52 protein-coding genes (1 of these 52 cut by a window edge) are annotated in these 56,365 nt (G+C 62.2%); 25 read left to right on the top strand and 27 right to left on the bottom strand.

All coding sequences use genetic code 11. The features are described from left to right. Positions 1 to 1,058: the 3' portion of a phenylacetate--CoA ligase family protein gene (locus tag AB4Y85_RS13350; RefSeq protein ID WP_441985396.1), read on the top strand. The gene continues 172 nt to the left of window position 1, outside the view; the window shows 1,058 of its 1,230 coding nt (coding positions 173–1,230); its start codon lies off the left edge, out of view; the stop codon is at positions 1,056 to 1,058. 258 nt (positions 1,059 to 1,316) lie between these two features. Here AB4Y85_RS13350 and AB4Y85_RS13345 read toward each other — a convergent pair whose 3' ends face one another. Together AB4Y85_RS13345 and AB4Y85_RS13340 are read right to left on the bottom strand one after the other, a co-directional pair. Further along, the gene (locus AB4Y85_RS13345) at positions 1,317 to 1,760 is read right to left on the bottom strand and encodes an RNA polymerase subunit sigma-70 (RefSeq protein WP_441985395.1); all 444 of its coding nucleotides are present in this window, start codon (positions 1,758 to 1,760) and stop codon (positions 1,317 to 1,319) included. A 110-nt stretch (positions 1,761 to 1,870) separates the two neighbouring features. Next, the gene (locus tag AB4Y85_RS13340) at positions 1,871 to 2,659 is read right to left on the bottom strand and encodes a pentapeptide repeat-containing protein (protein ID WP_441985394.1); all 789 of its coding nucleotides are present in this window, start codon (positions 2,657 to 2,659) and stop codon (positions 1,871 to 1,873) included. Between the two features lie 154 nt (positions 2,660 to 2,813). On the opposite strand from AB4Y85_RS13340, the gene AB4Y85_RS13335 reads away from it, so the two are divergent. From AB4Y85_RS13335 to AB4Y85_RS13320, 4 genes are all read left to right on the top strand, one after another. After that, complete coding sequence (locus AB4Y85_RS13335) at positions 2,814 to 3,056, top strand: hypothetical protein (RefSeq protein WP_441985393.1); 243 nt, start codon at positions 2,814 to 2,816, stop codon at positions 3,054 to 3,056. A gap of 119 nt (positions 3,057 to 3,175) precedes the next feature. Further along, positions 3,176 to 3,835 (top strand): Crp/Fnr family transcriptional regulator, encoded by a 660-nt coding sequence (locus AB4Y85_RS13330; protein WP_441985392.1) that lies wholly within the window; start codon positions 3,176 to 3,178, stop codon positions 3,833 to 3,835. Positions 3,836 to 3,984: 149 nt separating this feature from the next. Further along, positions 3,985 to 5,016 carry a Fe(3+) ABC transporter substrate-binding protein gene (locus AB4Y85_RS13325; protein ID WP_441985391.1) on the top strand — a complete coding sequence of 344 codons (1,032 nt, stop codon included), beginning with the start codon at positions 3,985 to 3,987 and terminating at the stop codon, positions 5,014 to 5,016. A 69-nt stretch (positions 5,017 to 5,085) separates the two neighbouring features. Then, a complete protein-coding gene (locus tag AB4Y85_RS13320) occupies positions 5,086 to 6,813 on the top strand; it encodes an ABC transporter permease (protein ID WP_441985390.1) in 1,728 nt (575 codons plus the stop codon). 50 nt (positions 6,814 to 6,863) lie between these two features. Here the strand turns inward: AB4Y85_RS13320 and AB4Y85_RS13315 are convergent, their stop codons facing one another. Then, entirely contained in the window at positions 6,864 to 7,538 is a 675-nt protein-coding gene (locus AB4Y85_RS13315) for a 3-oxoacid CoA-transferase subunit B (RefSeq protein ID WP_441985389.1), read from the bottom strand. Next, positions 7,538 to 8,248, bottom strand: coding sequence for a CoA transferase subunit A (locus tag AB4Y85_RS13310; RefSeq protein WP_441985388.1), 711 nt, complete (start codon positions 8,246 to 8,248; stop codon positions 7,538 to 7,540). Before AB4Y85_RS13310 ends, AB4Y85_RS13315 begins: the two co-directional genes overlap by 1 nt. 200 nt (positions 8,249 to 8,448) lie before the next feature. Between AB4Y85_RS13310 and AB4Y85_RS13305 the strand changes: the two genes are divergently transcribed. Next, positions 8,449 to 10,257, top strand: coding sequence for an AsmA family protein (locus AB4Y85_RS13305; protein WP_441985387.1), 1,809 nt, complete (start codon positions 8,449 to 8,451; stop codon positions 10,255 to 10,257). On the opposite strand, the gene AB4Y85_RS13300 is transcribed toward AB4Y85_RS13305, so the two are convergent. Genes AB4Y85_RS13300 through AB4Y85_RS13290 form a run of 3 tightly spaced genes read right to left on the bottom strand, consistent with a single transcriptional unit; the run spans position 10,251 to position 13,125 of the window. Continuing rightward, positions 10,251 to 11,051, bottom strand: coding sequence for an ABC transporter permease (locus tag AB4Y85_RS13300; RefSeq protein ID WP_441985386.1), 801 nt, complete (start codon positions 11,049 to 11,051; stop codon positions 10,251 to 10,253). The two genes, AB4Y85_RS13305 and AB4Y85_RS13300, sit on opposite strands and share 7 nt — an antisense overlap. Beyond that, positions 11,048 to 11,953 carry an ABC transporter permease gene (locus AB4Y85_RS13295; RefSeq protein ID WP_441985385.1) on the bottom strand — a complete coding sequence of 302 codons (906 nt, stop codon included), beginning with the start codon at positions 11,951 to 11,953 and terminating at the stop codon, positions 11,048 to 11,050. The genes AB4Y85_RS13300 and AB4Y85_RS13295 overlap by 4 nt, the downstream gene beginning before the upstream one ends. 2 nt (positions 11,954 to 11,955) lie before the next feature. Next, on the bottom strand, positions 11,956 to 13,125 hold the full coding sequence (locus tag AB4Y85_RS13290) for an ABC transporter ATP-binding protein (RefSeq protein WP_441985384.1): 1,170 nt from the start codon (positions 13,123 to 13,125) through the stop codon (positions 11,956 to 11,958). Positions 13,126 to 13,317: 192 nt separating this feature from the next. On the opposite strand from AB4Y85_RS13290, the gene AB4Y85_RS13285 reads away from it, so the two are divergent. The 3 genes from AB4Y85_RS13285 (at position 13,318) to AB4Y85_RS13275 (ending at position 16,541) form a co-directional block, all read left to right on the top strand. After that, on the top strand, positions 13,318 to 13,752 hold the full coding sequence (locus AB4Y85_RS13285) for a MarR family winged helix-turn-helix transcriptional regulator (protein WP_441985383.1): 435 nt from the start codon (positions 13,318 to 13,320) through the stop codon (positions 13,750 to 13,752). Between the two features lie 142 nt (positions 13,753 to 13,894). Continuing rightward, a complete protein-coding gene (locus AB4Y85_RS13280) occupies positions 13,895 to 15,463 on the top strand; it encodes an MFS transporter (protein ID WP_441985382.1) in 1,569 nt (522 codons plus the stop codon). A 7-nt stretch (positions 15,464 to 15,470) separates the two neighbouring features. After that, positions 15,471 to 16,541: an HlyD family secretion protein gene (locus tag AB4Y85_RS13275; RefSeq protein WP_441985381.1), complete on the top strand. Its 1,071-nt coding sequence runs from the start codon at positions 15,471 to 15,473 to the stop codon at positions 16,539 to 16,541. Between the two features lie 263 nt (positions 16,542 to 16,804). Here the strand turns inward: AB4Y85_RS13275 and AB4Y85_RS13270 are convergent, their stop codons facing one another. Next, positions 16,805 to 18,403, bottom strand: coding sequence for a DHA2 family efflux MFS transporter permease subunit (locus AB4Y85_RS13270; protein WP_441985380.1), 1,599 nt, complete (start codon positions 18,401 to 18,403; stop codon positions 16,805 to 16,807). 6 nt (positions 18,404 to 18,409) lie between these two features. After that, positions 18,410 to 19,621: an HlyD family secretion protein gene (locus tag AB4Y85_RS13265; RefSeq protein ID WP_441985379.1), complete on the bottom strand. Its 1,212-nt coding sequence runs from the start codon at positions 19,619 to 19,621 to the stop codon at positions 18,410 to 18,412. 141 nt (positions 19,622 to 19,762) lie between these two features. Here AB4Y85_RS13265 and AB4Y85_RS13260 point away from each other — a divergent pair, with 141 nt between their 5' ends. Next, on the top strand, positions 19,763 to 20,434 hold the full coding sequence (locus AB4Y85_RS13260; protein WP_441985378.1) for a TetR/AcrR family transcriptional regulator: 672 nt from the start codon (positions 19,763 to 19,765) through the stop codon (positions 20,432 to 20,434). 40 nt (positions 20,435 to 20,474) lie between these two features. On the opposite strand, the gene AB4Y85_RS13255 is transcribed toward AB4Y85_RS13260, so the two are convergent. Beyond that, positions 20,475 to 21,161 carry a Crp/Fnr family transcriptional regulator gene (locus tag AB4Y85_RS13255; RefSeq protein WP_441985377.1) on the bottom strand — a complete coding sequence of 229 codons (687 nt, stop codon included), beginning with the start codon at positions 21,159 to 21,161 and terminating at the stop codon, positions 20,475 to 20,477. Between the two features lie 76 nt (positions 21,162 to 21,237). Continuing rightward, on the bottom strand, positions 21,238 to 22,593 hold the full coding sequence (locus tag AB4Y85_RS13250; RefSeq protein WP_441985376.1) for a nucleotide sugar dehydrogenase: 1,356 nt from the start codon (positions 22,591 to 22,593) through the stop codon (positions 21,238 to 21,240). A gap of 140 nt (positions 22,594 to 22,733) precedes the next feature. On the opposite strand from AB4Y85_RS13250, the gene AB4Y85_RS13245 reads away from it, so the two are divergent. Together AB4Y85_RS13245 and AB4Y85_RS13240 are read left to right on the top strand one after the other, a co-directional pair. Beyond that, positions 22,734 to 24,611: an ABC-F family ATP-binding cassette domain-containing protein gene (locus AB4Y85_RS13245; protein WP_441985375.1), complete on the top strand. Its 1,878-nt coding sequence runs from the start codon at positions 22,734 to 22,736 to the stop codon at positions 24,609 to 24,611. Positions 24,612 to 24,715: 104 nt separating this feature from the next. Next, on the top strand, positions 24,716 to 25,429 hold the full coding sequence (locus AB4Y85_RS13240) for a DUF4145 domain-containing protein (protein ID WP_441985374.1): 714 nt from the start codon (positions 24,716 to 24,718) through the stop codon (positions 25,427 to 25,429). Positions 25,430 to 25,489: 60 nt separating this feature from the next. Here the strand turns inward: AB4Y85_RS13240 and AB4Y85_RS13235 are convergent, their stop codons facing one another. The 4 genes from AB4Y85_RS13235 to AB4Y85_RS13220 all read right to left on the bottom strand — a co-directional run bounded on the left by AB4Y85_RS13235 (position 25,490) and on the right by AB4Y85_RS13220 (position 29,767). Beyond that, complete coding sequence (locus AB4Y85_RS13235) at positions 25,490 to 25,870, bottom strand: hypothetical protein (RefSeq protein ID WP_441985373.1); 381 nt, start codon at positions 25,868 to 25,870, stop codon at positions 25,490 to 25,492. Positions 25,871 to 25,873: 3 nt separating this feature from the next. Then, entirely contained in the window at positions 25,874 to 27,418 is a 1,545-nt protein-coding gene (locus AB4Y85_RS13230) for a S10 family peptidase (RefSeq protein ID WP_441985372.1), read from the bottom strand. Positions 27,419 to 27,705: 287 nt separating this feature from the next. After that, positions 27,706 to 28,158: a DNA polymerase III subunit chi gene (locus AB4Y85_RS13225; RefSeq protein ID WP_441985371.1), complete on the bottom strand. Its 453-nt coding sequence runs from the start codon at positions 28,156 to 28,158 to the stop codon at positions 27,706 to 27,708. A 118-nt stretch (positions 28,159 to 28,276) separates the two neighbouring features. Then, positions 28,277 to 29,767 (bottom strand): leucyl aminopeptidase, encoded by a 1,491-nt coding sequence (locus AB4Y85_RS13220; protein ID WP_441985370.1) that lies wholly within the window; start codon positions 29,765 to 29,767, stop codon positions 28,277 to 28,279. Between the two features lie 193 nt (positions 29,768 to 29,960). Here AB4Y85_RS13220 and lptF point away from each other — a divergent pair, with 193 nt between their 5' ends. The 5 genes from lptF to rsmA all read left to right on the top strand — a co-directional run bounded on the left by lptF (position 29,961) and on the right by rsmA (position 36,678). Next, positions 29,961 to 31,121: an LPS export ABC transporter permease LptF gene (gene lptF / locus AB4Y85_RS13215; protein ID WP_441985369.1), complete on the top strand. Its 1,161-nt coding sequence runs from the start codon at positions 29,961 to 29,963 to the stop codon at positions 31,119 to 31,121. Between the two features lie 4 nt (positions 31,122 to 31,125). Then, positions 31,126 to 32,214 carry an LPS export ABC transporter permease LptG gene (lptG, locus tag AB4Y85_RS13210; RefSeq protein WP_441985368.1) on the top strand — a complete coding sequence of 363 codons (1,089 nt, stop codon included), beginning with the start codon at positions 31,126 to 31,128 and terminating at the stop codon, positions 32,212 to 32,214. 80 nt (positions 32,215 to 32,294) lie between these two features. Then, entirely contained in the window at positions 32,295 to 34,793 is a 2,499-nt protein-coding gene (locus AB4Y85_RS13205) for an LPS-assembly protein LptD (RefSeq protein ID WP_441985367.1), read from the top strand. Next, positions 34,793 to 35,824 carry a 4-hydroxythreonine-4-phosphate dehydrogenase PdxA gene (gene pdxA, locus AB4Y85_RS13200; RefSeq protein ID WP_441985366.1) on the top strand — a complete coding sequence of 344 codons (1,032 nt, stop codon included), beginning with the start codon at positions 34,793 to 34,795 and terminating at the stop codon, positions 35,822 to 35,824. Before AB4Y85_RS13205 ends, pdxA begins: the two co-directional genes overlap by 1 nt. Then, on the top strand, positions 35,821 to 36,678 hold the full coding sequence (gene rsmA, locus AB4Y85_RS13195) for a 16S rRNA (adenine(1518)-N(6)/adenine(1519)-N(6))-dimethyltransferase RsmA (RefSeq protein ID WP_441985365.1): 858 nt from the start codon (positions 35,821 to 35,823) through the stop codon (positions 36,676 to 36,678). Before pdxA ends, rsmA begins: the two co-directional genes overlap by 4 nt. On the opposite strand, the gene AB4Y85_RS13190 is transcribed toward rsmA, so the two are convergent. From AB4Y85_RS13190 to fabD, 8 genes are all read right to left on the bottom strand, one after another. Continuing rightward, on the bottom strand, positions 36,675 to 37,088 hold the full coding sequence (locus AB4Y85_RS13190; protein ID WP_441985364.1) for a VOC family protein: 414 nt from the start codon (positions 37,086 to 37,088) through the stop codon (positions 36,675 to 36,677). The two genes, rsmA and AB4Y85_RS13190, sit on opposite strands and share 4 nt — an antisense overlap. Before the next feature lie 3 nt (positions 37,089 to 37,091). Then, a complete protein-coding gene (gmk, locus tag AB4Y85_RS13185) occupies positions 37,092 to 37,742 on the bottom strand; it encodes a guanylate kinase (protein WP_441985363.1) in 651 nt (216 codons plus the stop codon). Positions 37,743 to 37,746: 4 nt separating this feature from the next. After that, complete coding sequence (locus tag AB4Y85_RS13180; protein ID WP_441985362.1) at positions 37,747 to 38,634, bottom strand: YicC/YloC family endoribonuclease; 888 nt, start codon at positions 38,632 to 38,634, stop codon at positions 37,747 to 37,749. A 179-nt stretch (positions 38,635 to 38,813) separates the two neighbouring features. Next, a complete protein-coding gene (mltG, locus tag AB4Y85_RS13175; RefSeq protein WP_441985494.1) occupies positions 38,814 to 40,196 on the bottom strand; it encodes an endolytic transglycosylase MltG in 1,383 nt (460 codons plus the stop codon). Between the two features lie 95 nt (positions 40,197 to 40,291). Further along, positions 40,292 to 41,554, bottom strand: a complete 1,263-nt coding sequence (gene fabF / locus AB4Y85_RS13170) for a beta-ketoacyl-ACP synthase II (RefSeq protein ID WP_441985361.1) — start codon at positions 41,552 to 41,554, stop codon at positions 40,292 to 40,294. Between the two features lie 67 nt (positions 41,555 to 41,621). After that, on the bottom strand, positions 41,622 to 41,858 hold the full coding sequence (locus AB4Y85_RS13165; RefSeq protein WP_239353853.1) for an acyl carrier protein: 237 nt from the start codon (positions 41,856 to 41,858) through the stop codon (positions 41,622 to 41,624). A 234-nt stretch (positions 41,859 to 42,092) separates the two neighbouring features. Next, the gene (fabG, locus tag AB4Y85_RS13160) at positions 42,093 to 42,830 is read right to left on the bottom strand and encodes a 3-oxoacyl-[acyl-carrier-protein] reductase (protein ID WP_441985360.1); all 738 of its coding nucleotides are present in this window, start codon (positions 42,828 to 42,830) and stop codon (positions 42,093 to 42,095) included. 13 nt (positions 42,831 to 42,843) lie between these two features. Continuing rightward, complete coding sequence (gene fabD / locus AB4Y85_RS13155; protein WP_441985359.1) at positions 42,844 to 43,791, bottom strand: ACP S-malonyltransferase; 948 nt, start codon at positions 43,789 to 43,791, stop codon at positions 42,844 to 42,846. 442 nt (positions 43,792 to 44,233) lie between these two features. Between fabD and rpoZ the strand changes: the two genes are divergently transcribed. From rpoZ to AB4Y85_RS13125, 6 genes are all read left to right on the top strand, one after another. Beyond that, a complete protein-coding gene (rpoZ, locus tag AB4Y85_RS13150; protein WP_441985358.1) occupies positions 44,234 to 44,641 on the top strand; it encodes a DNA-directed RNA polymerase subunit omega in 408 nt (135 codons plus the stop codon). Between the two features lie 301 nt (positions 44,642 to 44,942). After that, positions 44,943 to 47,096, top strand: a complete 2,154-nt coding sequence (locus AB4Y85_RS13145; protein ID WP_441985357.1) for a RelA/SpoT family protein — start codon at positions 44,943 to 44,945, stop codon at positions 47,094 to 47,096. Between the two features lie 6 nt (positions 47,097 to 47,102). Next, entirely contained in the window at positions 47,103 to 47,804 is a 702-nt protein-coding gene (locus tag AB4Y85_RS13140) for a gamma-glutamyl-gamma-aminobutyrate hydrolase family protein (RefSeq protein ID WP_441985356.1), read from the top strand. Positions 47,805 to 47,869: 65 nt separating this feature from the next. After that, on the top strand, positions 47,870 to 48,466 hold the full coding sequence (gene pyrE, locus AB4Y85_RS13135) for an orotate phosphoribosyltransferase (protein WP_441985355.1): 597 nt from the start codon (positions 47,870 to 47,872) through the stop codon (positions 48,464 to 48,466). A gap of 228 nt (positions 48,467 to 48,694) precedes the next feature. Then, positions 48,695 to 49,360, top strand: coding sequence for a LabA-like NYN domain-containing protein (locus AB4Y85_RS13130; protein ID WP_441985354.1), 666 nt, complete (start codon positions 48,695 to 48,697; stop codon positions 49,358 to 49,360). Positions 49,361 to 49,437: 77 nt separating this feature from the next. Beyond that, a complete protein-coding gene (locus tag AB4Y85_RS13125; RefSeq protein ID WP_441985353.1) occupies positions 49,438 to 49,884 on the top strand; it encodes a hypothetical protein in 447 nt (148 codons plus the stop codon). A 131-nt stretch (positions 49,885 to 50,015) separates the two neighbouring features. On the opposite strand, the gene AB4Y85_RS13120 is transcribed toward AB4Y85_RS13125, so the two are convergent. From AB4Y85_RS13120 to dapA, 3 genes are read right to left on the bottom strand one after another with little or no spacing between them, the layout of a single operon-like run. Further along, on the bottom strand, positions 50,016 to 50,546 hold the full coding sequence (locus AB4Y85_RS13120) for a glycine cleavage system protein R (protein ID WP_441985352.1): 531 nt from the start codon (positions 50,544 to 50,546) through the stop codon (positions 50,016 to 50,018). Positions 50,547 to 50,594: 48 nt separating this feature from the next. Then, complete coding sequence (gene smpB, locus AB4Y85_RS13115; protein ID WP_441985351.1) at positions 50,595 to 51,068, bottom strand: SsrA-binding protein SmpB; 474 nt, start codon at positions 51,066 to 51,068, stop codon at positions 50,595 to 50,597. Between the two features lie 8 nt (positions 51,069 to 51,076). Then, a complete protein-coding gene (dapA, locus tag AB4Y85_RS13110; protein ID WP_441985350.1) occupies positions 51,077 to 51,961 on the bottom strand; it encodes a 4-hydroxy-tetrahydrodipicolinate synthase in 885 nt (294 codons plus the stop codon). 188 nt (positions 51,962 to 52,149) lie between these two features. On the opposite strand from dapA, the gene AB4Y85_RS13105 reads away from it, so the two are divergent. Both AB4Y85_RS13105 and AB4Y85_RS13100 read left to right on the top strand, forming a co-directional pair. Beyond that, complete coding sequence (locus AB4Y85_RS13105; protein WP_441985349.1) at positions 52,150 to 54,195, top strand: lytic transglycosylase domain-containing protein; 2,046 nt, start codon at positions 52,150 to 52,152, stop codon at positions 54,193 to 54,195. Positions 54,196 to 54,240: 45 nt separating this feature from the next. Next, complete coding sequence (locus AB4Y85_RS13100; protein ID WP_441985348.1) at positions 54,241 to 55,134, top strand: alpha/beta fold hydrolase; 894 nt, start codon at positions 54,241 to 54,243, stop codon at positions 55,132 to 55,134. A 166-nt stretch (positions 55,135 to 55,300) separates the two neighbouring features. Here AB4Y85_RS13100 and AB4Y85_RS13095 read toward each other — a convergent pair. Further along, positions 55,301 to 56,365: porin (locus AB4Y85_RS13095; RefSeq protein WP_441985347.1), on the bottom strand; the 1,065-nt coding region annotated here is incomplete at its 5' end.

The raw sequence follows: 56,365 nt of genomic DNA, 5'->3' as shown, positions 1-56,365 counted from the left end.
TGCCTATCCTGCGTAAATCCGAGCTTCCGTCTTTCCAGAAGTTCGCCCTGCCCTTCGGCGGTCTCATCGCCTCCCTGCCTGGATCGTTCGGCCGTCTCTTCACCTCGCCCGGCCCCATTTTCGAGCCTGAGCCCGATGTGAAAGACCCCTGGCGGGCCGCTCGCGGCCTTCATGCAGCAGGTTTCAGGAAGGGCGACATCGTTCTCAACACCTTCAGCTATCACCTGACGCCCGGCGGCTTCATCATGGATTCCGGCGCACGCGCGCTCGGCTGCGCGGTCATTCCCGCCGGCCCCGGCAATACGGAGCAGCAGCTGGAGCTGATCGAGGCCTATCGGCCCAGCGCCTACCTCGGCACGCCGGATTTCCTGAAAGTTCTGCTCGACGCCGCTGCGGCTGCGGGACGGGATGCATCATCCGTTAAGCGCGCCCTCGTCTCAGGCGCCGCATTTCCGAAATCCCTGCAGGAAGAATTCTCGGTCCGGGGGATCGAGGCCTATCAGGCCTATGCCACCGCCGATCTCGGCTTCATCGCCTATGAGACCCCCGCCCGCGAGGGTTTGGTGGTCAACGAGGACATCATCGTCGAGATCGTTCGCCCCGGCACGGGAGATCCGGTGCCGGAGGGCGAGGTCGGGGAAATCGTCGTCACCACCTTGGACCCGCACCATCCCTTCATCCGCCTCGCCCTGGGCGATCTCACGGCCACCCTGCCCGGCATCAGCCCCTGCGGCCGGACGAATATGCGCATCAAGGGCTGGATGGGCCGCGCCGATCAGGCCGCCAAGGTGAAGGGCATGTTCGTGCGTCCTGAGCAGATCGCCGAGATCGGCCGCAGGCATCCGGAGCTTGGCCGGCTGCGCCTGATCGTGGATAGGGAGCATGAGGCGGACGTGATGACCTTGGTGGCCGAGAGCGAAGACCTTACGGACGAGCTCGTATCCTCTCTCACAACGACGCTCAGAGACGTAACGAAGCTCAAAGGGATTGTCATGCTGGTCGCCCCCGGCACCCTCCCGAATGATGGCAAGGTCATCGACGATCAGCGAAAACCATGACCCCCAAAGAAAAAGAGCACCCCGAAGGGTGCTCTGAAGGTGTCCGGCCGTAGGGGCAAAAAGGACCGGAGATGCCTGAAAACGCGCAATGCAGGCGTTGGTTCCATAAAAATCTAAAAAATTTTCAATATCGGGATGAGGCCTCATTCAGGCCAAGTTTCAGCTGTTTAGGCTTAGCTTCCCGTGGGGGCAAAACACGGGCCTAAGGCCGCGACCAGATCCCTATAATAGGACGGTCGCGGCCGACCGTGTCATCGTTTACAGGTCGCCGAGCGAAAGCTGAGCCTGATTTCCGATGGATCGAGCCCTCTGCTTCTTGGGTACTGCGTTGAGGGCCGCCTTTGGTGCCTTCTTACGCGGCAGCACTGCTTCAGCCATTCTGGCCTTCGCCTTGTCGCGGGCCTGAGCCTCGGGAGAGGCCGGGTTATCGGCGAGCCACTTGCCGCGTTTGATCACCTCATTGACCCGCCCCTGGTTCACGCCGAGCTGAAAGGCGATCTCCTGCTGGGTCATATCCGTCGTCCCGTGAAGATCGAGAATCTCGCGGGCCAGTTCGGGCGTCATCTTGCGGCCGGCGATGCGGCGTCCCGGCGAGACGGTCCGCTTCTCCCGGTCCCGATCCCGCATCTTCTGCAGGATCGCGAGAGCCATGTGCATGCCCTGCTCGCGAAGGGCATCCTCGAACTCCTTGAGCGTGGTCACGTTGGTCGTACTCCCGCAAAGCAGCCCGGACCATCGAAGGATCGGACTAAGGAATCTCAAGGAATCCAACGGTTAAGCTCATGCCTTGGTTGCATGGGCTTTGAGCCTGCTCAGTCCACGCCCTCCTTGCAGGGCCAGCCACTCGGCGCATTGAGGCCTTCGGGCAGTTTCGTCTGGGCTGTGCCGCAGGCGATGTCTATCTGGGCCTGGGTGAGGCCGGTGACCCCGCTGAGATCGGCTCCGCCGAGCTGCGTCAGGTAAAGGTAGGAACCGGTCACGTTGACGCCCTGGAGGATGGCTCCTTCCAGGTTGGCGCGGGCGAGGTTGGAGTAGCTGAAATCCACGCCCTTCAGCTTGGCCTGCTGGAAGATGACCCGTGCAAGCTCGGCCTTGGACAGGTTCGCGCCCTCCAAATCGGCTCCGCTGAAGTCGGACCGGTTGAGCTCCGCCTTGGAGAAATCCGCTTTGGCTGCCTTTACCTGAGCGAAGTTGGAACGGCTCATGTCGGCCGCGCCGAAATTGGCCTCGACCAGGATGGCCTGCGCGAAATTAGCCCTCCAGCCCAAGGCCTTGGTGAAGTCCGCCTTGGACAGGTCAGCCTTCTCGAAGCGGGTGCGGCTGACCTCCGTCTCGCTTAAGTTGGCCCCTGCCATTTTCGATGAGGCGAAATCGCTCAAGGTCAGCAGGGAGCGCTGGAACTGAGCGCCGGTGAGATCATCGTCGGTGAGCATCAGGCGGGCCTTGGAGCAGCCGGACCAATCCACATTGGGCTGCGGACCGTCCTGGCATTTCGCCTGCGCAGCGCCCGTCAGAAACGACAGGAACAGGGCCACACCTCCGATCATACGGATCGCTCCGGACCCTGATTGCGGAACTCTCAGCACGCGACGCAAAGCCATGAAGCTCCTCTCGATCCTGTAATGAACTCTTCCCTATCAGGTAGGCACTTATCCGCAGGTGGGGAGGCCTGCGCCCTTATTTTTCACGAATTTCAGAGACTCGACTTCTGCACCTTAAGGCCTAGCTTCTCCGGCAGAATTGCGGAGTTAGACCATGCGCATCCAGGTGATCGTCCCTGCCCTCGCTCTCGCCGCCCTTGCTCTCGGCGGGTGCTCAACGTCTCCTTCTGCCGAGGGCGTCCTGCCGCGAACGGACGTTCCGCCTCCGCCATCCATCGAGAGGAGCGCCCCGTCGCGCCCGAGCGGCGCGAACACCACAGGCACTGCCGTCCAGCAGCGCCGCGGGCTCAGCGTGCCCGATCGCCTCGTCCCGCCGCGCCCCTCTGCAACCCGGTAGAATCAGCAGCCCTGCGAGCCTGATACACTGGGACAATCTGTTTCAGAGTTATGTCTGTCCCATTCACACGGCTTAGTGATATATGCCCATACGGCATAAATAACGGGAACAGATTCTCCATGACCTGGGTGGAAGCACTCGGCTGGCTGGGAGCAGCCATGGCCATCACTGGCAGCGCGATGAAGACGATCATTCCGCTGCGCTGCGTCGGGATCGCCACCAATGGCGTGTCGCTGACCTATGCGTCGATTATGGGGCTCTACCCCAGCATGACGGTCAACCTGATCCTGCTGCCTCTCAATGCCTACCGCCTCTATCAGATGCTGCGCCTTATCAAGAAGGTGAAGAACGCATCGAACAGCGATCTGTCCATGGACTGGCTCAAGCCCTTCATGACGCGCCGCGCGGTGAAGACGGGGGACATTCTGTTCGGACGTGGCGATGTAGCCAACTGCATGTTCTACACCCTCTCCGGGCGCTACCGCCTGCGGGAGCTGAACATCGAGCTGCTTCAGGGCCAGGTCGTCGGCGAGATGGGCTTCATGTCGCCGGAGAACAAGCGTACCCAGACTCTCGAGTGCCTGGAGGGGGGCGAAGTGCTCAGCATCTCCTATGACGAGCTCCGCCAGCTCTACTTCCAGAACCCGGAATTCGGCTTCTACTTCCTGCGGCTTACCAGCGAGCGGCTGTTCAACAACATGCGCAAGCTCGAAAATGAGATCGAGACGTTGAAGGAGCAAACCGCAGCGACATCCGCCCGGCAGGCCGTCTCAGCTTAGACCTTTTCCAAATTACACGCAGATTAAAACAGTTCTAAGTTATTGAAATCGCTTCGATTTTAGTTGACGCCACGAGCCTTGGATGCTTCTTGCGCTTGAGTTTGGACGCGGTCAAAGTGTCACGGACCTTTGCTGGAGGAGCATATACAATGGTGAAGACGACTTTCGCGCGCGGCTTGATGCTTGGCGCCGTAGCGATGGGGACCCTGGTCGCGTCGGGCGCATCCGCCCAGGAGACGCTGAACATCTACACCTACCGCGAGCCGGGCCTGATCAAGCCGCTGCTGGACGAGTTCACCAAGGAAACCGGCATCAAGGTCAACACCGTATTCCTGAGTAACGGCCTTGAGGAGCGCATCCGCACGGAAGGCGCGAACAGCCCCGCCGACATCATCCTGACCGTCGATATCGGCCGCCTGCAGCAGGCGAAGGATTACGGAATCACCCAGCCCGTGAAGCTGGACGCCATCGACAAGGCGGTGCCTGCCACCTATCACGATCCCGAGGGTCATTGGTTCGGCGTCTCGACCCGTGCCCGCGTGGTCTACGCCTCGAAGGACCGCGTCAAGCAGACCTCGATGACCTACGAAGAGCTGGCTGATCCCAAGTGGAAGGGCAAGGTCTGCATCCGCTCGGGCCAGCACCTCTACAATATCAGCCTGATCGCCGCCATGATCGCTCACAAGGGCGAAGCGAAGGCCGAGGAATGGCTGAAGGGCCTGAAGGCCAACCTCGCCAAGAAGCCCTCCGGCGGCGACCGCGAGCAGGCCAAGGACATCCTGGCCGGCGTCTGCGACATCGCCATCGGCAATACTTACTACGTCTCGCTCATGCGTAACGGCAAGGACGAGGAGCAGAAGAAGTGGGGCGAGGCGATCAACGTGATCCTTCCGACCTTCGAAGGCGGCGGCACGCATGTGAACATCTCAGGCATCGCCCTCGCCAAGTACGCGCCAAACAAGGCCGCTGCCGAGAAGTTCATGGAGTTCATGGTCTCGGATGCGGGCCAGGACATCCACGCGAACATCAACTCCGAATATCCGCTCAAGGCCGGCATCAAGATTCACCCGACCATCGCCTCCTTCGGCGAGTTGAAGCCGGACAACATCGCCATCGCCGAGATCGCCAAGTACCGCAAGAAGGCCAGCGAGCTGGTCGACAAGGTGGGCTTCGATCAGTAAGCCTGAAACGGCAAACCCGGAGGCAGCGCCTGGCGCTGCCTCTTTCATAACAAGGAGGCGCTGCCGGTCATGGTGGCGCCGTTTCCATTGACGATCGCAGCAGAGACACAGGCCCTCCTAAGCGCCACCCGGCGGCGCGGCATCAAACGCATTCCATGGTGGCTCTCCGCCGCCGTGGCAGCGGTGGGACTTGTCGTGCTCATGCCTGTCATCTCCCTGCTCGGCATCGCGTCCGAGATCGATGCGGAGATCTGGCCGCATCTGATCGAGAACGTCCTGCCCGCAAGCATCGTCAACACGCTTGCGCTGCTCGCCGGCATCGCCATCGTCGCCGGGTCCATGGGGATCACCTCCGCATGGCTCGTGACGGCCCATCGCTTTCCGGGACGCGACATTCTCGTCTGGCTTCTGCCGCTGCCGCTCGCAGTACCGACCTATATCACCGCCTATATTTACGTTGAGGTCTTCGATTCCGCCGGCCTCGTGCAGATGGCCTTGCGCGATCTCGTAGGCTGGACGTCCCGCAGCGATTACTGGTTTCCGGAAATCCGTTCGCTCTACGGCTGCATCCTTGTGATGTCCGCCGTGCTCTATCCCTATGCGTATATCGCCGCGCGGGCGATGTTCCTGACGCAGAGCGCGAGCATGATCGAGGTCGCGCGGGTACTCGGATCGAGCCGCATCAAGCTCTTCCGCGTGATCGCGCTGCCGCTCGCCCGCCCCGCCCTGGCCGTCGGCCTTTCGCTGGCACTGCTGGAAGCGCTGAACGATATCGGAGCGAGCGAATATCTCGGCGTGCGCACGCTCACCGTCTCGGTCTTCAACACTTGGCTCAACCGCGGTTCGCTCGCGGGCGCGGCGCAGATCGCCTGCGTCATGCTCGCTCTCGTGGTGGGGCTGATCCTCATCGAACGTCATGGCCGCAAGGACAGGCGCTACGCCAATTCCGCCAAGCGTCCGCGTGTGACGAATCCGGTACCGCTTTTCGGCGGGCGCGCATGGCTGGCGAGCGTTCTCTGCACCATCCCGGTCATTCTCGGCTTCGGATTGCCCCTCGCCTTCCTGCTGCGCGAACTCCTGCGCTTCGGTTTTTCGGATCAGCTCAACGGCGAGTTCCTTTCGCATTTCATGACGACGATCACGCTCTCCGTCACAGCGACCGTCATTATCCTCGCGATTGCCACCCTCCTCGTCTCGACGGCGCGCATCGCCAAGTCCTCGCTCACGCGAGGCACGCTGTTCCTCGCAGGCCTTGGCTACACAATTCCCGGAACGGTGCTCGCCCTAGGCCTCATGACGCCGCTGGTGCGGATCGATGGCCTGATCGGCACGCTCTGGCGCAATCTCACGGGAGAGCGGCTCGGACTGCTGCTCATGGGCACGGCGGGCGGTATCGTCATCGCCTATGTCATCCGCTTCCTGACGATTGGAACGGGCTCTCTCTCCGCGGGTCTCGACCGCGTTTCGCCGAGCCTCGAGGATGCGGCCCGCACGCTCGGGGCCTCACGCCACGAAATGGTCTGGCGCATTCAGATTCCGCTCATGCGGCCTGCGCTGGCGAGCGCAGCGCTGCTGATCTTCGTCGATTGCATCAAGGAATTGCCGGCGACCCTGCTGCTGCGTCCCCTCAACACGGAAACGCTGGCGACACAGGTCTACAATTATGCGGCGCGCGGACGCTTCGAAGATGGTTCGCTCGCCGCCCTCGTCATCGTCCTGATCGGCCTTCTGCCCGTGATCCAGCTCGTTCGCAGCGCCGAGGCCCGTCCGAAGGTTCAGGACGGCTCTGGGTCATAAAAGGAAAGCGGCCACATGGGCCGCTTTCCGTCAATCCTATCGTCTGAATCTCAAGCAGCCTGCTTGCCGTCGAGCGCTACCTTGAACGCGGCCTGCGTCTTGGCCTTGATCTCCTCAATCGTCACGCCATCCGCCAGCTCGATCAGGGTCATGCCCGTGCCGCCCTTCTTGTCGATGGCGAACACACCCAGATCCGTGATGACCAGATCCACCACGCCCGCGCCTGTCAGCGGCAGCGAGCAGGCATTGAGCAGCTTCGGGTCTTCCGAGCCGTCCTTGGCCTTGGCCACATGCTCCATGACCACGACCACGCGCTTGACGCCGGCAACGAGGTCCATGGCGCCGCCCATACCCTTCACCATCTTGCCCGGGATCATCCAGTTCGCCAGATCGCCGTTCTCGGCCACCTGCATCGCGCCAAGGATCGACAGGTCGATGTGACCGCCGCGGATCATGCCGAAGGAATCGGCGGAGGAGAAATAGCTCGTGGTCGGCAGCTCGGTGATCGTCTGCTTGCCGGCATTGATCAGGTCCGCATCTTCCTCGCCTTCGAACGGGAACGGGCCCATGCCCAGCATGCCGTTCTCGGATTGCAGCTGCACCCGCATGCCTTTGGGGATGTAGTTCGACACGAGCGTGGGAATGCCGATGCCGAGATTGACGTAGTAGCCGTCGCGCAGCTCCTTGGCCGCGCGGGCGGCCATCTGTTCACGGGTCCAGGGCATCAGACTGTCTCCTCGCGCTTGCGGGTCGTGCGTTGTTCGATGTGCTTGACCGGGTTGGGCACGTGCACCATGCGCTTCACGAAGATGCCCGCCGTGTGGATGCAGTCCGGGTCGATCGAACCTTCCGGCACCAGATGCTCGACCTCGGCGATGGTCAGGCGCGAGGCGGTGGCCATCATCGGGTTAAAGTTACGCGCGGTCTTGCGGTAGACGAGATTGCCTTCCGTATCGCCCTTCCAGGCATGGACGATGGAGATGTCCGCGAACAGGCCCGCCTCCATGACGTATTGCTCGCCGTTGAACTCGCGCACTTCCTTGCCCTCGGCAATGAGTGTGCCCACGCCGGTCTTGGTATAGAAGGCCGGGATGCCCGCGCCGCCGGCGCGGATGCGCTCGGCCAGCGTGCCTTGCGGGTTGAATTCGAGTTCGAGCTCGCCCGAGAGGTATTGCTGGGCAAACAGCTTGTTCTCGCCGACATAGGACGAGATCATCTTCTTGATCTGGCGGGTCTCCAACAGGCGGCCCAGGCCCACGCCGTCGACGCCTGCATTGTTGGAAATGAAGGTGAGGCCCTTGGCCCCCGAATCACGAATGGCCTCGATCAAAGTCTCCGGGATGCCGCACAGGCCGAATCCTCCGGCCATGATCGTCATGCCGTCCTTCATCGCACCCGCGAGCGCCGCCCGCGCGTCGCTGTAAACCTTATCCATCAACGATTCCTCCTAGGCATGGGCCTGCCCTTGAAAGGGTGTGCCATGCAATAGAGCCGCACCCTGCAACCTGGCCTCATTTTAGACAATCCCTTCCTATGGATATATGGGAACAATTGATAAATAAGGGTTCCGCCGCCCACAGGCCGTTCGCCTGGTGTCTCTTGCGAGGCGGAGGACAAGGTATCACAACACAACTCATGCCTCGCCGCATCGTCGTCTTTATCGCATTGATCGTCGTCGCCGTTCTCGGAATGGCCGCAGCTCCCTGGACCCTCAGGGAGAACGGCCTCTCGTCGTCTCTCACTGAGCATATGAAGACCCGCTACGGGCTCGACCTGACGGTCGCCGGACGCAGCACCTTCGCCGTTCTGCCCATCCCCCAGGTAAAGTTCGAGGATGTGACACTCCACTTCCCCGACAAGGCGCTGACCGCCACGGGAGGAACCCTGAAAGGTGAGCTGCGGCTCTTTCCGCTGCTCCTGGGCCGGGTCGAGCTGTCGGATTTCGAGCTGAGGGAAACCCGCGTCAACGCATCCTATCAGGCGCTCCGGGCCGTCAAATGGACGGAGCTGGCCGGGAACCGTGCCAACGCCACCTATGCCCGCCGCCTGATCCTCAGCCGGTCCTCGTTTCAATGGACCGACCTGAAGGATGCCGATCTGGACAATCTCGACCTCGTCATCCGATGGGTCGCAGCCGATGAGCCCATGACCGTCTCCGGCGCGGCGGACTGGCGCGGCGAGCGAATCCAAGTGGACGGAGTCTCCGCTTATCCGACCCTGCTCGCAGCAGGACAGCTCAGCCCGGTTGCGCTGGACGCCTCGACCGCTTCGGGCCGGATCCGCCTGAAGGGCGAAGCTCAGCTCGGGCCCAATCCGCGCATGACCGGCGAGAGCGTGATCCAGGCCCGCTCGCTTAGTAATTTCACCCGCTGGAGCGGCATGGGGCTGCCCTTCGGCTCCCTCGTGCATGCCTTTTCCATCAGTGGCGACTTTTCCATGGATCGGCGCCGGCTGTCCTGGCCGTCCGTTGCGGTTACAATGGGTCGCGACAAACTTGAAGGCGCGCTGGCAGTCCGCTTCGATGCGGCCCGCCCGCTCATCACCGGCACCTTGGCCGCCGACGACCTGAACCTCTCCGATCTGTTTGCACCTTTCTCTCAGGTCAAGGGTGCGGACGGCGCCTGGAGCGCAGATGTGGTGGACTTGTCACAAGTCACCGGCAGCGACCTCGATCTGCGCCTGTCAGCCGCCGAAGCGCGCCTGGGACGGCTGCACCTGGACGATATGGCGGCGAATGTTCTCGTCCGTCCGGGCGAAATCGAAGCCTCCATCGGCCGTGCCGGGTTCCTCGACGGCACGCTTAAAGGGCGGCTGTCGCTTGCAACCATCGACGGCCAGACGGAATTCCGCAGCCAGGGAACCTTCGCGGGGGTGGACATCGCGCCCTTCCTGGGCAGCATCGGCCAACCGCGCTGGATTACCGGCCGAGCCAAGGGCCAGTTCGCGTTCGAGGGTAAGGGACCCAACCCTGTCGAAGTCGTGCGCATGGCTCAGGGCAACAGCTCGATCACAGTTACGAATGGAGAGTTGATCGGCCTGTCCCTGGACGACGCCCTGCAGCGTGTCGAGAAGCATCCCCTTCTCGCCTCCCTCAACTGGAAGAGCGGCCGCACGCCGTTTGGGGAAGCGCAGGCGCAAATCGCAATCAAGGACGGCGTGGGCCAAGTCTCGGATGCCACCCTCACCTCCGCCGACCTCATCCTGCGAATGCGAGGTCAGGTGTTGATGGTCGATCGCACCCTTGACCTGAAGGCGGATGTCTCCGCCGTCGGCGCGCCCCAGGATGCGCCCATCAGGATCGGTTTCGATATCGGCGGCGGCTGGGACAACATCTCTGTCATGCCAAATGCCCGCTCCCTGATCGAGCGCTCCGGCGCCGCAAAGCCCCTCTTTCCTGCCCGTGTTCCCGCAGACGTCCAGGGTCCGCAGGCCGTCGCTCAGTGAGCGTTACGGCGCGAGCGGATCAAGGAGCGCTTGCTGATAAGCGTCGCCGAGATCACGCCGAGCGTCACGAGGCCGATCAGGATGGTCGAGGCCGCATTGATCTCCGGCGACAAGCCTAAGCGTACCTGGCTGTAGATCTTAATCGGCAGAGTCGTCGCGCCCGGCCCCGTGTTGAAGCTCGCCACCACCAAGTCATCCAGCGAGAGCGTGAAGGCGAGCAGGAAGCCCGCCACGATGGACGGCGCGATCAGCGGCAGCGTCACCGCGAAGAACGTGCGCAGCGGCGGCGCGCCGAGATCCATCGCCGCTTCTTCGAGCGAGCGGTCGAAGGTCATGAGACGCGCCTGCACCACCACGGTCACGAAGCACATGGTGAGCGTGGTATGGGCGAGCGTGATCGTCCAGAAGCCGCGATCCAGGTCGATGGCGACGAAAAACAGCAGCAGCGACAGGCCGGTGATGACCTCAGGCATGACCATCGGCGCATAGACCATGCCGGTGAAAAGCGCCCGTCCGAAAAAGCGTCCGTAGCGCGTGAGTGCAAGCGCCGCGAGCGTGCCGAGGACCGTTGCGATGCTCGCCGAGAGAAGCGCGATGCGTAAGGTGACCCACGCCGCCTCCATGAGCGCCTGGTTGCGGAAGAGCGCGCCGTACCATTGTGTCGAGAACCCACCCCACACGGTGACGAGGCGAGACGCGTTGAACGAGTAGACCACCAGCAGCAGGATCGGCAGGTAGAGGAACACAAAGCCCAATACCAGCGACGTGACGTTGAAGAGGGAAAGACGCCTCATGGCCGCGTCTCCACGCGCCTAGCCTCCACATCGCGATAGACCACGATGGGGACGACGAGAATAAGCAGCAGGAGAATGGCGACAGCGGAAGCGAGCGGCCAATCGCGGTTCGAGAAGAACTCGCTCCACAGTTGGCGGCCGATCATGAGCGTCTCGGACCCGCCCAAAAGATCGGGGATCACGAACTCTCCCACCGCCGGAATGAAGCACAGGAGCGAGCCTGCGATGATGCCCGGCATGGCGAGAGGCACGGTGATCGTCCAGAAGGAGCGCCACGGCGGCGAGCCGAGATCGAGCGCGGCTTCGAGCAGCGTGTCGTCCATCTTCTCCAGCGTCGCGTAGAGCGGCAGCACCATGAAGGGCAGATAGGCATAGACGATGCCGATATAGACTGCCGTTTCCGTGTTGAGGATGTCGAGCGGCGTGGAGATCAGCCCGATCCCCATGAGCGCCTGGTTCAGCAGGCCCTCGGGCTTGAGGATCGCGATCCAGGCGTAGATGCGGATGAGGAAGCTCGTCCAGAACGGCAGGATGATGAGCGCCACCAGCAGCGAGCGGTGCCTCTCCGGAGCGCGGGCCATGGCATAGGCAATGGGGAAGCCGACGAGCAGCAGCAAGAGCGTCGAAAGCCCGGCGATCCGCACCGAAGACAAGGTTGCCCTCAAATACAGGTCGTCCTCGGTCAGCAGGCTGAAATTCTCCAGATCGAGGCCGGCGAAGAAGCCCGCGATATCGCTCCATTCGAAGAGCGGCCTGTAGGGCGGCTGCGCGACCGCAGGATCGGACAGGCTGATCTTGAGAACGATCAAAAACGGCACGAGGAAGAACACGCCGAGCCACAGGAATGGCACGGCAGGAACGAGATTATCGGTCAGCCTCTTTACGATCGAGCGTTTCTGCATGGCTATTCCGCCAGGATCACTGCCGCACCCGGCGCGAAAGTGATGTAGACCTGCTCGTCCCAATCGATGGGGCTTTCAACGAAGCGGGACACGTTGGCCCGCGTCACGCGCAAAATCTCGCCGGTGGCGAGCTTGACCCGATAGACGGTCCAATCGCCGAGATAGCCGATATCCCAGACCTCTCCCGTGAGCACGTTCACGGCCTCAGGCCCCGGCTTCTCGCGCTGGATCGCCATCTTCTCCGGACGCACGGCAATGGCGACGGCCTGACCGGTGTTCAGCACCTCGTCCGGATCGTCGATGGTGAGCGGAGCCTCGGCGGATGGTGTCGCCACGCGCCAGAGGCCATTCTCCTGGCCCATCACATGGCCGTCGAGAATGTTCACGTCGCCGACGAATTCCGCGATGAAGCGGGTCTTGGGCTGCTCGTAGATCTCGCCGGGGTCGGCGACCTGCACGATCCGGCCATGGTTCATGACCGCAATGCGGTCGGCCATGGTCATCGCCTCTTCCTGGTCGTGGGTGACGACCACGAAGGTCATGCCCAGTTCGTGCTGGATATCCATGAGCTGGAACTGGGTTTCTTCGCGCAGCTTCTTGTCGAGGGCGCCAAGCGGCTCGTCGAGCAGCAGCACCTTCGGCCGCTTCGCCAGAGCGCGCGCCAGCGCCACGCGTTGCCGCTGGCCACCGGAGAGCTGGGTCGGATAACGCTTCGCGAGCTTTTCCAATTGGACGAGGCGCAGCATCTCGCCGACGCGATCCGCGATCTCGGCCTTAGGGAGACCATCCTGCTTCAGTCCGAAGGCAATGTTCTTCTCGACACTCATATGCGGAAAGAGCGCATAGGACTGGAACATCATGTTCACCGGGCGGCGGTAGGGCGGCACGCCGGCGAGGCTCTGGCCTGCCAGAGTGATAGAGCCCTCGCTCGGGCTTTCGAAACCGGCGAGCATGCGCATGAGGGTCGTCTTGCCGCAGCCGGAGGGGCCGAGCAGGCAGAAGAACTCGCCCTGGAAGATATCCAGCGACAGATGATCGACCGCCATCGCATCGCCGAACCGCTTGGTGATGTTCTCAACCCGGATCAACGGCTTGGCGCCGGGATCGGACCAGGGAGCAAAGGTGCGCCGTACGGCGCCGACGGAGGCTGACTGACGGGAAGGAGGAGGCAAGATTTTTGAACTTTACCCAAGCGAGAAAACCTGCCGCGCAAGCTATGATGTTCAGGCTTTAAGAACAACAGTTTAAAAGTAGCGTCCACCGCCTCCGACAAGGCCTCTCTTCTTGCATCCGTCTTGCCCAAGGGCTATAGAGCGCCCATATCATTAGCACCCTATCAATATGCCCTCTAATCAAACGCGACCATGACCACGAAAGCCATCTTCTCCGAGGAATTGTTCAAGCTGAGCCGCAAGATGCGCACGCTCTTCGATGCCCGTGTGCGGGCCGAGGGCCTGACCCTGGCGAGGGCTCGCGCGCTGATGCTGCTCGCCAAGGCCGACCGGATGACCCAGACGGAACTGGCCGATGCCCTGGAGATCGAGGGTCCGACGCTCGTTCCCCTCCTCGACGGGCTTGAAAAGCAGGCTCTCATCGAGCGCCGTCCCGTCGATGGCGACAGGCGAGCGAAGCAGATCGCCCTCACCCCTGCCGGCCAGGAGCAGGCGTCTCACGTCGATGGCATCGTGAAGGCTTTTCGGAACGATGTGATGAAGGATGTGAGCGAGGATGATCTAAAGACCGCCATCCGCGTTTTCCATGCCATGGCCCGCAACATCGAGGCCGCTCCTCAAGCGTGACGCGCCTTTCATGACAACCTCGAACCAGAACCCTCCCGGCGCCCGAAGCTCTGAGGAAGAGACCCCTTCAGGGCAACCGGCGAGCCTGGAGCAGCAGGCGCCGCCCACCCCCTCTGCGGCGACTACTGCCATGCCTCCCCCCATGCCCTGGCCGCGAGCGTCCCTCTACATGCTAGCCTCGCTGCTCCTGTCCCTGACGCAAGGTCTGGGCATGAACCTCGTCGCGGCGAACATCACCCAGATTCAGGGCCCGCTCAGCGCAACCGCCAATGAGGCAGCATGGCTGGTGGCCGCCTATATGGCGCCCAATGTCAGCCTGTCGCTGATCCTCGTGAAGGTTCGGACGCAATTCGGCCTGCGGCACTTCGCGGAGCTGAGCATTCTGCTCTTCGTGCTCGTGATGCTGCTGCATATCTTCGTGCAGGATCTTCAATCGGCCCTTGTGGTGCGCTTCTTCAGCGGCATTGCGGCGGCTCCCATCTCGACGCTTGCCTTCCTCTACATGCTCGAGCCTCTGCCCCCGGCCAAGAAACTCGCCGTCGCGCAGCCTCTCGTCCTGATGAACATCGCCCTCGGTGCGCCCCTCGCGCGCCTGATCTCGCCGGATCTTCTGACGCTCGGCGACTGGCACGGCCTGTATCTCTTCGAGATCGCCCTTGCCATGATGGCTTTCGCCGCCGTGTATCTGCTCCCCCTCGTCCCGCCGCCGCGCGCCAAGGTGATCCATTGGCTCGATGTGGTCAGCTATCTCTTCATCGCGGTCGGCTTCGGCCTCATGGCCATCGTGTTCAGCTTAGGACGAGCTTATTGGTGGTTCGAGGCCCCATGGCTTGGCGTGATGCTCGCCATCGGCGTCGCATCGCTCACCGTTGCGGTCGTGATCGAGCTGAATCGTGAAGCGCCGTTTCTCGATATCCGCTGGCTGACCAGCAAGGAAATCCTGCACCTCGCGGGCACCCTGTTCATCTTCCGCCTGCTTATGTCGGAGCAGACCGCCGGCGCCTTCGGCTTCTTCCAGGCCATCGGCTTGCAGAACGATCAGATGGCGACCCTGTCGCTCGTGGTCGTCGGGGCGTGCATTTGCGGCGGGCTTACCTACCTGCTCACCTACAAGCCGGGCCGTGACCCGATCATTCAGATGGCGGCCCTCGCCCTTCTCATGATCGGCGCATACATGGACAGCAACGCGACGAGCCTGACACGGCCCGAGCAGATGTATGTGAGTCAGGGGCTGATCGCCATGGCAGGTGTGCTGTTCCTGCCGCCAGCCATGACGGCAGGCTTAACCCTTGCCCTCAAGCGAGGCCCGGCCTTCATCCTGAATTTCATCGTCATCTTCCTGACGACGCAAAGCCTCGGCGGTGTCATCGGATCGGCAATCGTCGGCACGTTCATCACATGGCGGACACGCTTCCATTTCCAGTCGCTGATCGAGCACCTGACATTCATCGATCCGGGCGTGACGCAGCGGCTTGCACAGCTGTCCGCGACCTATGGCCGTGTCATCACCGACACGGGCCTCCTCAAGGCCGAAGGCGTGGTGCTGCTCGGCCAGCAGGCGACCCGCGAAGCCACGGTTCTCGCCTACAACGATGTCTTCATCGCCATCGCATTTCTGGCTGCCTGCACGCTGGCCGCGATGATCCTGCATCTCACGATCCGCGCCATCGGCAGGCATCTCTCACCCGAACCGCAATTGGTTTCCAGCTAGTATCGTCATGTTAAAATTTCTCAGATCATCCGCTACCATCCTCGCAGCCCTTCTCGGCATCGCCGGCGTGGTCCTCGTGCTCTATGCGTGGCAGCTGCCGCCGTTCACGAGTTCGGTGCAGACGACCGACAATGCCTATGTGCGCGGACAGGTCACGACTCTCGCACCGCAGCTCGCCGGATACGTAGCGCAGGTCGATGTGCAGGATTTCCAGCATGTGAAAGCCGGGCAGCTTCTTGTGAAGATCGACGATCGAATCTACGAGCAGAGACTGCAGCAGGCAAAGGCTACGCTCGCCGGCCAGCAGGCTGCTTTAGCGAATTCCGAGCAGAGGCAGCGTACGGCTGAAGCGGGCATCGCATCGAGCCAGGCCCAGGTGGAAAGCGCGCAGGCCGCTCTCACCGCAGCCGAGGCGAGCTGGAAGCGTATCGAGCCGCTTCTGGAGCGTGGCGTGAGCACGCAAAGCCAAGCCGATCAGGCCCGCGCCGCGTACGATCAGGCGACAGCCGCGCTGCATCAGGCTGACGCCGCGGTGGAAGTTTCGCGCCAGGAGCTCGCATCGACGCTGGTCAGCCGCCAGTCCCTGGAAGCCGCCGTTCAAGGGGCTCAAGCCGCCGTGCGCCTCGCCGAGATCGATCTTCAGAACACGCGGATTACCGCGCCGGAGGACGGCCAGCTCGGCGAGGTCGGTGCCCGCCTCGGGCAATATGTTGCGGCGGGTACCCAGCTTCTCACCCTGGTGCCGGACCGGATCTGGGTAGTTGCGAACTTCAAGGAGACCCAACTGCCTCACATGCAGGTCGGCCAGCCGGTGACGTTCACGGTCGATGCTCTTCATGGCGCGCAGCTTCGCGGGCACATCGAGCGTTTCTCGCCCGCCGCCGGATCGGAGTTCAGCGTGATCCGCACGGACAATGCGACGGGCAATTTCACCAAAGTCGCGCAGCGCATTCCCGTGCGTATCCAGATCGACCCGCAGCAGGAGCTTACGGATCGCCTTGCGCCGGGCATGTCGGTCGTCGTGAGCGTCGATACGAAGGTCCAACCCAGCAGCGAGGATGCGGTCGCGAAACGGTGAGGCTAAGAGGCTTCATAGAGCGGCGCCCAGCCCTTCTCCCCCCTTGTGGGGAGGAGTTGGAGGTGGGGATGTTGGCGATAACCTGTTTGGGTCCGGCGCCGCCACCCCCACCCTGGCCCTCCCCACAAGGGGGAGGGAAACATGTGCCATAATTTTTTACCGACTAGATTTTGAAGACACGTATGAAACCGTAACTAAGCCCAGCAAACCATAAAAAAGCCCGGCCAATGGCCGGGCTGAAATTGCTTGGAGGTTTGGAGAAATCAATGCCCGCCGCCACCGCCGGCAGGAGCCGCGCGCGGCTTCTTGATGAATGGCAGAGCGAAGATCAATCCAACGAATAGTACGGTCAGCAGCAGGAACACATCCGCATATGACATGACCAGAGCCTCCCGCCGCACCATGTTGGACAACGTCCTGAGCGCCGCCTGGGACGCGTCGCTGCCGAGCGACTGGAAATTCATCGTCATGGCATTCAACGTCTCGACCGCAGTCGAACTGCCCCATGTCACATGCTCGCGCAGGCGCTGGAGATGCAGGTCCATGCGATTGTTGACGATGGTGTTGATGAGCGCCAACCCGACCGCACCGCCGAGGTTGCGGGTAAGGTTGTAGAGCCCCGACGCGTTCTTGATCCGCTCCGGCGGCAAGGTGCCCAAGGCGATGTTGTTGATCGGCACCATGCAGATCATCAGGCCGACGCCGCGGAGGATCTGAGGCACGAAAAGCTCCCAGAAATCCCAATCCTTCGTCATGCCGCTCATCATCCATGTACCGGCGGCGAAGGCGGCAAAGCCGATCCCCATCATCACGCGCGGGTCGAGCTTGCGGGATAGAATGCCCGCGACGGGAGCCATGAGGAACATGCAGGCGCCCGAGACGAACATGGTCTCGCCGATCTGCAGCGACGAATACCCTCTCACATGCCCGAGATAGAGCGGGTAGAGATAGGTCAGGCCATAGAGGCCGATGCCCATGACGAAGCTGAAGGACGAGCCCGCGAGGAAGTTGCGGTCGGCGAAAGCGCGCAGGTCCACGATAGGATGCTTGGCCGTGAAAGCGCGATAGAAGAAGCTGACCCCTCCGACAACGCAGACGACGGTCAGAAACAGCACCATGCCATCCTGGAACCAGTCGTTCAGCGGGCCTTCCTCAAGCACATATTCGAGGCTGCCGAGGAAGGCTGCCATGAAGCCGAGCCCCGCCCAATCGAAAGACTTGAACAACTCGAAATTCGGCTCGTCGAAATCGACCAGCAGATAAGTTGAAACCGTCACGAAGATGCCGGGCACGATGTTCACGAGGAACAGCCAGTGCCAGGACATGAGATCGGTCAGGTAGCCGCCGAGCGTCGGGCCGATGGTGGGTGCCAGCGTCGCTACGAGGCCGATGAGCGGCGAGATCACGGGCCGCTTCTCGGGCGGAAAGACGGTGAAGGCCGAGGCGAACACCGTCGGGATCATGCCGCCGCCGATAAAGCCCTGCAGCGCGCGGTAGACGATCATCTGGTCGATGTTGGTGGCCGTCGCGCACATGAGGCTCATGAACGTGAAGCCGCCCGACGCAATGACGAACATCCAGCGAGTGGAGAGCACGCGCGAGAGCGTTCCCGACAACGGGATCATGATCACTTCCGCGATCAGGTAGCTCGTCTGTACCCAGGAGATCTCCTCCGAGGAGGCGGAGAGGCCGGCCTGGATTTCGGCAAGCGAGGCAGAGACGATCTGGATGTCCAGAATCGCCATGAACATGCCGAAGACCATGCAGAAGAACGCAAAGGTCCTGCGCCGGCTGACCTGCGCAGGCTTTGCGGCCGGCATGCCAGCCTTTGGGCTGCCTGAGATGGCGGCGGAAGCGGCCATGGTTCCTTACTCTTTGAGATCTGCCGTCTTGGTGTCGGCGGATGTGCGCGTATCGACATCCACGACCACGGAGAGGCCGGGACGCAGGATGCCCTGCTGCACGACTTCCGGATTGACGGAGACCCGCACGGGCACGCGCTGCACGATCTTGGTGAAGTTGCCGGTGGCATTCTCGGGCGGCAGCAGGCTGAACACCGCGCCGGAGGCGGGCGAAACGCTCTGCACCGTGCCGACGATATCGGCATCCGGGAAAGCATCGACCTCTATCTTCACCTTCTGGCCGACCTTGAGCGACGCGATCTGCGTTTCCTTGAAATTCGCATCCACATGCACGTTGCCAAGCGGCACGAGAGCCGCCAGACGCGCGCCAGGTTGCACGAAAGTGCCGACCTCGACGGCCTTGTTGCCGATCACGCCATCCACCGGTGCGCGGATCTCCGTGAAGGAAAGATCGCGCGCCGCCTTGTCGACCGCCGTCTGCAACTCGGCGGCGCCGCGCTGCGCTTCGACCTGCTGAGCCGCAAGCACCTGGACATTCGCCTCAGAAGCCGCGAGCGCGGCTTGCGCGCTCTTCACATTGGCCTCGGCACGATCACGCTCGGCCTTGGCCGTCTCGAAGGAGGCCTTGCTGGTGTAGTCCGAACGGGCAAGCTGCTGCTGGCGGGCAAAATCGCCCCCGGCGCGCTCGGCATCGGCCTGAGCGGCAGCGATCTGCGCCTGAGCCTGGGCAACCGAAGCGCGCGCCGCCTCGATCTGACGGCCAATGCGCGCGATGGTGCTCTGCTGCGTCGCGAGCTTGTCGTTGGCCGATTGCAGGGCAAAGCGATAATCGCCGTCGTCGATCCGTGCGATCAGATCCCCGGCCTTGACGTTCTGGTTGTTGGTTATGGCAACGGAGGACACGTAGCCTGAAATCTTCGCGGACAGAATCGTGATTTCGGCCTGGACATAGGCGTCTTCGGTCGAGACCATGAAGCGCCCATCCTTCCACCACTGGAAGCCCTCGTAGCCGCCGAAAGCCAAGGCAGCGGCGACAACCGCCAGGATCACCGGCTTCTTGCGAGACTTTGCCTTGGCAGGGGCAGCCTTGGGCGCTGCATCTCCCTGCCCCGCTTCCTGCGTGGCCATTTCAGCTTCCAGCGCCGGAGCAGGCTGCCGATCCACGACGGGCCCGGAAACGCCCTTTGCGCCCTGCTCGAACTCTTCCCGGTAAGCCATGCTGATCTTCTTTCCACAGCACAGCCGCCCGAATGGAATGCTTAGGCTCCATCCTTGCGGCATTGAACTATAATGACTAAGTGAGCTACATATGATTTGACCGAACCGTTCGGTCAATAGCCCGGAGGTAACAAAACGCACATGAGCGACCTTAAAGACATCGCTCGCACGCCTGCACCGCTTCTCGCCCTGAAAGCCTCAGGGGAAGAGAACCCAGAAAGCGCCAAGCGCCGCCAGATTCTGGAGGGTGCCCGCCAAGTCTTCCTGGCAAGGGGCTTCGATGGCGCGAGCATGGGGGAAATCGCCAAGGTTGCGGGCGTCTCCAAGGGCACGCTCTATGTCTATTTCGACAGCAAGGAGAGCCTGTTCGAAGCGCTCACCACAGAGGAGAAGCGTGGCCTTGCGGAAGTTCTGTTCAAGCTCGATGCCGACGACCCGGACGTTCGCAATGTGCTGAGCAAGCTTGGCCAAACCTATATCGGCCATTTCAGCAAGCCGGAGCATATTTCCTCGATCCGCATGGTGATCGGCGTCGCTGAGAAATTCCCGCGCCTGGGCCAGGCCTTCTACGAAGCAGGCCCCTGCCAGGGTACCGCCCGGCTTGCCGCCTATCTCGACCGCCAGAACGAAGCCGGACGCCTCACCATCACCGACACGAACGTCGCGGCACAGCACTTCCTCGATCTCTGCCAATCCGGAATCCTGCGGCGCCTTCTTTTCTCCGTTGGCGAGCTGCCGACCGAGGATGAGATCGAGCGCAATGTGGAGAACGCCATCAAGGTATTCTTCGCGGCGTATGGGTCCAAAACCTGAATCGATCCAGGGCTTTGCCTTGGCAGCACTCGCCGGTCGGTTAGTGATCCGTCCGCAGCGCCTCGGCCACGCGGGCCTTCAGCACATCCGGCTGGCGCAGCACCAGGGCGCCACGGGTGCGCTCGATGAGGCCCTCCTGAGTGAGCATCGTGAACTCGCGCGTGATCTGCTCTCGGCGGCAGCCGATGCGGGCGGCGACGATGTGGTGGAAGGGCGGCGGGGTGATGACGCGTTCGATGCCCTTGTCGCCGCGCGGCACGGAGAGGCGCAGAAGTTCGGAATAGAGCCGGTGCCTGAGATCGAGCACCGTCTGCTCCATGAACTTCGCGTTCAGCTCGCGCAGGCGGGAAGCCATGAGGCAGAACAGGCGCTCGGCGACGGCCCGGTTGGAAAAGAGCAGTTCCTTGAACACGAGAGCCGGCATCACGCAGGCCTCGCCCCGCGTGAGCGCGCTGACATTCGCGGAGCGCTTGATGCCATCCAGCGCCGCAAGTTCGCCGAAGACCTCGCCGGGGCGCATCTCGTTGAGGATGATCTCCTTGCCCGAGGCCGTCCGCATGAGAACGCGTACCTCGCCCGACAGAAGGAAATAGACGTCCGTGGAGAGTTCGTCGAAATCGACCAGAACCTCCTCCGGCTCGAAGCGGCGCCAATTGGACCGCGCCTCGTACAGAGGAAGGTCGATCTCAAGGCCTCTGAACAGATGTATTCCGGCGAGCCGTCCCATGTATCTCCCCCGACCACGATCGGCGAATATAACTGTATGTCATTTCAAGTCCATCCGGACTTGGGGCCCGACCTTATCAGGCTTTCACAATGCGGTCATTCTTCAGGCCTGCCTTTGCCAAGCTATTCCGAGTATCGACGACGAGCCGGGCATGCTCCGCCACGAGACGGTAATCGACATTGTCATGGTCGGTCGCGATCAGGACGGCGTCGTAAGCCGCCAGCGTTTCCGCCGTCAGGGCCACCGAGCGCCTTCCGGCCAGAAGCCCGTGCTTGCGGGTAGGCGGCAGCTCCGGAATGTGCGGATCGTGGTAATCGACGCTCGCGCCGCGCGCCTCGATCAGCTCGATGAGCTTCAAGGACGGGCTCTCGCGCATATCGTCCACGTTCTTCTTATAGGCAGCGCCCAGCATGAGAATGCGCGAGCCGCTGAAGGCCTTGCCGCTCCTGTCCACCGCTTCGGCGAGCTTCTCGACCACGTAATAAGGCATGTGCGTGTTCACCTGCCCGGCCAGCTCGATGAAGCGGGTGGTGATATCGAATTCGCGCGCTTTCCAGGTTAGATAGAACGGGTCGATGGGGATACAGTGCCCGCCCAGGCCCGGCCCCGGATAGAACGGCATGAAGCCGAAGGGCTTGGTCTTGGCGGCGTCGATGACCTCCCACACGTCGATGCCCATGGCGGCATAGACCACCTTAAGCTCGTTCACGAGGGCGATGTTCACCGCGCGGAAGATGTTTTCCGTCAGCTTTACGGCCTCCGCCGTGGCGGCGGACGAGACAGGTACAGTCTTCACCACGAGCTGAGTGTAGAGGGCATCGGCCAGCGCAAGCGCATCCGGCCCGTCGCCGCCGACGACCTTCGGGATGGTGGAGGTGCCGAAATCCGGATTGCCGGGATCCTCACGCTCAGGCGAGAAGGCGAGGAAGAAATCCTGCCCGCTCTTCAGCCCCGTGGCCTCGAAGATGGGCTTCAGAACCTCGTCCGTCGTGCCGGGATAGGTGGTGGATTCGAGCGCGATCAGCTGCCCTTTGCGCAAAGTGGCCGCGATGGTGCGGGCGGTGTTCTCCACATAGGACAGGTCCGGCTCGCGATGCTTCGTCAGGGGCGTCGGCACACAGATAAGGATGGCATCGGGCTCACCGAGGCGGGTGAAGTCGGTGGTGGCCTCGAGCCGCTTTTCCGCAACCGCCTCTTTGATGGGAGCCTCGGGGATATGCCTGATATAGCTCTCGCCCCGGTTCAGACGCTCGACATAGGACGCGTTGATGTCGAAGCCGAGCACCGTGAACCCGGCCCTGGCGGCAGTGAGCGCCAGCGGCAGACCCACATAACCGAGCCCGATGATGCCGATTGTCGCCTGGCGTTTCGTGAAGCGCTCCAGCAAGGAGGCAACATCGGCAGAGACGTTCGGCGGTTGTGCGGCTGGCATCTCAAGGCCCTTTCAGCTTCTTACCCGCTGTATCAGGAGTCGTTACGTAGGTCAGCAGCTTGGCGGCACAACTTGCCGCAACGTCACCCACCGAGCCCCAAAAACCTTGCCAGCGCCCTCGCCTCGCGCCAAAAGGCGGCATGCTCCACGTTAACGACCTCACCTACCGCATCGGCGACCGCCTCATCCTCGACCATGCCACCTTCAGCCTGCCTGACGGCGCGAAGGTCGGGCTCGTCGGGCGCAACGGCGCGGGCAAGACCACCCTCTTCAAGATCATCCAGGGCGACCTGCCTACGGAGAGCGGCGGCATCACCCTGCCCCGCGGCATGCGTATCGGCGCGGTGGCGCAGGAGGCTCCGGGCGGCCCCGAGACCCTCATCGAGGTCGTTCTCGCCGCCGACAAGGAGCGCACCGCCCTCCTCGCGGAGGCTGAAACGGCCGACGGTATCCGCCGCGCGGAAATCGAGATGCGGCTCACCGATATCGGCGCCCATTCCGCACCCGCCCGCGCCGCCACCATTCTTCACGGTCTCGGCTTCGATGCGGAGGCTCAAGGGCGCCCCTGCTCCGATTTCTCAGGTGGCTGGCGCATGCGTGTGGCGCTCGCCGCCGTGCTGTTCACAGAACCCGACCTGCTGCTGCTCGACGAGCCGACGAACTATCTCGATCTCGAAGGCACGCTCTGGCTCTATGATTATCTCGGGCGCTATCCGCATACGGTCCTGGTCATCAGCCACGACCGCGAATTGCTCGACACCTGCGTCAACCACATCCTGCATCTCGATCGCGGCAAGCTCTCGATCTATCGCGGCGGCTATACGTCGTTTGCCAAGCAATATGCGGAAAAGCGCGAGCTTACCGCGAAGATGGCCGCGAAGCAGGAGGCCGAGCGCAAGCACCTGCAAGCCTTCGTCGACCGCTTCAAGGCCAAGGCCTCGAAGGCGCGTCAGGCACAGTCGCGCGTAAAACGTCTCGCAAAGATGGAGGCCGTCACCACCATCGTCGAAGACGACGTGATGCCCTTCAACCTGCCGGGGCCAGAGCGCCCTGCGGCACCGCCGCTGATCACGGTCGAGAGTGGCGCGGTCGGCTATGGCGAGCGCATCGTGCTCGACCGCCTGAACCTCACCATCGCGCCGGATGACCGCATCGCGCTCCTCGGCTCCAACGGCAACGGCAAGTCCACTTTCTGCAAGCTCATCGGCGGCAGGCTGGCTCCCATGAAGGGCGAGATGCGCACGCCCACCCGCATGGACGTGGCCTATTTCGCTCAACACCAACTCGACGAGCTGAACCCGAAAGCGAGCGCCTACGATCATGTCGCCCAGCGCATGCCCGATACGCCCATCGCGAAAATCCGCGCCCGCACGGCGCAGATCGGCTTTCCGGGCGCGAAGGCCGACACGCCGGTCTCCTCGCTCTCCGGCGGCGAGAAGGCGCGGCTGCTCATGGGCCTTGCCGCCTTCAACGGCCCTCACCTGCTCATCCTCGACGAGCCGACGAACCATCTCGACATCGACAGCCGCACGGCGCTGATGGAGGCGATCAACGATTACGACGGCGCCGTGATCCTAGTCAGCCACGACCGCTTTCTCATCGAGGCCTGTGCCGACCGCCTCTGGATCGTCGGCAACGGCAGCGTGAAACCCTTCGACGGCGACATGGACGATTACCGCCAGCTCATCCTCTCCGGCGATCTCGACCCGCAGAAGCGCTCCGACAAGCCGCAGGCGCCGGGCGCATCGAAGATCGATGAGCGCCGCGCCGCCGCCGAGAGGCGTGTGGCGCTGGCACCTCTGCGTAAGAAGCTGGAGGCGATTGAGGCGCGCATGGCGAAGCTCACCGACGTGATCGGCAAGGTGGACACGGCACTCGCCGACGGCACGGCATTTCTGAAGGATGCCACGAAGGCGACGGAACTGTCGAAAATGCGCGCCGACGCGGCGGAGACGCTGGCTGCTCTGGAAGAGGAATGGCTGTTGGTCAGCGGGGAGATTGAGGAGGTGGGAACCTGATCAGCCAATACTATTGCCTCTAAACTCAAGAGTACTAGAGAGAGAGAATTTTAATCTCTAAAATACTCTAGACTCCTCATAATTCTTATGTGTAACGTATACACATGACTGACGTTACGAGCGGCCCTCAACAACCTTCTATCATTCGCGCGCATTGCAACAGATGCGGGGGACTACGTAAACACGACGTTTTGTTTGCACATGATGTCAAAGAAGACCTTGAAGACGCAGGATGGTTCTTAGACAGATATTTCTTTATTCGATGTGGAGGATGCGACTACATCCATCTGCGTCATGATTTTTATTCAAACCATACCTTTGATGACAATGGCGTGCCACAGCCATCAACTACTTATTACCCGCCAGCTGAAGCTCGACGGCGACCAGAGTGGATGACTGCACGAGACACTGTATTCTGGGCATTCACCTCGGACATCGGCCAATTACTGTCGGAAATTTATAGAGCCCTAGAAAATGATTCTCTGAGATTGGCCGCAATGGGCACAAGGGCGTTGCTCGAAATTATTATGATCGATCAAAACGGCGATCATGGAAGCATAGGCAAAAATATCGATGCATTCTTTGCATCCGGCCATATTGCCCCAAAACAGCAGGATATTTTTAGATCATTTATGATCGAAGCTGGTCACGCTGCTATGCACCGGGCATATAAGCCTGATGAAGCAACTCTCTCAGTGCTACTAGATCTATTAGAAGGCTTGATTGCCTCCATATATATCTATCCATACAGAACAAAAAATATGGCAGCCAATATTCCTCCTCGACAAATATCTTCTAAACCAAGTGTAGAAAGTTAAGCTCTAAATCCACCATCTAGATTAGGGCCCATTTTTTGGCATAGCACGATTTTCTAAAGTTTACGGCTTCGCGATCCGGTCCAACCGATTGTTCACGAAGAAATACAGCTCGCGTCCGCCAGGCTCGGAATAGAGCACCTGCACCTCACGCTGCCCCTTCCCGCTCTCGCCGACAAGCACGTCGGTAGCGGGCTTGCCTTTGATGCGCACGAGGTCGCATTCGGCGATGCCGGGTTCGATCACGGTGGCCGTGCTTGTCGAGACACCGGTGCAGCGTCCGTCAGGGCCCAGCAGCGGGCCGTCGAAGGTCGGGCCGGTCGGCACGGATGTCATCGGCGGCGCGGGCGTATAGGACGCAACTGGCGGTGCGGAGGACGTGCTGGTGCAGGCGGCGGCAATCATGGCGACGAGAGCCGCACTCGACAGAACCTTTAGGCGCATCGATCAATCCCTGTTGGCGGCTCTGGCTCGCAGGGCTTCTTCAAAAAGCCTCTGCGCATCGTTTCGGAAAGCCTGCCGCGACGCCTGTCGCGAATAGAACATGTGGCCGCCTTCGTAAACACTCAAAGCAACACGGTTCTCGGGACCAAGCGCGGGGAGCTGATCGAGCAGCAGCTTGGAGGCGAAGTAAGGCGTCACGAGATCGGTGAAGCCATGCGCGACGAGCACGCGCATCTTGCCGTCGAGCGAGAGCGCTTGGCGCAGCTCGTCCAGATTCTCAGGGCTGTTGCGCCCATTGCCCCAACGCCAGTTGCCGTTGACGCTGGTATTCAGCAGGTTGTAGCGGCCTTCCGCCTTGTAGTTCAGGGTCTGGCTCAGGTGGCCGATGATGGCGCTGGACAAAGGCGCGGTCATCGCATCGAGCACCGGATCATCGAAGCGCGACATCTGCGAATTGGGATTGGGATCGGCAATCGCGATGTTGGTGTCATAAGCGCTGACGACCTCCGACGTGCCGCGACGCAATTCGCGCTGCGCCGTGCGCATGTCGATGCGCCCCGCAAGACGCCGCGTCAGCTCGGGATCGAGCCCGGAAAACTCCGCGACGCGGGTGCTCACGCGGTCTACGGCGGCTTTGTCCTGAGGCCCTTTCATCAGATCGACGAGATATTCGCCCGACGCGTAATTCTCGGCCGCCTGCAAGGATTCACGAGAAACCGGGCCCTTGCGCGACTGCTGCGCCGCGGCGAGCGACGGCAGAAGCGTCGCGTTGATCCAGGGCGCGCCGGTGCTTCCGCCGAGCCAGCCGAAATCGAACACCGGCGACACGAGCACGAGGCCGCTGAAGCCGACGCCCTGATCGTTCTGCAGCTTCTGCGCCAGCAGCGGCCCACGGAAGCCGCCATAGCTTTCGCCGGCGAAGAATTTCGGCGAGTCGAGCCTGTTCTTCTCCTTCAGCCAGCGCATGACGAAGGCGGCGAGTCCGTTGATATCGCCCTGTACGGAATAGAATTGCTCGCGCACCTGATCACCGCCGACCACGCGGCTGTAACCGGTGCCCGGCGGATCGATGAAGACGAGATCCGTGAAGTCCAGCCACGTCTCCGCATTGGGCACGAGCGCGGGGGGCGCCGAGGGGCTGATGGTGCTGCCATCGAGCGGCAGAAGCCAAGGGCCGATGGCGAGCAGATGGAGATAAGCCGAGGATGCACCCGGTCCTCCATTGACTGCAAACGTCACCGGACGTGACGCCCGGTCCGCATCGTCCCGCGTATAGGCCACGAAGCCGATTTCAGCCTGCGGCGCGCCTTCGGGATTGGTGAGCGTGAAATGCCCCGCCGTCGCGGTGAATTGCAGGGTGCGTCCAGGCAATTGCAGCGTTTGGCGCGTCACCGATTCCGGCGGGAGGGCCTGGGTTTGTGCCTCCTGCCGCGGCCGCCGCTGCTCCTGCTGTCCAGCCTCTTGCCGTTCTTGCGCTCCTGCCCCGAGGGACATGGCGATGGACAAGCAAAGTGCGGCGTAGAGAGGCAGGCGAAAGGCTCGGAGCATCACGACATTCCTTGTGGCTTCGGTGAAACTGGAGGCTTCGGCTTCCGATGCAAGCTTTTGGGCGATGAAGAAATTGTGTTCAGGCGCAAGCCTGTTCCCTTTCAACGATCCAAAATGGATACGACGCGCACTTCGTGTCTCGCCCGTCATCACCGGCCTTTTGCCGGAGATCCCGATCAGGTTTAGCGCCGCGCTTTTCGGATCGGGATAGCCGGGACAAGCCCGGCCATGACGTGAGAGAGGTATTCGTGCTTTCCCAACTGTTCAGAAAAGCGCGGGCGGATATATCACGCCTTCCGCTCCCAGCGTCCGCGCTCGTCCTGTTGCCAGTAGGTCGCGTCGTGGCCGCCCTCCTTCACCGCGCGCCATTGGTCGCGGGCGATGGCCAGCGCCTGGACGTCGTTGCCGTCGAAGAGGATCGCGAGGCGCTGGTAGGAGGCGATGTCCTGGGGCAGGTCCGCGCCCTCAGCGAGGAAGCGGATCGCGGCGCCGTTGGGGTTGTCGGCGCCGAGCGTGATGAGGATAGGCTGGTCAGCTGCGTGGGCCTCGCGGTCCGTACCGTGCGGCAGGAAGCTCTCTTCGCTGAAGGTCCAGAGATGGTCGTCAAGGGCGGACAGGCGCTCATCCGTAGTCACCTGAATCACCGCGCGCCAGCCGCGCTCCAGCGTCTTCTGCAGGAGCGTGGGCAACACGGATTCCAGCGGTTGCTGCTGGAGATGATAAAACAGGACCTCAGCCATTTCTTTCCTGTCATCCCGGACGGCGAAGCCGATCCGGGATCGTTGTCAGAATAAAGCGCCAGACTCGTTGAACGACCCCGGGCTCCGCGGATGCGGCCCCGGGATGACGTTCTTAGCTTCAACCCTCGTAATGATCGCGCACGAGACGGTCGAGCAGGCGCACGCCCCAGCCCGATGCCCAGCCGCGGCTGGTCTCGGTCTGCGGCGAGCCCATGGCGGTGCCGGCGATGTCGAGATGCGCCCAGGGCACATCGTTGACGAAGCGTTGGAGCAGAGCGGCTGCAGAGCTCGAACCGCCGAAGCGGCCGCCGGTGTTCTTCATGTCCGCGAACTTGGATTCGATCATCTTGTCGAATTCCGGCCCGATCGGCATGCGCCACACGCGCTCGCCCGTTGTCTTGCCGGAGGCGGCGAGACGATCCGACAATTCGTCGTTGTTCGAGAACAGGCCCGCATATTCCTGCGCCAGCGCCACGAGAATCGCGCCGGTCAGCGTCGCGAGATCGATCATGAACTTGGGCTTGAAGCGGTCCTGCACGTACCAGAGCACGTCGGCCAGCACGAGACGGCCCTCGGCATCCGTGTTGATGATCTCGATGGTCTGGCCGGACATAGTGGTCACGATGTCGCCGGGGCGCTGGGCGTTGCCGTCGGGCATGTTCTCCACGAGGCCGATCGCGCTGACCACATTCGCCTTCGCCTTGCGGGAGGCCAGCGCATGCATGAGGCCGACCACGCAGGCCGCGCCCGCCATGTCGCCCTTCATGTCCTCCATGCCGGCGGCAGGCTTGATCGAGATGCCGCCGGTATCGAACACCACGCCCTTGCCGATGAAGGCGATGGGCTTGTCGGCGGCCTTGCCGCCGTTCCAACGCATGATGGCCACGCGCGGCGGACGCGCGGAGCCCTGAGCCACGCCGAGAAGCGCACCCATGCCGAGCTTTTTCATGGCCCGCTCGTCAAGGATCTCCACCTCAACGCCGAGCTTGGTCAGGGCTTGAGCGCGGGCCGCGAATTCCTGCGGTCCCAGCACGTTCGGCGGCTCGTTGACGAGGTCGCGGGCCACCGCGATGCCCTGGTAGACGCCCTCGCGGCCCTTATAGGCGCGCTTCGCGGCGGTCGCATCGGCCACGTTCAGGACGAGACGGGTCGGACCCTTGGGGCCGTTATCGTCCTTCTTGGTCTTGTAGGTGTCGAAGCTGTAGCGGCGCATCTGGACGCCGAGCGCGATGTCGGCGGCGGCTTCGGGAGTCACGTCGATCTTCGGCAGGTCGAGGATCGCGGTCATGGCCTTGCCGTTGGCCTTGCCGCCGATGAGGCCGCCGAGCTGGAGGAAATCGACGGAGGCCCTGTCCTTCTCGCCGCCGACGCCGACCACGATGAGCCGGTCCACGCTCAAGCCGTTGGGCACCACGATGGACATGGCCGACTTCGCCTTGCCCTTGAAGCTCTCGGCCGCAGCCGCCTTGGCGATCAGGTCCACCGCCTTGGAGCCGAGCTGCTTCGCGACCGCCGGAGAGGGTTTAAGATCCTCTCCGACGAAGACGATGAGATCGCCGGTTTCGACCTTTCCGTGCGGCTGAAAGTCGATCTTGAAGCTGTCGGCCATGAAACCCTCGTAGTTTGACTGTATGGGAGCCGGATTCGCGGGCGCCCCGGAGAATGACTTACCCCATATAGGGCATACGGGGCGTCGCCGTGAAATAGGCGCAAATCTCGGGCTGTTGAAAACGCCCGTCTTGCCTTAAGACGACGTGACAAGGTACCCAAGGCCGTTGGCGCCAGCCAGGGCGAAGAGCTTCATGACACTTCTCGAACGCTATATTTTGAAAATCTCGTTCAGCGCGTTCGTCGCGTGTCTGGTCGCGCTGACAGCCGTCATCTGGATCACGCAGGCCTTGCGCGAGCTGGATCTTTTGACCGGCAAGGGCCAGACGCTCTTCATCTTCCTGACGGTGACGGGCTTGTCCCTGCCCGCGCTGATCAACGTCATCGCGCCCGTGGCCCTGTTCATGGCCGTCATCTATACCCTCAACCGGCTGAACGGCGACTCGGAGCTGATCGTCATGAGCGCGGGCGGGATGGCCCCTCAGCGCCTGATGCGGCCCTTTATCGCCCTCGCGGCCTTCATCTGCATCGTGGTGGGCATGATCTCGGTCTACATCATGCCGGCGAGCTTCCAGGAATTGCGCCTCCTGTTCACCAAGATCAGAGCCGATTTCGTGGCCACCATGGCCAAGGAAGGCCAGTTCATTACCCTCGAGAACGGCATCACCTTCCATTACCGCGAGCGTTCGGGCGATGCACTGCTCGGAATTTTCATGGAAGATCAACGGGATAAGAAGAAGCCCATCGTCTACCTGGCCGAACGCGGCCAGACCGTCGAGACGAATGGGCTGGCCTATCTCGTGTTGGAAAAGGGCAGCGTTCAGCGCAAGGAGCCGAACAGCCGCGATTCATCCATCGTGGCCTTCGAGCGCTATGCAGTCGATCTCTCGGCCTTCAACCGGGAGGACGGCGAGGTGATCTACAAGCCGCGCGAGCGCAGCACCACGCAGCTCCTGTTCCCCGACAAGAGCGAGCCGCTTTACCAGCTACAGCCGGGCCGCTTCCGGGCCGAGCTTCACGAGAGGCTTTCATCCTGGCTCTATCCGCTCGCCATGATGGCCATCGCCTTCGCTGCCCTGGGCGAGGCACGCACGACCCGCCAGGGACGGGGCCTCGCCATCGCGGCTGCCATCGTGGGCGTAGTGGTGCTGAGGATCCTCGGATTCGCCGCATCCAGCGCGGCGGCACGCTCGGCGGCCGCTGTGATCGCCATCTACGCGGTTCCCATCGGCACCATCGTGATCTGCCTGATGCAGATCTTCCAGGGTCCGGCCATGCGCTCGTTCAACGCCAGGGTTCGCAACGCTTTCCGTGCGTTGCGCCCCTCGCGCAGGGCAGCGGCTCAGGGGGCTTGAGACAATGCTGATCGGGCGCACCCTCGGACTCTATTTCTCCCGTCAGTTCATCAAGACGATCTTCATCGTCTTCGCGACGGTCTTCACCCTCGTCTACACCCTGGATTTCGTGGAGCTGATGCGCCGCGCGGGCGACACGGAGAATGCCACCCCTGCCCTCATGGCCCAGCTGGCCCTGTTCCGTACTCCGGCCATTGCCGAGCAGGTCATGCCATTCGCCGTTCTCTTCGGAAGCATGGCGGCCCTGCTTCAGCTCAGCCGTAAGCTGGAACTCGTGGTAGCCCGCGCTGCCGGCGTCTCCGCCTGGCAGTTTCTTCAACCGGGATTGCTGGTGGCCCTGACCCTCGGGATCCTGTCCGTCACGGTCTACAACCCTGTTTCCGCCCATTTGAAGCAGCAGGCCTCCGACCTGGAAGCCAAGGCCTTCGCCTCCCGATCAGGCCAGGTCTCCGAGAAGGTCATCTGGCTGCGTCAGAAGAGCCAGGACGGGCAAGCCGTGTTTCGGGCAGACGGAAGCCTCAACGATTCGGCGACGCTGGTGGGTGTCACGATCTATATGTTCGACGATGCCGGAGCCTTCACTCATCGAATTGAGTCGAAGGAAGCGACCCTTCATGAAGGGTTCTGGGAGTTGAAGGATGCCCGTGTCCTTTCGGCCACGGAGGAACCCCAATCACATGATCGCTATCTGATCGCCTCCAGCCTCCAGCCATCGCAGCTCCGTCAGAGCTTCATCGACCCTGATTCAGTGCCTTTCTGGGATTTGCCGGACACCATCGATCGCCTGAAAAATTCGGATATCAACGCCACCACATACCAACTGCATTACGACCTGTTGATGGCCCGCCCTCTGCTGTTCATCGCGATGGTTTTCGTAGCCGCTTCCGTCTCATTAAGATTCTTTCGATTTGGCGGTGTAGCAATGTTAGTTCTGGGTGGCGTCGCTGCTGGGTTCATGCTTTATGTCGCCACTGAGCTTATGGCGGAGCTTGGTGCCTCCGGCATCATCAGCTCGGGAGTTGCAGCCTGGTTCCCTGCTGTAGTAGGCAGTCTTTTAGGAACCTTGGCATTATTATACCAAGAGGACGGCTGACCCCGTTCTCATATAAGGGACGTGGGTTAAGCGTGGGGATTCAACGGCTCAAGACATCGGTCGCGATATCTGCGATCGCTGTGGCACTTTTATGTGCCGCAGGGTCAGGGTCGGCCCTTGCCCAGTCGCTGAATGACACCCTCAGTGCTCGTGCTCAGTCCCAGTCCGGGGAGGACCGCCTCCTCGTCGACGCCAAGGAAATCGTCTACGACAACGACCGGAACACCATTGCCGCCTCCGGCGACGTCCAGATGAATTACCAGGGCCGGACCCTGCAGGCCGACCGGGTAACCTATGACCGCAATACCGGCCGCGTCTTCGCCGATGGCAATGCCCGGCTGACGGACGCCAGCGGCGCGGTCGTCACGGGCGACCGCTTCGAGCTGACAGACGACTTCAAGAACGGCTTCATCGATTCGCTTCGGGTGGTACAGAGCACGGTCGACAATGGCCGTCCGGTCACGACCCGCTTCTCGGCTCCCCGCGCCGAGCGCGCCGGCGGCGAGACGACGACCTTCGAACGGGGCACCTACACGGCCTGCGAACCGTGCAAGGACAATCCGGAACGGCCGCCCCTCTGGCAGGTGAAGGCCGCCAAGATCATTCACAACAACAGCGAGCAGACGATCTATTACGAGGATGCAACCCTCGAGATCCTCGGCCTGCCCGTGGCCTATCTGCCCTATTTCTGGACGCCGGACCCCACGGTCAAGCGCAAGACAGGCTTCCTTTCGCCCCGTTACGTTGTTTCGAATACTCTCGGTTTCGGGTTAGGCGTCCCATTTTTCTGGGCCATCGCTCCCAATTACGACCTGACAGTGACGCCGACCGCTCTTACGCGCCAGGGACTTCTCGGCCAAGCCGAGTGGCGGCATCGTCTTGAGACCGGGTCCTATAACATCCGCGTGGCGGGGATTTCGCAGCTCGACCCAGACGCCTTCCTGGACAGCCCCTATGGGCCTGGGGATCGGGAGTTCCGCGGTTCGCTGGAAACGACCGGCAAGTTCTACCTCAACGACCGCTGGACCTGGGGCTGGGATATCGCCCTGGTCTCGGACAAGTGGTTCCTGACGAACTACAGCATCCGCAGCGAGAGCATCAGTACGATCTACCTGAGGGAAGCTATCTCGACCCTGTATCTGCAGGGCCAGGGCGACCGCTCATTCTTCGACATGCGCGGCTATTATTTCCAGGGCTTGTCGACGCAGGACTGGCAGAAGCAGTTGCCTGTCGTTGCCCCGGTCCTCGACTACGACAAGCGCATCACTCCTCCCGTCATTGGCGGCGAGTTCGACATCAATGTGAATGTCACCAGCCTAACCCGTGAGGCCGCTCAGTTTGAGCCTTTGACTACCTCCAATCGGGCTAATTTCGGCATTTACCAGACCTGCGTCATCTTCGAGCCTGAGCAGTGCCTGGTCCGCGGCATCAGCGGCTCGACCTCCCGCGCTTCCGTCATGGCGTCGTGGCGTCGCGAGTTCGTCGATCCGGCTGGTCAGGTCTGGACGCCCTTCGCCTATCTTCGAGCCGACAATTTCTGGATCGCTCCGGATTTCAACGGTTACCAGAACGCCAATCTCGGCAACTACCTCCAGGACGAGGACGATTACCTGTTCCGGGCTATGCCGGCCGTCGGCCTCGAATACCGCTATCCCTTCGTCGCCGATCTCGGCACCTCGGGCCGCCAGGTGATCGAGCCCATCGCCCAGATCATCGCCCGTCCGAACGAGACCAAGATCGGCCACCTTCCCAATGAGGATGCGCAGAGCCTCATCTTCGACGATACATCCCTTTTCGATTGGGACAAGTACTCCGGCTATGACCGTGCGGAAGGTGGCGTTCGCGCGAACCTCGGCATCCAGTACACGGTCACCGGCGCCGACAATTTCTATGCGAACGTATTGTTCGGTCAGTCCTATCAGATTGCCGGCCGCAACTCGTTCCGCCAGCCCGATCTGGCCAATGTGGGCCTGGATTCGGGCCTCGATTCCCGCGCTTCCGACTATGTCGGCCGCCTGCAAGTTTCGCCCAACTCAAACTTCTCTTTCGTCTCTCGCGCGCGGTTCGACCAGGACGACTTCAGCCTCAATCGCGTCGAAGCTGGCGTCAGGGCCAATTTCAACCCTTATCTGCCGCTTTCGACCTCGCTGACCTATGCACGCTACGCGGCGCAGCCGGAGATCGGCTTCCCACGCCGCCGCGAAGGCCTGCTCGGCTCTGCCACCTGGAACGTGACGCCAAACTGGTTCCTCTCGGGTTCGGTGCTGCTCGATCTCGATCGTTACCTGCTCGCCAAAGAGAACTATGCCATCCAGTATGCCACCAATCCCAATGCCGTCTACAACAGGCAGGAAACGGCTTATGTCAGCTCCATGTCACTGGGCGTTGGCTATATGGATGAGTGCACCACCTTCACGGTCAATTACATCATGACCCCGCAGGCTCTGACGACCACAGCCGGCGAGAAGAACCAGAACCACACGGTGATGCTGCGCCTCGAGCTGCGGACGCTGGGCGAAGCCAACATCTCCCAGAGACTGGACGGCTCCGAATCTGGGCAAGAAGGTATCGCCAACTAGTGGCCGGCCTTGAGCGTCCTCTCCTGCTGACCCAGGGCGACCCTGCAGGCATCGGACCGGAACTGACCCTGAAAGCCTGGCTCCAGCGAAACGAGGAGCACCTTCCGCCCTTCGCGGTTATTGCCGATCCCGCTCATATGGAGCGGATTGCAAAGGATCATGGTTGGAACGTTCCCATCACATCCGTCCAACCATCAGGCATCGTTTCGACCTTCGCGCAGGCCCTGCCGATCGTTCCGCTGACCGCCAGAGTCGCGGCCATTCCCGGAAAGCCCGACGCGGCCTGGACTCCATCCGTGATCGAGTCCATCGAGAGAGCGGTCAGCCTCGTGCAAAGCGGTGATGCGGCAGCCCTCGTCACTAACCCGATTGCGAAACATGTCCTCTACGATGCCGGCTTCAGGCATCCTGGCCACACAGAGTTTCTCGCGGACCTTGCCGCCGGCGGCGGTAGCAAGACCTATCATCCCGTCATGATGCTCTGGAGCGAGGAACTTGCCGTCGTGCCTGTCACCGTGCATGTCGCGCTTTCCAGGGTGCCGACGGATCTCACGACGGATCTCATCGTTCTTACAGGGCGGATCGTAGCGCGTGAGCTTCGGGAGCGGTTCGGTCTGGCCAAGCCGCGGCTTGCCCTGGCGGGGCTCAATCCGCATGCAGGCGAGAGCGGCTCTATGGGCAAGGAGGACCAGAACATCATCGCACCTGCGGTCGATATCCTTCGCGCCGACGGCATCGAGGTCGCCGGTCCGCTTCCGGCGGACACCATGTTCCATGCCCGCGCCCGCAAAACTTACGATGCGGCGCTGGCCATGTACCACGATCAGGCTCTCATTCCGATCAAGACCATCGCCTTCGACGAGGCGGTGAATGTGACCCTGGGCCTGCCCTTCGTGCGCACATCGCCCGATCACGGCACGGCCTTTGACATCGCAGGCAAGGGCATCGCCCGTCCCGACAGCCTGATCGCCGCCATCAAGCTTGCCGCCCGCCTGGGAAAGGCTGCGAAGCCAAAGGGCGCGAAATCATGAGCCAGATCGACAATCTTCCCCCCCTACGTGAGGTCGTGCGCACGCATGGCCTCATGGCCAAAAAGTCGCTCGGCCAGAACTTTCTGTTCGATCTAAACCTGACGAGCCGCATCGCCCGCTCCGCAGGACCGCTGGAAGAGGCAACCGTCATCGAGGTCGGCCCCGGCCCAGGCGGCCTCACCCGTGCCATCCTGGCGGCGGGCGCGAAGAAGGTCATCGCCATCGAGCGCGACAGCCGCTGCCTCCCGGCGCTCGCGGAAATCTCCGATCATTACCCCGGCCGCCTCGAGGTGATCGAAGCGGATGCGCTCCAGTTCGATCCGCGCCCCATGGCGGGCGACGGGCTGGTGCGCATCATCTCGAACCTTCCCTACAATGTCGGTACGGCGTTGCTGACGGGCTGGCTGACGGTCGAGAAATGGCCGCCCTGGTGGGCCTCATTGACCCTCATGTTCCAGCGTGAAGTGGCCGAGCGCATCGTGGCGACGGAAGACGATCCGAAGGATTACGGCCGGCTCGGCGTTCTCTGCGGCTGGCGAACGGATGCGCGCATCCTCTTCGACGTGCCGCCCTCCGCCTTCGTGCCGCCGCCAAAGATCACATCGAGCATCGTCCACCTCACACCGAAAGCCTCGCCGCTCCCCTGCCGTATCGGCGCCTTGGAGGCCGTCACGCGTGCCGCCTTCGGCCAGCGTCGCAAGATGCTGCGCCAGAGCCTGAAATCGATCACGCCCGATCCCACGGGTATGACCGCTGCGGCTGGGCTAGAGGAAACGATCCGCGCCGAGAACGTGCCGGTGGAAAGCTATGTGGCTTTGGCCAATGCCTTCGATGCCATGAAGGCTAAGTCCTAGGTAGACTTTGCCTGCGGGGGTCCCTTGAGGTCCCAGTAATTTCCGTAAAGATCCCGAAAAAGAGCGACCGTACCATAGGGCTCGTTTCGCGGCGCCTCGCAGAAAGAAACACCGCGTGTCCACATCGCGTCGTAATCGCGATGAAAGTCATTGGTGTGGAGGAAAAGGAAGGCCCGTCCTGCCGCCTGATGTCCAACCTGCGCTTTCTCCTCCGCCGTCTCGGCCTTAACGAGAATAAGCCCAGGTCCTCCAGGAGGAGCAACAACGATCCAGCGTCGATCTTCACCGAGTGGAGTGTCCGTCACGACCGCAAAACTCAGGGCTTGCGTGAAGTAGGCGATAGCCTCCTCATAGTCACGAACGAGAAACGTTACCGCGCCGATGCTGCGGGAAGCGTCAGAAGCGGCCATGGCTCAATCGAGCTTTTCCGACAGAAGCCCTTCGACGAACTCGGATAATCCCACGAGGCGGTCACGCTTCAATTGCTCGGCTGCCTGGATGGCCTTGAGCTTCTCGAAGGAGTCACCGAGGTCTTCGTTGACGATCACATAGTCGTACTCGACCCAACGCTCCATCTCGACGCGGGCATTGGCGAGGCGCTTGGCGATGACGTCTGGCGCATCCTCGGCACGGCGTTCGAGACGCGCCTTCAGCTCCTTGAAGCTCGGGGGCAGCACGAAAACCGTCACGACATCGTCCGGCAACTTCTGGCGCACCTGACGCGTGCCCTGATAGTCGATGTCGAACACCATATCCTGGCCGGAAGCGAGCGTCTTCTCCACCGACTTGCGCGGCGTGCCGTAGAAATTGCCGTGAACCTCGGCCCATTCCAGCAACTCGTCGCGGTCGCGCATCGCCAGAAACTCTTCCACCTGGATGAAGTGGTAATGCTTGCCCTCGATCTCGGACGCGCGCTTGGGGCGCGTGGTGACGGAAACGGAGAGAACGCCCGCGCGCTCATCCACAAGGCTGCGGGTCAGCGTGGTCTTGCCCGCGCCGGAGGGCGAGGACAGGATGAGGATGAGGCCGCGCCGGCCGACCAGAGGTTTGGAAACTTCGCTCACCGCATCACTCCACGTTCTGAACCTGCTCGCGGAATTGCTCGATAACGGCTTTCAGTTCAAGGCCAATTCGCGAGAGAGAGACATCATTGGCCTTGGCGCACAGAGTATTCGCCTCGCGGCCGAATTCCTGAGCCAGAAAGTCGAGACGACGGCCAACGCTGCCGCCCTCCTGGAGCAGTCCGCGGGCTGATTCCACATGGGCATTCAAGCGGTCGATCTCCTCGCGGATATCGGCGCGGGCGGCGATCAACACGGCCTCCTGGTGCAGCCGCGCGGGATCGAGCGCGGCCTTGCCGTCGATGAGCTCCGCGATCTGCGCCTGCAGCCGCGCCCGGATAACCTCGGGCTGACGCGCCGGGGAGTTATCGGCTTCAGTGACAAGTGCCGCGATCCCGTCGAGCTGCTGGTTGAGAACGGCGGCAAGCGCCTGCCCTTCCTTCAACCGCGCGGCTTTCAGGGATTCGGCGAGCTGCCCCACGGCGCTTTTCAGCGCTATGGAGAGCGCTTCGTCCTGCCCCGGTTCGGTCGCGTCCTCTTCGTAATCGACGACACCACGCACGGAGAGAAGACCATCGAGCGAAGCAGGCTGCACGTTGCCGGGAAGGTTCAGATTGCCGATCGCGGTCAGAAGGGATTGCAGAACCTCCTGGTTGACGCGCAGCTTCGGCGTGGAGGATGCCTTCGACAGGGAGAGGTTCAGCTGCCCCTGACCACGGGTGAGCGCCTTGAGGATCTGGCCCCGCGCTTCCTCACCCAAGGCGTCGAAGCCGGAGGGGGTTTTCACCCTCACCTCGAGCCCACGCCCGTTGACCGTCTTGATCTCCCAGGCCCATTGATAGGGACCGGTAACGCCGGCTTCACGGGCAAAGCCGGTCATACTCGCAATGGACATCGAAAACCTCGCCACACCATCGGGCACTTGAAATCGGCGCGACCATAATGCGCGCCGTTCCTGGAGTCGATCAGCAATCCCTCAGGCGTTAAAAGACGCAGCAGATAAGAAGAGAGCCGGTTCCATGCAGATGGAACCGGCTCTCGATCTTTTTGTACTCATGAACCCACGGCACGAGATTACTGCCCTGGCGGGCGAAGGCTCGGAATATTCTTCGGATTCGAGAGATCGAAAGTCTTGTTCTTGAGCGGATCCTTGTCCGTCCCCTCGCTGGCATCGAAGCCACGGCCGCGGCCGCCGGCCCGGGGGCCCGGAAGAGCGTTGGCCGTGCCGCGCAACTCCTGAGCCACGTTGCTCGGGGTATCGACCTGGCCGCGCGTTTCCGTTTCCGGATCCACACGGTCCACCTCGGCCGGCTCGGTTGTGGCGCGCGTCTTCTCGAGCTGGCGCCAGCGGCTCACATTGCGCTGGTGCTGCTCGTAGGATTCGGCGAAAGCGTGACCGCCCGAACCATCGGCGACGAAGTAGAGGTCCTTCGTGCGCGACGGGTTGGCCACCGCTTCGAGCGCGGCGCGGCCGGGATTGGCGATGGGGCCGGGAGGCAGGCCCTCGATCACATAGGTGTTGTAGGGCGTGGCAGCCTCGATCTCGGTACGCAGAATGCCCCGGCCCAGGGTGCCCTTTCCACCCACGAGACCGTAGACGATGGTGGGATCGGATTGCAGCTTCATGCGGCGCATGAGGCGATTGATGAACACGCCCGCAACGCGGGTGCGCTCATCGGCACGGCCCGTTTCCTTCTCCACGATGGAGGCGAGGATCGTCAGCTCCTGCGGCGACTTGATGGGCAGTTCCGACGAGCGGCGCTGCCAGATCTGCGTGAGCGCCTGGCGCTGGGCCGTCTGCATGGTGTTGACGATCTGCTGGCGGGTGGTGCCGCGCTCGAACTTGTAGGTATCGGGCAGCAATGTGCCCTCACGAGGCGTCTCAAGGACGTCGCCGCTGAGAGTCTCGTTCTCGTAGAGCCGGGCCACGATCTGCTCGCTCGTGAGACCTTCCGGCACCGTGACGGTGTGAAGGATCGCCTTGCCCTGAACCAGGGTATCGATGGCGTCCTCGATGCTGGTGCCGGCCTTGAACTGGAATTCGCCCGCCTTCAGCTGGCCGCGCTGCCGGTTGATGAGGGCATAGGCCTCGAACAGGAACGGCTGGTTGATCACGCCCTCCTGCTTGAGGATGCTGGCGATCTCGCCGGTGCCCGTATTGCGCGGGATGACGACCACCTTGTCGCTCTGGAGCGGACCCTCCGCAGTGACTTCACGCTCCAGGAAGGTGAAACCGAAGATTCCGGCAATCGCCAGGGCGACGAACAGGGTCATCAGCCCGCTCATGAGCGAGAGCATGCCCCTGCGGCGGCGGCGCAGCCTCGGGGGCGGCGGCGGAGCCAGCGACGGCTTGATGGCCTCGCTGGGCGAGCGCGGGGAGAGACGGGGCTGCTGGGGATCCAGCGCCTCGGCCTCGTGCTCAGCCATCAGGTTGTTCTTTTTCTTTCGTCCGAACATCACGCTGCTTTTCTGGTGCCGGCCGATTCAAACCGGCTCGTCCGACACCCTAATGGGGATTATGGCGAAAAGCCGTAACGTCGCGCGGTCTATCCTCAGGATACGCGACGGAAGACCAGCGAGGCGTTGGTGCCGCCGAACCCGAAGGAGTTCGACAGGACCACGTTGACTTCCTTACGCTTGGCCACTTTGGGAACCAGATCGATCGCGGTTTCGACCGACGGATTGTCCAGGTTGATGGTGGGCGGGATGATGCCGTCGCGCATGGCGAGGAGCGAGAAGATTGCCTCGACCGCGCCTGCCGCGCCCAGCAGGTGGCCGATGGCCGACTTGGTGGACGACATGGAGAGCTTGCCCGCCGCATTGCCGACGATGCGCTCGACGGCCTTCAGCTCCAGCTCGTCGCCGAGCGGGGTCGAGGTCCCGTGGGCATTGACGTAGTCGATCTCGGAGACCGGGATCGCGGCGCGCTTGAGGGCGGCAGCCATGCAGCGATAGGCGCCATCGCCATCCTCGGACGGTGAGGTGATGTGATAGGCATCGCCCGAGAGGCCATAGCCGATGACCTCGCCGTAGATCTTGGCGCCGCGCGCCTTGGCGTGCTCGTACTCTTCCAGCACCACGACGCCGGCGCCCTCGCCCATGACGAAGCCGTCACGGTCCTTATCGTAGGGGCGCGAGGCCTTCTCGGGGGTGTCGTTGTAGCCTGTGGAAAGCGCACGGCAGGCGGCGAAGCCCGCGATGGAGAGGCGATTGACCGGGGATTCCGTACCGCCGGCCACCATCACATCCGCATCGCCGAGCGCAATGAGACGGGCTGCGTCGCCGATGGCGTGCGAGCCGGTGGAGCAGGCGGTGACCACCGCGTGGTTCGGGCCCTTGAGGCCGTGCTCGATGGAGACGTAGCCGCCTGCGAGATTGATGAGACGGCCGGGAATGAAGAAGGGCGAGATGCGGCGCGGGCCGCGCTCGATGAGGGTAGCGGAAGCCTCGTAGATGCCGCCGATGCCGCCGATGCCGGAACCGATGAGCACGCCCGTGGCGCATTGCTCTTCGTATGTCTTGGGAGCCCAGCCTGCATCGCGCAGGGCCTGGGTTGAAGCCGCCATGGCGTAAACGATGAAGGGATCGACCTTGCGCTGCTCCTTGGGCTCCATCCAATCGTCGGCGTTGAATGTCCCGTTGGAGCCGTCACCGAGGGGGATCTGGCACGCGATCTGGCAGGCAAGATCGTCAACCTGGAAGCTGGAGATCTTCCCCGCGCCGCTCTGGCCTTCGATGAGGCGCGACCACGTGGCATCGACCCCGTTGCCTAACGGCGTGACCATGCCAAGACCCGTAACAACAACCCGGCGCATAACGTTCTACCCTATCGTTGAATAAAAATCGGGCGTCAGGTGACTCACCCGACGCCCGGCTAGCTCTTTAGGCTGCGTTCTTCTCAAGGAAGCGAACGGCGTCGCCAACCGTGACGATGGTCTCGGCGGCATCGTCCGGAATCTCGACGTTGAACTCTTCTTCGAAGGCCATCACCAGCTCGACGGTGTCGAGGCTGTCCGCGCCCAGGTCGTCGATGAAGTTGGCATTGTCGACGACCTTGTCGGCTTCGACGCCGAGATGCTCGACAACAATCTTCTTCACGCGATCAGCGACGTCACTCATCGTTTTTTCCTCAGTGGCTGCCGCCTCGGGTATCGGGCGGATTTAGAAATAAAAGTAGATCAGCTGCTCAGCTGACAACGCTGAAGCGGCTACCTTGCGCCGTGCAAAGCCGCATTTTTAAGCGCCGGTCAACCCCTTTGGCTTGATCGGGCTCATGATTAACACAGGCTTATCCTCTCTGGCGAGAGGCCAGCGGCGGCTGCTCACATATTCTGCAACCGCCACTAAGTCTTTCTAGAACATGGCCATTCCGCCGTTTACGTGCAGGGTGTGCCCCGTCACGTAGCCGGCTTCGTTGGATGCGAGATACACAACGGACGAAGCAATTTCATCGCCCTGGCCAAGCCTTCCCATAGGAATCGTGCCCAAGATTCCCTCACGCTGCTTGTCGTTGAGAACATCCGTCATCGGGGATTCGATGAAGCCCGGAGCAACCAGATTCACCGTGATGTTGCGGCTGGCGACCTCGGCTGCGAGCGCCTTGGTCATGCCGATGAGGCCAGCCTTAGAAGCGGCATAGTTGCCCTGCCCCGGGTTGCCCGTGGAGCCCACGATGGAGCCGATATTGACGATGCGGCCATAGCGGCGACGCATCATGCCCTTCACGGCGGCGCGGCAGAGACGAAAGGAAGCGGTGAGATTGACGGCGATCACCGTGTCCCATTCCTCGTCCTTCATGCGCATGAACAGGTTGTCCTTGGTCACGCCCGCGTTGTTCACGAGGATGTCTAGGCCGTCCATGGCAGCTTCCGCAGCGGGAACGAGCGCTTCGACCGAATCCTTGTCGGAGAGATTCGCCTCGACCACATGAACGCGCTCGCCGAGGGAAGAGGCGAGCTCGTCGAGGGCGGCGCGGCGGGTGCCGGACAGGGTGACGGTTGCCCCACGGGCATGCAGCGCGCGGGCGATGGAACCACCGATACCACCGGTGGCGCCGGTGACGAGAGCCTTGCGGCCGGTCAGATCGAACATGCAGGCTCTCCTTTTATCCTTGGAAGGAAGCTTTGAAGGCGGCGACGTCTTCAGGCGTACCGATGGCGGTGGACGTGGTTCCGGAAGCGATGCGTTTCACGAGTCCGGTCAAGACCTTACCCGAGCCAACCTCATAAAATGATTCAACGCCCCCCGCTGCCATATAAGCCACGCATTCGCGCCAGCGGACGGTGCCGGTGACCTGACGGACCAGCGCGTCGCGGATCGCGTTCGGGTCCATGATCGCAGCCGCTTCCACATTGGCGACCACCGGAACCACCGGGGCATTCACGGTCACGCCTGCCAGCGCCTCGCGCATGGCGTCGGCGGCGGGCTGCATGAGCGCGCAATGGAAGGGGGCGGACACGGCCAGCATTACGGCGCGCTTGGCGCCCTTCTCCTGGGCAATCGTGACGGCGCGCTCGACGGCGGCCTTGTGGCCGGAGACCACGACCTGCGCGCCGCCATTGTCATTGGCCGCGTCGCAGACTTCGCCTTGAGCAGCGGCGCGAGCCACTTCGAGAGCCGCGTCGAATTCAAGACCCAAAAGCGCCGCCATGGCGCCCTGCCCCACGGGAACCGCGCTCTGCATGGCGTTGCCGCGGATGCGCAGGAGGCGTGCCGTATCGGCGATGGAAAAGCTGCCGGCGGCTGCGAGCGCGGAATACTCGCCGAGCGAATGGCCGGCGACGAAGGCCGCATGCTTCTTCAGGTCGAGACCGGCCTCGGCCTCCAACACCCGGATCGCGGCAAGGCTCACGGCCATCAGCGCCGGCTGGGTGTTGGCGGTCATAGTCAGGTCCTCGGCAGGACCTTCCCGCATGATCGCGGACAGTTTCTGGGAAAGGGCCTCGTCCACCTCGTCGAACACGGCCTTGGCCTGAGGGAAGTTCTCGGCGAGGGCCTTGCCCATGCCCACGGCCTGGCTTCCCTGGCCCGGGAATATGAATGCGCGCATCATCGGGAGCGGAACCTTTATTGCATCGAATCCGGGCGGAAGTCGCACCCGTGAGGCCCGGAGTCAAGGCAATGCGTGTCCCCTAAAGGCTTATCCAGCCTTCAAATCAGCTGCCTCCAGCCCCTCAGCAGGCTCCGGTCGAATGGCCGGGGCCGGGAAAGCCATCTGGCCAGCACGCGGCCTGGTTTCTGTGCGAAGCTGGTCAGGCAAGCCATGACGTTTCCCATATTGTCCCCAGTGCGATGACCGATACAGCGTATCTACGCCGCCTCCCCATCGGCGTGCGGCGGCGCACCTTGGTGTCATTACCCGAGACCTGGGTGTCATTCGGTGCCACGGGCCTCTTAAGCCCCTGTGTGGGAACGCTTCCTCTTGTTTTCCGCTCGCATCCGGTGTATCCGATCGCTCTTCCGCTATTTCACGAACCTGAAGAAGGAGCGCCCGCATGGCTCGCGTGACCGTCGAAGACTGCATCGACAAGGTCGACAACCGGTTTGAGCTCGTGCTGCTGGCCAGCCACCGCGCCCGCCTGATTTCCTCGGGCTCGCCGCTCACCATCGACCGTGACCGCGATAAAAACCCGGTCGTGGCGCTGCGCGAGATCGCGGACGAGACGATTGCTCCCGACGACCTGAAGGAGCAGCTCATCCACTCCATGCAGAAATATGTCGAGGTGGACGAGCCGGAGGCCGAGGCCGTTCCGATGCTCTCCAACACCGCAGCCGCCACTTCCACCAGCAGCGACAACGACGCGGAAGTCCAGTTCGACCGCATGAGCGAGGACGACCTCCTGCGCGGCCTGGAGGGCCTGGTCCCCCCGAGCAGCAGCGCGGACGACGACGACCGCGAATAATCCCGCGACATAAAGTTTTTTGGAAAAGCCCGGCCAAGTGCCGGGCTTTTTCGTTATTGCTTTAACCAAGGGCGGGTTATGCCGCCTGCGGCAAGAGCATTGGACCCAAAAGTGGACCCCACTTTTGGGATCAGACCCAATGCTCTCTTTCTTTAGTTAGCGCATCGTCTTAGCGAAAAACCGGATCCACTTTTTCGCACGATGCGCTGGTATTCAGCTTGCGGTCAGAAGATGTTGTACAATATCCTAAACTCTTCTGATTTCAGCCAGATAGACCGGGTGTGAAGGAGATGGCGGCCGTATGATGCGCCAGTACGAACTTGTCGAACGGGTCAAGCGCTACAACCCGTCGGCCAACGAGGCGCTTCTCAATCAGGCCTATGTCTATGCCATGATGGCTCATGGCAACCAGAAGCGCGCTTCCGGCGATCTGTTCTTCGGCCACCCCCTCGAAGTCGCGGCCATTCTCACCGACATGAAGCTCGACGAGGCGACCATCGCCGCCGCCGTGCTTCACGACACTGTCGAGGATACCGAGGCGACGCTCGAGGAGATCAACAAGACCTTCGGCCCTCAGATCGGCGCGCTGGTGGACGGCCTCACCAAGATCAAGCGGCTCGACCTTGTATCCAAGCGCGCGGCCCAGGGCGAGAACTTCCGCAAGCTCCTGCTCGCCATTGCCGACGATGTGCGGGTGCTGCTGGTCAAGCTTGCCGACCGCCTGCACAACATGCGCACACTCGGCTTCATGCCGCCGGAAAAGCGCCAGCGCATCGCGCAGGAGACGCTTGAGATCTACGCGCCGCTTGCTGGCCGCATGGGCATCCAGGAAATGCGCGAGGAGTTGGAGGAATTATCCTTCCAGAACCTCGACCCGGAAGCCTATGAGGCCATCAAGCGCCACCTGCACGAACTGTCCACGAAGAACGAAAAGCTCGTCGAGGAGATCGAGCGGACGCTGACCACCAAGCTGGAGGCGCAGGGCATCCATGCGGAGGTGAAGGGGCGCCAGAAGCGGCCTTACTCGATCTGGCAGAAGATGGAGCGCAAATCCGTTTCCTTCGAGCAATTGTCCGACATCTTCGCCTTCCGCATCATCGTCGGCACCCTCGACGAATGCTATCGGGCGCTCGGCACCGTGCATACCAGCTGGCCGATGGTGCCGGGGCGCTACAAGGATTACATCTCGACACCGAAGCAGAACGATTACCGCTCGATCCACACGACCGTGATCGGACCCGGCAGCCAGCGTGTAGAACTGCAGATCCGCACGGCGGACATGGACAAGGTGGCGGAATACGGCATCGCCGCGCACGCGCTCTACAAGGAGCGCGTCCACGACAATTCGCGCCTCGCCACCGAGAGCCGCGCCTATCAGTGGCTGCGCCGCACCATCGACCTGCTGGCGGAAGGCGACAATCCGGAAGAGTTTCTGGAGCATACGAAGCTCGAACTCTTCCACGATCAGGTCTTCTGCTTCACTCCCAAGGGCCGCCTCATCGCCCTGCCCCGCGGCGCGACGCCCATCGATTTCGCCTATGCGGTGCACACCGATGTCGGCAACACGGCTGTCGGCTGCAAGATCAACGGACGCATGTCGCCCCTGCTCACCGAATTGCAGAACGGCGACGAGGTGGAGATCGTGCGCTCCGAGGGCCAAACGCCACCGGCCGCGTGGGAATCCCTCGTGGTCACCGGCAAGGCGCGCGCCTCGATCCGCCGCGCCACCCGCGCCGCCGTGCGCCGTCAATATACCGGTCTCGGCCATCAGATCCTGGAGCGTGCTTTTGAGCGCGCGGGCCGCGCCTTCTCGGACGAGAAGCTGAAAGGCGCTTTGCCCCGCCTCGCGCGCATCTCCATCGAGGACGTGCTGGCGGCCGTGGGCCGCGGCGAGATGTTTTCCGGCGATGTGGTGCGGGCCGTGTATCCCGACTACAAGGATGAGCGGCGTAGTGCCGGCAAGCCCGACGGCGATACCTCGAAGACCGCCGACGACCAGGCGGACGGCATCCCCATTCGCGGCCTCAACAAGGACATGCCGATCCGCTTCGCGCCGGAGGGCGGCGCGGTGCCGGGCGACCGCATCGTCGGCATCCTGACGCCGGGCGAAGGCGTGACGATCTATCCGATCCAGTCATCGGCGCTTGCGGATTTCGACAACGAGCCGGACCGCTGGATCGACGTGCGCTGGGATATGGAATCCGGCTCATCGCAGCGTTTCCCCGCGCGCATCAAGCTGCAATCGATCAATGAGCCGGGCTCGCTTGCGCAGATTGCCCAGGTGATCGCCGATCACGACGGCAACATCGACAACGTGAACATGCGCCGCCGGACGCAAGACTTCACGGATGTCACCATCGACCTCACCGTATGGGACCTGAAACACCTCAACGCCATCATCGCGGAACTGCGCGCAAAGCGCGTGGTAAGCCGCGTGGACCGCGTCACCGGATAAGCAGCCATGCCAATGAGACCGCGCATCGCCGTCATCATGGACGAGAATACCAGCGTCGACGGCACGCGCTATGACATGACGAAGCATTACTTCGCCGCCATTCACAAAGCGGGCGGCCTGCCCTTCGGCATTCCCTATTTCATGGACATGGTCGAATCCGTCGTGAGCGAGTTCGACGGTTTCCTGAGCACCGGTGGACGTTTCGCCTTTCCGGATGAATGGTTCATTGCAGGGCAGACATCACACGCGCCTGAATCCGAGCGGCTCGATGTGGAAATCGCGATCATGCGCGGCTTTCTGGAACGCGGAAAGCCGATACTTGGCATCTGCAATGGCATGCAGATTCTCGCAGGCATCAACGGCTGCCGATTGTCGCCGAACATCCGCGCGCTCGGCTCTCATGTGATGGAACACGACAAGCGCGGACACATGCATCCCGTGTCGGTGAAACCGAACACGGCACTGGCGTGCATCCTCGGTGTGCATGAAATCACCGTGAACACATTCCACCGCGAGGGCGTGGTCGAGCCATCAGATCGTGTCGTTGTGGGCGCTACAGCGCCGGATGGCATCATCGAAGCTATCGAGCTACCATCGCAGCCATTCGCCATCGGCGTACAGTGGCACCAGGAGCTTTTCACGGGCAATGATCATCCTGGCAACAAGCTCTTCGACGCTTTCGTGCAGGCGGCAGGAATGTCCCGCTAGCAGCCCTTTCCACTTGCCTGTTCAGGGACAGGCTGCCAAAGAGCGCTTATGCAGGAGAGACAGCCATGACCCAGAACGACGTCCTCGATGAATTCCGCTCCGCCGGAGCGTTGCTGGAGGGGCACTTCATTCTCTCGTCGGGTCTGCACAGCCCGGTCTTCCTGCAGAAGATGTTCGTGTTCCAGGACCCGGCGCGGACGGAGCGCGTCTGCAAGGCGCTGGCCGAGAAGATCGAGCAGGCTTTCGGGAAGGTGGACTACGTGGTCTCGCCGGCGGTCGGCGGCATCGTGCCGGGTTATGAGACGGCACGGCATCTCGGCGCCAAGGCGATCTTCGTCGAGCGTGAGAATGGCGAGTTCGTGCTGCGGCGCGGCTTCACGATTCCGGAAGGCGCGCGGGTGGTCATGGTGGAGGACATCGTCACCACGGGCCTGTCTTCTCGCGAATGCCTTGCTTCCCTTAAGGAACATCCGGGAACGATTCTGGGCGCTGCCTGTCTGATCGACCGCTCCGGCGGCAAGGCGGATCTCGGCGTGCCGTTCGTTTCCCTGGTCCAGCTCGACATTCCGGCCTATCCGGCAGACCAGTTGCCGCCCGAACTGGCAGCCCTTCCGGCCATCAAACCAGGCAGCCGCAGCCTGAAATCACAAAAATCTGTTTAATTTCGAACGAATGGGTTGACTGCCCCTATTCCGCCAACTTGACTCTTGGCGCGCACACGCCATTAAGTATTTGAAGTTGTCGCTTTATCTCGTCTGAAGGGTAATAGCAGCCTGATTTTGGGCACGTCATGTTTTACCGCGCAAGTGAATTGTTAGCGTAAATATTGGATGTCGCTTTGACAAAGAAGGTTGTTATGCCACCCAGGCAGACGCAAACAGAGAATACTTATGTCCACCCAGCAGCGGATAGCGCTCTTCATTGACGGAGCCAACCTTTACGCTACGACAAAGACGCTTGGTTTCGATATCGACTACAAGCGCCTGCTGAAGGAATTTCAGGGCCGAGGCACTCTGGTTCGCGCGTTTTATTATACCGCGCTCGTAGAAGACCAGGAATATTCTTCCATCCGCCCCCTGATCGACTGGCTCGACTACAACGGCTACCGGGTGGTCACGAAGCCGACGAAGGAATTCGTCGACTCCGCCGGCCGCCGCAAGGTTAAGGGCAATATGGATATCGAGCTCGCCATCGATGCGCTCGAGCTCGCCCCTTATATCGATCACATGGTTTTGTTCTCTGGTGACGGCGATTTCCGTTCCCTGGTCGAGGCATTGCAGCGTCGGGGCGTTCGCGTCTCCGTGGTCTCCACCATCACCACGCAGCCGCCCATGGTGGCCGACGAGCTGCGCCGCCAGGCGGACGAATTCCTGGATCTGTCGCAACTCTCCTCACGCATCGGCCGCGATCCCTCGGATCGTCCGCAGCGCGTACCCGGAGAGGGTAACGACCGCCCGGATCGTCCTCCGCGCCCGCAGCCGGGCCAGCCGAAGAACGGCGCCCTCGAGAGCCGCTACGGCATCCGCCAGGGCCAGGACGACGAGTTCGAACTGTAAGGTTAGCTGCTCGTCCATCGCTTCTATTCGAGGTGGCATTTGCTGCCTCATCGGTGGACTCGGCCTGGATCGTTTAGATGAACATGCTGCGCTTGACCTATGAGCCCGATGATGAGTGGCATGGGGAATTGCACGCAATTGCACATGCCTCGGATTTTATAGGGTCGGGCTCAGCATGGTTCAGTCGTGAGTCACTCATCGGCTTCAGCCGCGCTCTCGGCCAATACCCTCTCCCAGCGCATGCTCCCGTAGCGATATTCGGTGGCGTAGGTGCCATTGCGGCCGACCGTCCTGGGCATATACAGATCGGCATCACCATTGCCCCCGCCGACATCACGGGTACATTGTTGGTACGTATGGAGTTGGCGACCGACCCTCTTAAGGCGACGCACCGAAGTGAGCCTCAACAAAGCGCGGTTCTTTGCTTCATCACCGAGTACGCTGCCCTGGATCAGTTTCGTATCGCTCTCGCCTCGATGCTCGACGCCGGTACTGAGGCAATTCTGAGGGGAACACCAAGCTAATTGGGTCCTCCAAATTGATTGTCCCTTACCCATGAGCCAATCTAGAGACTAGGGGCCAGGACGACGAGTTCGACCTGTAAACCTTCGCAAGAGAATGCAGCGATAGCCGGGTCCGCCCGGCTATTTTCTTTTCAGAGCCGACTTGCCTCGACTTCGCAGTCCAATGCGAGAGAGCCTGCCGTGTTGCTCACGGTGGCGAGGCACAGGCTCACCTGCTCTTCCGGAATGAAGACGGCAAAGCGCGTCACATACAGCCCGCCCTCCGCCTCCGAGAGCTTGCGCGCTTCCAGACGCACGATATTGGCGCCGTATTGCTTGAACACTTCCGCCAGACGCGCCACGAGCCCGAGCTGATCGCCGCCGCTGATGGTGATGCGGTGCGTGATGCTGCCCGCAGGGCCAGGGCTCGGATCGAAGGCGTAAGGCACCGCCCTCACCTCCGCGCCTTCAAGTTCTGACAGCTGTTTGAGGCCCGCCTCGATCTCCCGCGCTTCGAGCCCAGCCGGCAACTCGCAGATCGCCACGAACTCCGCGCCGGAGCCCAGGGCCGCGAACGTCGTGTCCCGCAGATTCACCCCGACATCGAACAGATGCTCCGCAATCGCGGCGACAAGTCCGACACGGTCGGGGCCAAGAACGGAAACCAATGCGACGGATGCCATGCTGCTTCTCCAGATGTCAGGAGGCAGTTAGCGCACAAAGGCGTTTCGTCAGCCCTTGTCGCGCATGAGGCGGGCCTTTTCGCGGTTCCAGGAGCGCTCCTTCTCCGTCTCACGCTTATCGTGGAGCTTCTTGCCGCGGCCCAGCCCGAGTTCCACCTTCGCCATTCCGCGCTCGTTGAAAAAGATCTTGAGCGGGATCACCGTGAAGCCTTCGCGCTGGGTGGCGCCGAGAAGCTTGTTGATCTGGTTTCTGTGCAGCAGCAGGCGGCGCGGACGCTTCGTCTCGTGGTTGAAGCGGTTGGCCTGGAGGTATTCCGGAATATAGGCGTTGAAGAGGAAGAACTCCTCTCCCGACGGGCCCGCATAGGATTCCGCGATGGTGGCCTTGCCGGTGCGCAAGGATTTGACCTCCGTGCCGGTGAGCGCGATGCCGGCTTCGTAGGTATCGACGATTTCGTAATTGAACCGCGCCTTCCTGTTATCGGCGACGACGCGGTTCACGCTCTTCGGGTCTTTGGCCATGTGTCTCTTTATGCGTTGATCAGGCCTGCATGAACCATGGCAGAGCGCACCGCTTTCTTGGTGCTCTCGGAAACCGGGATCATGGGCAAGCGGACCGTGTCTTCCATGAGGCCGAGCACGGAGGCGGCGTATTTCACGGGCGACGGGTTGGTCTCGATGAACAGGTTGGTGTGCAGCGGCATCAGGCGGTCCTGCACCTTCAGGGCGCTGGCGTAGTCACCCTTCAGGCAGGCCTCCTGCATTTCGGCGCAGAGGCGCGGCGCGACGTTGGAGGTGACAGAAATGCAGCCGTGGCCGCCATGGGCCATGAAGCCCAGAGCCGTCGCGTCCTCGCCGGATAGCTGGATGAAGTCCGGCCCCATGAACTGGCGCTGCAGGCTGGTGCGGGCGAGATTGGCGGTGGCGTCCTTCACGCCGGCGATGTTCTTCAGCTCATAGAGCCGCGCCATCGTCTCCACCGACATGTCGATCACCGAGCGGCCGGGGATGTTGTAGATGAAGATCGGAATGCCGACGGCGTCGTTGATCGCCTTGAAGTGCTGATAAAGGCCTTCCTGGGTCGGCTTGTTGTAATAGGGCGTGACGATGAGCACCGCGTCGGCCCCCACCTTCTCAGCGTGCTGGGAGAAGGCCACGGCCTCCGCCGTGCTGTTGGAACCCGCGCCCGCGATCACCGGCACCCTGCCCTTTACCTCGTCCACGCAGATCTCGATGACCCGGTCGTGCTCCTTATGGCTGAGCGTCGGGCTCTCTCCGGTGGTGCCCACCGGCACGACGCCACGGGTACCCTGCTCGATCTGCCAGTTGATGAAGGAGCGGAAGCTTTTCTCGTCCACGGCTCCGTCCTTGAAGGGAGTCACGAGGGCGGTGATGGAGCCTTGGAAGCGGGACATGATGTTCCTCGAAAAACTGCGGACAATGCTAGAAAGGTCAGGGGCATAACACATAAGAGGTGCGGCGCATGGGCGCAAACAAACCTTTGAGGAGTTGTCCTAGCGCGGCACTTGGTGTTTTCTCAAGAGTAACGTCGCCATAAAACCAGAGGCGGCGTCCAACGAGGGGGTAGCGGGTGAGCCTCACAATGCGTCCTTCGATCCGTTTGCTGGCGAGCGTCGCCTTCGTTCAGCTCTCCACCCTTGCCGTCCAGGCCAGTCAGCCTTCTTCCGCGCCGTCGTCCCAGCCTTCGACCCTGGAGACCTTCACGCCTCCGGTGAAGGCCATGGAAGACCTGGAACAGTTGCCCCTGATCTTCAAGGCCTACCGCGAGGGCGACACCACCGAGGCCACGGTCCTCAAGTCCAAGCTTTCCGATCCGGCAGCCCTGGCAGCGGCGGAGTGGTTCGCCATCCGCAGCGGCATCCCGGTCGGTTTCGAGCGGATCATGACCTTCCGGCAGGACTACCCGGATTGGCCCGTCACGAACCAGATCCGGCGGCGGCTGGAGGAAACGCTCCTCGCCGAGCGCCGCTCGCCATCCCAGATCCGCACCTATTTCGAAAAGCAGCCTCCCGTCACCGCGTCCGGGCGGATCGCGTTGGCCCTGGCGCTGAAAAGCGACGGGAAGGATGACGAAGCCGCCGCCTTAACCCGCCAGATCTGGCGCGAGGACAATTTTGGCGCAGAGACGGAAAGCCGCATCCTCGACCGTTTCCCGGGCGTGCTCAGCCAGGCCGATCATCGCTACCGCATGGAGAGGCTGCTCCTGAAGGAATCCTGGGGTGGCGCCCAGCGCGCGGCCGGTTTCGCCGGTAAGGATTACGCCACGTTGGTGAAGGCGCGCATGGGCATCTACCAGGGCAAGAAGAAGGCCGAGCAGGCCTTCGGTGCCGTGCCCGCGTCCCTAAGGGATGATCCATCCTATATGTTCTCACGGGCACTCTACCTGCGCCGGGCCAAGAAATACGTCGAGGCCGCCACCATCATCGCAAAAGCGCCCCGCGACCATGAACTGCGCGTCGACGGCGATGAATGGTGGGCCGAGCAGCGCCTGGTGACCCGTGAACTGCTCGACATGGGCGACTTCCAGAACGCCTACAACGTCGCGAGCCACCATGCCGCCGAATCCCCGGCCCAACAGATCGAGGCGGAGTTCCATTCCGGCTGGATCGCCCTGCGCTTCCTGAACGATTCTGCGAAGGCGGCAACGCATTTCGCGACCGTCGCGCAGATCGCCTCGACCCCGATCTCCTTGTCGCGCGTCGCCTATTGGCAGGCCCGCGCGGCGGAAGCCGGCGGATTGGCTGCCGATTCCAGGATTTTCTACGGTAAGGCGGCCGCGCACCCGACCACCTATTACGGGCAGCTCGCCCGTGAAAAACTCGGCGAGGCGGTGGAATTGCGCTCGGTCGAGCCGCTGAAGGATGAGGAGCGCAAGGCATTCGAGACGCTCGTTCCGGTTCAGGCTGCAAGCCTTCTCCAGCGGGTCGGCGAGAGCGAGCTGGCGCTTGCCCTTTATTCGGACCTCGCGCAGACGCTCAATGACCCGGGCCAGCTCGATGCGCTCGCCGCCCTGGCGACCGGCCAGCAGAACCCGCGTGCCGTGCTGTCCATCGGCAAGATCGCCCTGCAGCGCGGCTTTCCTCTCGACCAGCATGCCTATCCGCTAGCCGCGATCCCGGATTTCAATCCGGTCGGCGACGAGGTGGAGCCCGCCATGGTCTATGCCATCGCCCGGCAGGAAAGCGCTTTCAATCCCAAGGCGGTCTCGAGCGCGGGCGCCCGCGGCCTCATGCAGCTCATGCCCGCCACCGCCAAGCGGACGGCCCAGCGCTTCAAGGTCGATTTCGACCTGAACAGGCTCGTGGAGGACCCCTCCTACAATGCGAAAATCGGCTCCGCCCATCTGGGTGAGCTGATGGAAGATTGGAAGGGCTCCTACATTCTCGCTTTCGCCTCCTACAATGCGGGCGGCGGCAACGTGAATAAATGGGTCAAAGCCTATGGCGACCCACGCAAGGCCGATGTGGACATGATCGACTGGGTCGAGCGCATCCCCTTCTACGAGACCCGCAACTACGTGCAGCGTGTGATGGAAAACCTGCACGTCTACCGGCAGCGCCTGAAAGAAAAGAAGGCTCCGGTGACGCCCGAGGCCGCGACGGCGGATGCGACAAAGTCCGCGTATTGAGGCAGGATGCTGCTCCTTTGAAGCCAATGCGTATCTGAGTTTGAAATGAGCAGCACGTACCGGGATCTTTTCGCTTCGGCCTCTGACGGCCTGCGCCTTTATGCGCGCGATTACGGCCTAAGCGGCGGCACGGCCCTTCCCGTCGTTTGCCTGCCCGGCCTTGCCCGGAACTCGCAGGATTTCCATGCGCTCGCAGAAGCTCTGAGTATGGATGCATTCCACCCCCGCCGGGTTATCAGCCTCGATTACCGGGGGCGCGGGCGCTCGGAGTGGGACAGCGATTGGCGCAAGTACGATATCGGCATCGAAGTCGGCGACACATTGCAAGTGCTGGCGGCGGCAGGAATCGAGAAAGCCGTTTTCGTCGGCACTTCAAGGGGCGGGCTGATCACCATGGCGCTTGGCGCATCACGTCCGGAACTGCTCGCCGGTGTGGTGCTCAACGATGTAGGGCCGGTGATCGAGGTGAAGGCGCTCATGCGGATTCGCGGCTATGTCGGCAAGCTCCCCCTGCCCACGACGATCCGGGAAGGTGGCGAGATTTTGAGGCGCCAGTCGGGCGACCAGTTTCCTGGCTATACCCAGGAGCAATGGGAGGACATGGCGAAGGGAACTTGGCATGAACAGGATGGCCGGCTTGCCCTCAGCTATGATCCAAACCTTATGAAGCCGCTCGAAGCGCTCGATCTCGACAAGCCCATGCCCGACCTCTGGCCTCTCTTTGAGGGATTGAAACCATTTCCGTTGCTTGTCATCCGGGGTGAGCATTCAGACCTGCTGACAGTGGAAACCGTTGCGCAGATGCAGGAGCGGCATCCGCGGCTCAAGGCACTCACAGTGCCAGGCCAAGGCCATGCACCGTCATTGACGGGAGATGCCGTCGCGGCGATCCGCAATCTCATCGCGGAAGCTGAAACAGGCGCTGACGCCTCTCCATAAAATCTCACGCCCGCCAATCAGCCACTGCGAAGGCCGGCAGCCGCGCGTCCTGCGCGGCTCTCACTTCCGGCATTGAGTCGGAAGCCATTGTCCGCACGATACTGAGACGCAAAAAGAAACCCCGGTGTTGCCACCGGGGTTTCCCTTTCAGATCGGATAGGTCCGATTAGAAGTCGCGCTGAACGCGGACGCGGCCTTCCCACGAATCGCCCGAGCGGACACCGAGGCCGCGCGGATCCTGGCTGGCGTACAGGACTTCGACGCCGAGGTCGAGGCCGGACACCGGCTGCCAGAACACGTTCGTGCCGACGCGCCACTCGTTGAAGTCGAAGTCGACCGGAACGTCTGCACCGTAATCGACGCGAGCATACGAACCGAAGACGTTCTGACGAACTTCAGGGGTCCAGTAGTGACGCAGACCACCGGCAACCGACCAGCCGCGGCCGGTCTTGATGTCGCCGTCGGAGCCGATATAGGCGTCGACGATGTCGGTCGTCGTACGGCCAACGGTGTTGCTGCCGCCGAAGCCGAGGTAGCCCAGGGCGCCGTCAGCGTAGGTCGCGGCGATCCAGAGAGCATCGCCCGGAGCGAGCATCGGCAGGTTGACGCTGCCCTGAGCCGACACGGCGAAGCCGTAATCGGTATCCGGGATCACGCCAACGGCCGAGACGCCGGGGATGACAGCGCTACGCAGCTGGTGCGCAGCACCGGAGAGCTGAGCCGTACCCCAGGTGCCAGCGTACTTCACGTTGGCAACCACGTCGGGCATGCGCTGACCGGCTTCCGTGAAGGCAACGAAGTCGCCGAACTCATTACCAGCATAGCGGCCTTCTTCGACCGAGACCGTGGCCGAGAAGCCATTGCCGAACGAGAAGGTGTAAGCGAACTGGTTCACGTTCGGGGCGTCCGAGAAGCGGAGCGTGCCCATGTGACCGGTGGGGAGGTCGCCGTTATCGAAGACCGAGATCGAGCGACCGGCGGTCAGACCACCGAACTGCACGAAGGCCTGATCGACGTTGGCGGTCGTGGACGAGAAGCCATACGAACCGGTCTGGCGGGTCATCTCGAAGCGGACGAACGTACGCAGCAGGCCGTAAGCCGTGGCGGTACGAGCGTCGAGCTGGATGCGGCCACGAGCGCGGAAGCCAATCGAGTCGTCGAGACGCGACTGCGGCTCGAGATACAGCATCTCGGCGCGGACGCGGCCGCCGACGCGGAGGCAGGTTTCCGT

It is taken from the genome of Microvirga sp. 2YAF29 (genome assembly GCF_052114605.1).
Lineage (GTDB): Bacteria > Pseudomonadota > Alphaproteobacteria > Rhizobiales > Beijerinckiaceae > Microvirga.
This window is presented reverse-complemented; position numbering and strand designations above follow the sequence as displayed.

Excerpts from the sequence above, each read along its gene's own strand:
- AB4Y85_RS13270 (WP_441985380.1), bottom strand. The coding sequence starts at position 18,403 with ATGGCCGCTTCCGCCGCCATCTCAGGCAGCCCAAAGGCTGGCATGCCG.
- AB4Y85_RS13340 (WP_441985394.1), bottom strand. The coding sequence starts at position 2,659 with ATGGCTTTGCGTCGCGTGCTGAGAGTTCCGCAATCAGGGTCCGGAGCG.
- mltG (WP_441985494.1), bottom strand. The coding sequence starts at position 40,196 with ATGTTCGGACGAAAGAAAAAGAACAACCTGATGGCTGAGCACGAGGCC.
- AB4Y85_RS13315 (WP_441985389.1), bottom strand. The coding sequence starts at position 7,538 with ATGCCCTGGACCCGTGAACAGATGGCCGCCCGCGCGGCCAAGGAGCTG.
- AB4Y85_RS13145 (WP_441985357.1), top strand. The coding sequence starts at position 44,943 with ATGATGCGCCAGTACGAACTTGTCGAACGGGTCAAGCGCTACAACCCG.
- AB4Y85_RS13105 (WP_441985349.1), top strand. The coding sequence starts at position 52,150 with ATGCGTCCTTCGATCCGTTTGCTGGCGAGCGTCGCCTTCGTTCAGCTC.
- AB4Y85_RS13225 (WP_441985371.1), bottom strand. The coding sequence starts at position 28,158 with ATGGCTGAGGTCCTGTTTTATCATCTCCAGCAGCAACCGCTGGAATCC.
- rsmA (WP_441985365.1), top strand. The coding sequence starts at position 35,821 with ATGAGCCAGATCGACAATCTTCCCCCCCTACGTGAGGTCGTGCGCACG.
- AB4Y85_RS13280 (WP_441985382.1), top strand. The coding sequence starts at position 13,895 with ATGCCCTGGCCGCGAGCGTCCCTCTACATGCTAGCCTCGCTGCTCCTG.
- AB4Y85_RS13310 (WP_441985388.1), bottom strand. The coding sequence starts at position 8,248 with ATGGATAAGGTTTACAGCGACGCGCGGGCGGCGCTCGCGGGTGCGATG.
- smpB (WP_441985351.1), bottom strand. The coding sequence starts at position 51,068 with ATGGCCAAAGACCCGAAGAGCGTGAACCGCGTCGTCGCCGATAACAGG.
- dapA (WP_441985350.1), bottom strand. The coding sequence starts at position 51,961 with ATGTCCCGCTTCCAAGGCTCCATCACCGCCCTCGTGACTCCCTTCAAG.
- AB4Y85_RS13265 (WP_441985379.1), bottom strand. The coding sequence starts at position 19,621 with ATGGCTTACCGGGAAGAGTTCGAGCAGGGCGCAAAGGGCGTTTCCGGG.
- AB4Y85_RS13220 (WP_441985370.1), bottom strand. The coding sequence starts at position 29,767 with ATGGCCGACAGCTTCAAGATCGACTTTCAGCCGCACGGAAAGGTCGAA.
- AB4Y85_RS13165 (WP_239353853.1), bottom strand. The coding sequence starts at position 41,858 with ATGAGTGACGTCGCTGATCGCGTGAAGAAGATTGTTGTCGAGCATCTC.
- AB4Y85_RS13335 (WP_441985393.1), top strand. The coding sequence starts at position 2,814 with ATGCGCATCCAGGTGATCGTCCCTGCCCTCGCTCTCGCCGCCCTTGCT.
- AB4Y85_RS13250 (WP_441985376.1), bottom strand. The coding sequence starts at position 22,593 with ATGCCAGCCGCACAACCGCCGAACGTCTCTGCCGATGTTGCCTCCTTG.
- pyrE (WP_441985355.1), top strand. The coding sequence starts at position 47,870 with ATGACCCAGAACGACGTCCTCGATGAATTCCGCTCCGCCGGAGCGTTG.
- AB4Y85_RS13180 (WP_441985362.1), bottom strand. The coding sequence starts at position 38,634 with ATGTCCATTGCGAGTATGACCGGCTTTGCCCGTGAAGCCGGCGTTACC.
- AB4Y85_RS13100 (WP_441985348.1), top strand. The coding sequence starts at position 54,241 with ATGAGCAGCACGTACCGGGATCTTTTCGCTTCGGCCTCTGACGGCCTG.
- AB4Y85_RS13245 (WP_441985375.1), top strand. The coding sequence starts at position 22,734 with ATGCTCCACGTTAACGACCTCACCTACCGCATCGGCGACCGCCTCATC.
- AB4Y85_RS13235 (WP_441985373.1), bottom strand. The coding sequence starts at position 25,870 with ATGCGCCTAAAGGTTCTGTCGAGTGCGGCTCTCGTCGCCATGATTGCC.
- AB4Y85_RS13295 (WP_441985385.1), bottom strand. The coding sequence starts at position 11,953 with ATGCAGAAACGCTCGATCGTAAAGAGGCTGACCGATAATCTCGTTCCT.
- rpoZ (WP_441985358.1), top strand. The coding sequence starts at position 44,234 with ATGGCTCGCGTGACCGTCGAAGACTGCATCGACAAGGTCGACAACCGG.
- AB4Y85_RS13325 (WP_441985391.1), top strand. The coding sequence starts at position 3,985 with ATGGTGAAGACGACTTTCGCGCGCGGCTTGATGCTTGGCGCCGTAGCG.
- AB4Y85_RS13255 (WP_441985377.1), bottom strand. The coding sequence starts at position 21,161 with ATGGGACGGCTCGCCGGAATACATCTGTTCAGAGGCCTTGAGATCGAC.
- AB4Y85_RS13190 (WP_441985364.1), bottom strand. The coding sequence starts at position 37,088 with ATGGCCGCTTCTGACGCTTCCCGCAGCATCGGCGCGGTAACGTTTCTC.
- AB4Y85_RS13130 (WP_441985354.1), top strand. The coding sequence starts at position 48,695 with ATGTCCACCCAGCAGCGGATAGCGCTCTTCATTGACGGAGCCAACCTT.
- lptG (WP_441985368.1), top strand. The coding sequence starts at position 31,126 with ATGCTGATCGGGCGCACCCTCGGACTCTATTTCTCCCGTCAGTTCATC.
- AB4Y85_RS13275 (WP_441985381.1), top strand. The coding sequence starts at position 15,471 with ATGTTAAAATTTCTCAGATCATCCGCTACCATCCTCGCAGCCCTTCTC.
- AB4Y85_RS13320 (WP_441985390.1), top strand. The coding sequence starts at position 5,086 with ATGGTGGCGCCGTTTCCATTGACGATCGCAGCAGAGACACAGGCCCTC.
- AB4Y85_RS13120 (WP_441985352.1), bottom strand. The coding sequence starts at position 50,546 with ATGGCATCCGTCGCATTGGTTTCCGTTCTTGGCCCCGACCGTGTCGGA.
- fabG (WP_441985360.1), bottom strand. The coding sequence starts at position 42,830 with ATGTTCGATCTGACCGGCCGCAAGGCTCTCGTCACCGGCGCCACCGGT.
- AB4Y85_RS13285 (WP_441985383.1), top strand. The coding sequence starts at position 13,318 with ATGACCACGAAAGCCATCTTCTCCGAGGAATTGTTCAAGCTGAGCCGC.
- AB4Y85_RS13240 (WP_441985374.1), top strand. The coding sequence starts at position 24,716 with ATGACTGACGTTACGAGCGGCCCTCAACAACCTTCTATCATTCGCGCG.
- AB4Y85_RS13330 (WP_441985392.1), top strand. The coding sequence starts at position 3,176 with ATGACCTGGGTGGAAGCACTCGGCTGGCTGGGAGCAGCCATGGCCATC.
- AB4Y85_RS13140 (WP_441985356.1), top strand. The coding sequence starts at position 47,103 with ATGCCAATGAGACCGCGCATCGCCGTCATCATGGACGAGAATACCAGC.
- fabD (WP_441985359.1), bottom strand. The coding sequence starts at position 43,791 with ATGATGCGCGCATTCATATTCCCGGGCCAGGGAAGCCAGGCCGTGGGC.
- AB4Y85_RS13125 (WP_441985353.1), top strand. The coding sequence starts at position 49,438 with ATGAACATGCTGCGCTTGACCTATGAGCCCGATGATGAGTGGCATGGG.
- lptF (WP_441985369.1), top strand. The coding sequence starts at position 29,961 with ATGACACTTCTCGAACGCTATATTTTGAAAATCTCGTTCAGCGCGTTC.
- AB4Y85_RS13305 (WP_441985387.1), top strand. The coding sequence starts at position 8,449 with ATGCCTCGCCGCATCGTCGTCTTTATCGCATTGATCGTCGTCGCCGTT.
- AB4Y85_RS13300 (WP_441985386.1), bottom strand. The coding sequence starts at position 11,051 with ATGAGGCGTCTTTCCCTCTTCAACGTCACGTCGCTGGTATTGGGCTTT.
- AB4Y85_RS13230 (WP_441985372.1), bottom strand. The coding sequence starts at position 27,418 with ATGCTCCGAGCCTTTCGCCTGCCTCTCTACGCCGCACTTTGCTTGTCC.
- fabF (WP_441985361.1), bottom strand. The coding sequence starts at position 41,554 with ATGCGCCGGGTTGTTGTTACGGGTCTTGGCATGGTCACGCCGTTAGGC.
- AB4Y85_RS13260 (WP_441985378.1), top strand. The coding sequence starts at position 19,763 with ATGAGCGACCTTAAAGACATCGCTCGCACGCCTGCACCGCTTCTCGCC.